Source organism: Microcoleus sp. SVA1B4 (assembly GCF_036700545.1).
Taxonomy (GTDB): domain Bacteria; phylum Cyanobacteriota; class Cyanobacteriia; order Cyanobacteriales; family Microcoleaceae; genus Microcoleus.
Window position 1 is genome coordinate 1 of sequence record NZ_JAUBPB010000026.1, and the last position, 57,671, is coordinate 57,671.

The following is a 57,671-nucleotide window of genomic DNA, read 5'->3' on the forward strand; positions in this document are numbered from 1 at the left end:
CCCAACGGGGTACTTCGCGCAGCGCTCAGATTAATCCCCTTTAAATATACCGAGGGACTTCCCGGCTGGTAGTTAAAAATTCAATACGCGACAGCTTACCCCTGCTTAAACCGGGTTTTTTGTCTGGGTGCGTCCAGGACTGTTCTTTTGTTTTCTTTGCCTGCGGGCTGGTTTCGAGGTACCCGACAGCTTATTGGCCGTCTGTTTCCCCATCTTCTAGGAAAAGTTCGGACTCCGGTATCGCTTTAAACACGGGACAGAAACCGTCGGGGGTTACTTTAAAGCCAAACAAAGCACTGGACTGGTTCCAACAGCGCTGGCTGCGGTAGTGCTGGCAATTGCCGCAGCATTCGAGGTTTGCCTGAACGGCGCTGCCTTGAAAAAGGAGTTCCCGCTGGGAGATGCCCCGCAGTACCAGTTCTTCGCCTTGCCAGCGCGCTTCTACCAAACCGGTATCGGCAAAATTGGCCCACCGAGGATCGGCTGTAATCGGACTCGGCAAGCTAATTGCTACCTCTGTCCCTAATTCGCTGAGTTCTCCCTCATAGTTAGTTTCTGGGATAGCGGGCTGCAAAAACATTTCCCCGATCGGCAATTCGACCAGTGTTCCGGCCGCCGGAGTGTGCAACTGGTAGCGGTTTCGCAGCTCGTCCAAGTTAGCCAAGTCAGCTAAATATGCCGGGGAACCGTGGACTAAAATTACGTGCTGGGGACGCAAATTGTGGATGAGTTGGGTAGTCCCCGGCCCGTCGCAGTGTTCGGCTAGCAGATAAGTTTCGACAGTTGTGACTCCAAATTGGGGCCTGTTGCCCAGCCAGTCGGTGACGGGATATCCTGGTTTTTGAGGGGCGAGCAAAATCCAAGGATTTGTGCCATCGGCAACATACAAAGCCAAATCAGCTAACTTGTCTGTAATCACAATACAGGGCGTGGCTCCCAATCCGGGGCGCTGTTCGGGAGACAGCCGGCGGACGCGGGGCTTCACCCTTTCGTCCCAAAACAAAGGTTGGTGCAGAGCAAAATTTTGGACGGCGGTGGGAAATTGGGGTAACAGTTCTAGATAAGCGTCGCACCCGTCGGCGACAGTGCCGTCTACCCAAATATCCAAGTCGCGGCCAGTAAAGTAGTGGTGACTGCGGAGCAGCATCAGCATTTCTTGGCCCAAACCAAGGGCCGGCGCGGGCAGCAGTACGGAGTACCCGTCGGCGATGGCGCGGTGGATGCGATCGGCTAACTGATTTTCCAGTTGTCGGCGGTGAGGGTGGCGGGCCGTGCCGTAACTGCCTTCCAAAATTAACACATCCGGCTTCATGCCCCTGAGTTCTCCCAGGGGCAAACCTTCCACCAAACGAGAATTGGACAGGAAAAAGTCGCCGGTGTAAACCACTGTGTAGGTGCGGTGCGGGGCTGCATAAGTCAGCAGCACAGTCGCAGCTCCGGGCAAATGACCCGACGGGAACAACTGCACGCTCAGTCCTGGGCGCACTTCGAGCGGCGACTGCCAGGGCAGTCCCTGACAGAACCGGGACTCTGGCTGCTGAGCCAGTTGTGGCCAGTTGAGCGGTAGCAGTCGCGCTGTCACTTCGCTGGCGTAAATTGGCAAGTGGGGGAAAGATTGATGGAGTGCTAGCAAACCTCTGGCATGATCAGAGTGGGCGTGGGTACACACCACAAAATCGGCTGGCAGCGATCGATTTAGTGTCGCTGATAGCGGTGCAATATCCTCTATACCGCAGTCGAGTAAAATGCGGTGCGGCCCCATTCGGACTAGCAGACAGACCCCTTCCTGTGCGTGGCCTGCGCCGTAAGGTAAACAATCGAGATCCATCACTGCGGTTAGCTCCCTGCTTTGCACGCAACTTGCAGTATCGCCACTTTTAAACATTGGTTGCGACTGCATTCATTCGATCGAGTTCAGTCTCGGACGCTGAAACCGGGGAAAGATGAACGAAAACACTTTGTTGCCGCCCTCGCTCCCGGTAAAAAAACCAGGTTTATCAAAGTTCTGGTGCGTAAGCCTTGGAGCTAAATGTTGGCTCGAAGGCTCCGGCTCTCGTGCAAGGAAAGTAATTGCACTTAAGATTTGATGCAGCGCCAAGAAGGCGATTTTCCGAAGGCATTGGCCGGATGGGCCTTGGGCCTTCGACAAAGTTCAGGCTACTGGTTCTTGCATCAAAAGTTACATTTTATTGCACCATGTAAGAGTAGCGAGATCGATCTCATATTCTGAGTTTTAAACCTTTTTCCACAATTTGCGCCTGCTAAAAGCTAGTCTTTTTTATGAGAAGATTTTAATTCAGATGCCCAAACATCTTGATAAAACTTTACAATTCTTCATTTTTAGGGTTTTGAGGGCGGTTTATAGTCCAATCTGAAAAAGGAAGAACCCCCATCGTGCTAACTAAGGATCGCGAATTAAATAACTTACAATTTTAATTGTTATTGTGGGATGGGCGTCCCGCCCGTCCAAAAAGGACGGGCGGGACGCCCATCCCACTTTCAAGAGTGGAAGTTATTTAATTCTCATTCCTAACTGCTTTTGTCAAGGCAGAGAGAGACTTTATGAGTTTGATGGGTTTTTTTGTAAAAGTTTGATACATTCTTCTAAGTAAACCTTGTGGCTATCGAGGAGAGAGTGTAAATGGCTTTTTGACCGAAAGCCTCCAGGATACCCGCCACGTGATTCATCCGTGCAGAAATAAAAAACCTGTATCCGATAAAGTCGCCCCCGAATTTATCTCGCGCAAGTCAATACTTCAATTCTAAAATCTAAAATCTAAAATCTAAAATCGCGCAATCGATTGACTGCCCCATAATACGTTTGTTTACTCCGCTCATTGACAAGGGGGCAAAACGATGCGTTTTTTTGTTGAACCCCAAACATAGCCACATAAATCCCCAGACAATACATGATATTCATTCTGTAAAAATACCACTAACTTGCCAGAAGTAATCTCAGCTCGATGAGTCTCCAACCAGCCTGTAATCTCCTGTTTCTTTTATCGTTTATGGGTCTGATTTAGGGTTGAGTTTGGGAGTATTTTTCACCTAATCCGTGCGCGGTTTAATCGCGAAAGTTTGAAGGGCGAGAGTGTTGAATTATTTGGTAGGCTGTCGTGCATTTAAATTGTATATTCAGGGCGGGCGGGACGCCGAACCCCCTACTTCCCACACGAATTTATTTTTTTTGATATAGAATTTAAATGCCGCCACAGCTTAGGTTTTTGAGAATAGTAAGCTGTGGAGCATTTAAACCACTAACGAGGCCAGTAGGGTGCGTCAGCTCTCGATCGCTTCCACCGGCAAGGGAAACGCGGAGGACGCTCCGCACCCTACAATACTATTTTAAATGCTCCACAGCTTATCAGAGCGCAATTAGAGCTGAAATGAGGAGCGATCGCACCAACCCGGTTTTATCAAAAAATCGGGTTTTTAGATGTGGCATTAATGGCGAGGCTTGGTGGCGATCTGCTGCCAATAATACCTGCAATTGACACAATCCTCGACGCGGGATCGTTGCCGATGGTAAAACTTGTGTTGGGAAAAAACTTGACATCAGCGGGTAATTGAAAGTAAAAATAAATAAAAGCAATAAAAGCAATGAGGCTTTATGTTTGATTCGCAATTTGATTCGCAATTTGATTCGCAATTTGATTCGCAATCGGCGATCGGCAAGTGTGGCATTGAGAAGTTGCTATACCCTAAAACAATTTATGCTAAAATACATCCGGTAATATACGGAGTATCTAGGATTTTTTCGCAATCTAAAATATAAAAGATAAAATCTAAAATGGCAACAGCTATTGTTGAGCTGGAAATCTCCAAACTCCCGCCAGAAATTACGGTTGATGAGCGTTACAGCAAAGCCTTGGTTTTAATTCGACTGCACGGAAAACCGCTCGGTCAAGCTCTTTTGTCCGTAGTCGGAGGTGGCATTGGCGGTGACGAATTACGGGAAACACTGATGAACGCTGCGGGGGACAACTTGTGGAAAAACTTGCTCTACGAGACTCTAGAATGGGATGAGCGGGGGTCGGTGGAGGTATTGCCGATCGCTACAGTAGCGGTTTGCACGCGCGATCGCCCGGAAGATTTGCGGCGCACTCTTGACGCGCTGATGCAGCTCCCAGACGAGGGTCAGGAATACTTAGTAATTGACAATTGCCCCAGCACGGACGCGACGAAGGAACTGGTCAAAAATTACCCACAAGCCCGCTATGTGCGCGAAGACTTACCAGGCTCCAGCGCTGCCCGTAACCGAGCTTTACGCGAAGCTAAACATGAATTCGTAGCGTTTACAGATGACGATGCGGCCCCCGATCCGAACTGGCTGCGATCGCTCTTGCGAAATTTCAGCGATCCGCGAGTGATGTGCGTCACGGGGCTGGTGATGCCCTTGGAACTGGAAACCGAAGCGCAAGAATGGTTCGAGCGCTACAGCCCCCACGGGCGGGGATTTGAGCGCCGAGTTGTTGATGGGGCGCACTGCAATCCTCTGATTGTGCATCTTGTGGGAGTTTCGGCGAGTATGGCTTTGCGGAAAAGTTCGATCGACTACATTGGGCTGTTTGACGAAGCTTTGGGGGCGGGAACGCCCACGGTGGGTGGCGAAGACTGTGAACTTTTTGCCCGCATTTTGCGCGCGGGCTACTGCATTGTCTACGAGCCGAGAGCATTGAGTTGGCACCGCCATCGGCGCACTTGGGAAGAATTGCGAAAAACGCTCCAAGGCTACGGCATCGGAGTCTATGCTTTCTGGACGCGGATGTTTGTAATCAACAGAGAATTCAGTGTGCCTCTATTAGCTTGGGGATGGCTGTGGTATAAGCAAATTCCTGAATTAATTGCTTCTTTGCGAAAGCAGCCGGATGCGGTTCCGAGGGATTTGCTGTGGGCTCAACTGCGGGGCTGCATTAGCGGGCCGATGGCTTATTTTGCTTCTAGGAAGTTGTTACAAAAAATGAAGGGGAGCAATGAATAGGGATTTGTAGATTATTTTTAACGGCCGATGAAGGGAGATGAAATGCAGATGAAGTTAATTGTTGTAATGTAAATATGGAAAATCTAACAGTTAGCATAATTATTCCTAGCCACAACCGAAGTTCTTCGCTGCGGCGGGCTTTGGATGCTTTGCACTTGCAGACTTATCCGATCGACCTGATCGAGGTTATTGTAGTGGCAGATAGCTGCATAGATAATACTTTGGCAATGCTACAAGACTATAAAGCTCGGTTTAAAGTGCAGGGGATCGAGGTAAATTGCCAGAGTGCTGCCATCGCCCGCAATACGGGAGCGGCTTCGGCTACGGGGCAATTGCTGCTGTTTCTCGACGACGATATCGAAGCGCTGCCGCCTTTGGTGGAAAGTCATGCGCGGGTTCACTCTTTGCGTCCGGGCTCGGCTGTCATGGGCCCCTATCCGCCTAAGTTGCATGGAGGAACTACATTGTTCGAGGTGGAAGTGCGATCGTGGTGGGAAGAGAAGTTTTATCAGATGAGTCAGCCTGGTCATCGATTTACTTATCTAGATTTGCTCAGCGGCAACCTTTCTTTGGATGCAGAACTGTTTGCTCGTCTCGATGGGTTTGATTCGGCTTTTGGGAACTGTGGCGGAGAAGATTATGAGTTTGGGATGCGTTTGCTGAAAGCTAATGTACCTTTTGTTGTGGCTGCTGAAGCAGTGGGCTATCATTACGAACACGAAACTAACAATCTCGATCGCTCTTTCGGCAGATTTCGTCAGGAAGGGCGATCGAATGTTTTGATCGGGTACCGACACCCGGAACTTAGACCGATACTGCCGATAGCAGCCTACGAAACTGCTGACTCGCTGGTGGATAAAATTTTGGTGGCGGTCACGTTTTTGTGCCCGGCTGCTGTGGATTGGCTGGCTGTGGGACTGAGGCAATCTCTTGATTTACTCGAAAGCTTGCGGATGCGGGGAACTTGGCGGTGGTTGCGGGCAAAATTGCGCGCTTATTGGTATTTGCGGGGTGCTATTGATGAGTTGAAAAGTCGATCGGCTCTTTCTAGTTTTATGCAAGGTGAGCCTGCTGGTGCTGACTTGGGCAGACATGAAATTGAAATCGATTTGCAGGAAGGTTGGGAAGCAGCAGAACGAATCATTGACGAGAAAAAACCCGATGGCATTTACCTCAGTTACGGTGAACTGTCTGTCGGTCACGTCACTCCCAAATTCGGTGTAGAGCCACTGCGGGGCGCTCACTTGCGATCGATTCTGGCCCTTGACTTTGCCGAACCCCTGGCTCGGGCGATCGCGGTTAAGGGTATGCCCAAAAGTGCTGCTCATTCCGAGCCTAGCTTGGTTGACAACACCCTACTTCAAAATCTACTGTTATTTACAGTAGTAGACCAAGAACAACTGAAAAATTCTTCCTATAACTGACATAATTAGATTAGAGAAAAAACAGAATATAGAGGTGTAATTAAGTAAGCGTTTAATTAATCGTAAGTAAGTAGTAATTGAGAGTTAAAATCAAGAGAAATTAACAAGGGTAATTATGGCAATAAAATTGATTGAAGCTAATTTTTTAGAACCAATTGCTGACAAGCTGACCCTGGTGCAGAATCAGAATTTGGTTAAGATTCAGCCCTGGGAGGCATCCGGGCCAGAACCTCAGATAGCTGCCGGAGGTGTGCGGTGAGAAATGCTGGAACGCTGGTTTATCGGCGCAAAATGGCTCAGTGGTTCGATTTGCTGCGGGTGTTGGTCGATCGCGAGATGAAATTACTTTACAAGCGATCGACCTTGGGGATTGCTTGGACTTTAATCAGTCCGCTGTTACAGTTGGCTGTATTTTCCTTTTTGTTTCGCTCTGTCGTACCCCTTAATATTCCAAAATTTTCTTCCTTTGCTTTCAGCGGCTTGTTAATCTGGAATTGGTCTCAAACGGTATTATTTAAATCAACGGCATTAATTACCAATCATAAGCCACTAATCAGGCAGCCAAATTTCCCGTCGGCAATTTTGCCGGTAGTCACGACGACGACGGGGCTCATTCACTTTTTCTTAGCATTGCCGGTGTTACTTATCTTTCTGGCAATTGATGGCGCTCCTCTGAATGCAGTGCTCTTGTTGTTGCCGCTGCTGATGATTATTCAGTTTGTTTTGACAGTTAGTTTTGCTTATCCCCTTGCCGCTTTGAATGTCACTTTCCGCGACACTCAGCACACTTTGGGAGTAGTTTTGCAGATGCTGTTTTACCTGACTCCGATTTTCTACGACATCAGCAGCGTCCCGGAAAAATTTAAGATTTTTTATTACTTAAATCCAATGGTGCCCCTGATTGAAGCTTACCGCGCCATACTTCTTAAAGGTATGCAGCCGGATTGGTCTGCTCTGTTAATTTTGAGCTTGGCTGTGGCGGCTCTTTTACCCATCGGACTGGGAATTTTTAGACGGCAAAGCGCTCATTTTGTGGAGGAAGTGTAAATGCGTGAAGCAATTATTGTCAAAGGTTTGGGTAAGCGTTTTAACCGCTACTCTACCGCGAAACCTCATACGATTATGGAAGCCGCTTTGTCCGGTTGGTGGAAGCTGAAGCCGGAGGCGAGTTTTTGGGCGCTGCGGAATATAAATTTTACTGTTTCTCCGGGCGAAATGCTGGGAATTCTTGGCAAGAATGGCGCGGGAAAATCAACGCTGCTGCAACTTATCGGCGGTATTTGCCGGGCTGAGGAAGGATCTATTAAAGTTAACGGCAGAATTGGCGGCTTGTTGGATTTGGGTGCGAGTTTTCACTCGGATCTAACGGGCAGAGAAAACGTGTTTGTGGGTGCGGTGGTGGCCGGTTTGACTCGCCGGGAAGTGGCGCGCAGGTTTGACGATATTGTGGAATTTGCAGAGTTAAAACAGTTTATTGACAGCCCGACGCGGACTTACAGTACGGGGATGAAAATGCGGCTGGCTTTTTCGGTGGCGGTGCATACCGATCCAGAAGTGCTTTTAGTTGATGAACATTTGTCGGTTGGTGATGTGGCTTTTCAAACTAAATGTTTGAATAAGATAACTGAGTTTAAGAATCAAGGATGCGCGATTGTTTTGATTTCTCACACTGCGTCGCAAATTCAGAAAATGTGCGATCGGGCTTTGTGGCTGAAATCCGGTGAAATAGTGGCTTATGGGGAACCGGAAGTAGTAGTGGGTCAGTATTTGTCAGAAATGCGATCGTCCACAGAAAATAGCACTCCCCTGCGTGCTGCTGAAGCTACAAGTAGTGGCTCGCCACTGCGAGGTAATCAGAATCGCTTCGGTACTATGGAAGTAGAAATTACCGATGTCAAAGTGTCGCCAAATACGGAAATAGATAGCGGTGATGCTATTAGCATTGAAATTCATTATTCGGTGGCGCAGGAAATTTCTGCTGCTATTTTTGCCGTGACAATCAGCAGGGATGATGGTCAAAGTTGTTTTGAGACTAATACTAATCAAATGGGCAGACTGCTGCCGCTGGTGAAAGGGAAAGGCAAAATCCGGCTGCAAATAGATAGGCTGGATTTAGGAAACGGTCAGTATTACGTGAATGCTGGGGTTTACGAGGAAACTTTGGCTTACGCCTACGATTATCAGTGGCAGGTTTATCCGCTGTACGTGCGATCGACTGTAAACCAAAAAACGATTCTTTGTCCGCCGTACCGCTGGGAATTTGAGGGCAAAATGCCACTTTTGGATGTGGCTGAACCAGGCGCTGCAACTTACGATTTGGATAAGAATAATCCCGGCTACGCCAAGATTTTGACTCAGTTAGAAAATAAGCAAAAACCTGACTTTTTAATAATTGGTGCTCAAAACTGTGGCACAGAATATCTATACAGCCATCTCGAAAATCACTTGCAAATTATCAAAGAAGGTTCTCGAGATATTCACTTTTTTGAATTAAATTTTGAGCGTGGTGTTGATTGGTACAGCAAGCAGTTGACACGGAGTGTAGCGAGTGAGAAGGTGATCCTGTGGGAGATGACTTCTTACTATATTTATCATCCTTTGGTGGCGGAGCGAGTTTACAAGTGTTTCCCGGATGTTAAGCTGATTGTAATGCTGCGAAACCCGGTAAAACGAGCGTGGATGCACTATCATTTAGAAGTGGCGCGAGGCTCCGAAAAGTTGGATTTTGAAAAGGCGATCGCTTCTGAACCCGCTCGACTCAAAGGTGAGATTGAAAAAATCAAAGCAGATGAAAATTATTACAGTTTCAATCACCAGCATTATTCCTATTTGTCGCGGGGAATTTATGTAGAACAAATCAAAAATTGGCTCGACTATTTTCCGAGAGAACAGTTGCTAATTATCAAGAGCGAAGATTTTTACGCACATACAGGCAAAGTATTTTCCGAAGTATTGAAATTTCTGGATATTAGTGAAAATACAAGTAAAAAATATGAAATTAATCATGTCGATGAATACAGCCAAATGCCAGCGACAATAGAACAAGAATTGACTAATTATTTCAAACCTTACAATCAGGAACTTTCGGATTTCTTGCATGAGGATTTTAGTTGGAGTTAGGAAAAAAGTTTTTAAATGCAGAGTGCCCAGAGAGGAACATGAATCATACCTCTTTCTTCTCTTCCTCTGTGCCCTCTGCGCTCTCTGCGGTTCCTAAAAAAAAAATTAATTCACAAACCATCTATCAGCTAGAAAAATGAAACGGATATTTTTAGTAGGCTCTCCGAGAAGCGGCACAACCATGCTTCAAAGTTTATTAGCTGCTCACCCTGAAGTTATTTCTTTTCCTGAATCTAAGTTTTTTCACTATTTACTGTACAAGAAGTTTGCGGGAAAGTTGCCAGGTAGGATGGAAGCTTTTTTTAAGGATGAGATTAATCGGCCTGAACTTTTGCAAGGTTTTGATGATAGTCAAACTGTGGCAACTAAAGTTAGTTGGTTTGTCGGAGTTTTGGATGGTTTGGCGGCGGAACAAAACAAAAGTATTTGGTTGGAAAAAACGCCGGAACACATATATTTTATTGAGGACATACAGCGCTTTTTGCCGGATGCTAAATTTATACATATTTTGCGAAACAGTATGGATACAATAGCTTCTCTGCATGAGGCGACTAGGAATTCTCATGATTTGTGGGGGCCTGGTTGGGATTTAAACCACTGTATCCATCGCTGGAAGGAGGCGATGTTAATTAGTCACAAATATGCTAAAAATTCTAATCATATATTAGTCAAGTATGAGGAAATACTCGACAATAAAGTCAAAAAATTAGAAAAACTTTGTCAGTTTATGGAAATTGAGTATGATGATAAAATGCTGGAGTTTTATCAAGAAAAAGCTGCTCATCTCAGTTTAAATCTGCCTTGGCATCAAGGGATTGATAGAGAGGTTAAAAGTAATAAGGTTCACAAATATCATAAAATTTTTAATGACCAGGAAATTCGATATATTTTAGATAAGATTAAGCGAGTAAAGGGTGAAATTGCCTGGAAGTTGACGGTGGAAGTGAGCGAACCAATTTCCGATATTTGTAATCTTCCGCAAATATACGATCGCCTGTGCTGTACGATTAAACTAGAAGGAATTAAACTCGGTATTGTTGAATTGCCGATTTGCGATGGCATGGTTGCGGCTTCGGTGTTGGCGGATGCGGTTGCAGCCCAGTTTGCTTGGCAAATTCTCGATCGCTTCTTTCAACGCAATCGCTGCGAAAAAGGCAATAAATTGTGGGAAACTGTGCTGAAACCATTGCACCCTAAACATGACTGGACGCTATTTTTGCAAGAATTATGGGGGCGTCCCCATTGGCATTTGGAGGATTTCTACAATCCAGAAAGCGCAGAGGAAGTCCCAACAATTACGCTCGAAAAAGATTTGATTGTCTTAGAAATTAGCGAGGAATTTGCTAATATAAAAGTTGAGATTTCTGAAATAGACGTGCTGGTGAAAGTAGGCGGCGTTGCTGTCGGGATTGTCACTGTTGCGGTGGAAAATAATTTTGTTTCGGCTCAAAAATTGCGATCGACAATTAATCGAAATATTGGTTTTGAGTTGTGCGTCGCCGCCGTGCGAGAAGCTTTGCTGGGAAAACCACTCAACGGCAAGCAAGGGCTAAGATCGCGCTTAGCCTCTTGTGCTCAACAAAGGTCAAATTTGCCAGACAGTTTGAATGCACCGGGTGCTGGGGGCATTTACCCCCAAAATGCGGTGATCTTCGGCAGGCGATCGGGTGCGATCGGGACAAGTGTCAGCCGTCGCGCCTCACTCCCGGTGGCTGCGCTACAGGAAATCGAGTCAGCCGCAGCAATCGCGGGGGAACCGACAATGCAAATTCCCCAAGAAAACGAGTTCCCAAAGCAAGTATTTTACGCACCGGAAATCATTCGCTCAAAATCTTCTTATCAGGAAGTTTCTCACTCCGTGAAACCTCAAGTTTTGGACAACCATAGCGTTACACAAAAACTCCCGATTCTCTCCTACCGCCGCATTTCTCCTGACAGTTTAGACGCAGTTAGCCCCCAGGTTTTGGAACAACAGTTGCAGTATCTCAAAGATCGCGGTTATTATAGTGCGAGTTGGGAAAATTGGCAAAGTGCGAAACGGGATAAAACTCCTTTACCCGGTAAAGCTGTATTGATGACTTTTGACGGTGGCTATCTCGACTTTTTCCAATATGCTTGGCCTCTGCTAAAACGCTTTTATTTTACAGCAACTGTTTTTCTAGTAGCGGAGTCAATAGGAAAGACACATAGTTGGGAAAAATCCGAATTGGAAGAAGTGCAGTTAATGGGATGGCCGGAAATTTTGCAACTGCAGAATGCAGGAATTGAATTCGGTTCTATGTCTGCTACTCATCAACCTTTGACGGCATTGTCGCCGACAGAAATTGTGCGGGAGGGGGCGAAATCCCGTGCTATCTTAGAACGGGGATTAGAGAAATCTGTTAAATGTTTTGCCTATCCTTACGGGGATGTCGATCCAATTGTAGCGCATTTAATTGGAGCGAGTGGATATACTTTTGGTGTATCATATAAATTAAATTATAGCAGTTTTGACGATAATTTAATGTCTCTGCCGCGCATTAAAGTTACAGGAGAAAATTTTTTATGGCAATTAGGTTTGTAGGGTGCGTCAGCAGCGAGATTTTTCCCTCAACTAACAATTTTTCAACAGACGCACCTTACTTTTAAGTCAGTAGGCTGCGTCAGCCAGCGAGATTTTTCCCTCAACTAACAATCTCTCAACAGACGCACCTTACAAGTGAAATCGCTTAATCAATCCCTTGATTTTCCGCTGCAAATAACCGCCGAATCCTCTGGAAATTCTCTCAAATTTATAATGAAATAAAATATCCATCACCTCTTCAGTTTTCATATACTTTAAATAAGAAATCATTTTATCGGTTAGTTCATCATTAACATCATCGATATACTTTCTCACCGCCAACCTTTCTGAAATATTCCATTTCCGATCAAACTTGCGGTGCATTTGGGTCTCATAATCCCGAAAATCTGAGATTTTCCCCTCCAAATAGCTTTGAATATATTTCCCTGCTATTTGGGCACCATCCATCCCGTGTCTAATCCCTTCGCCACCCAAAAAATTTACTGTCGAGACAGTATCGCCGATCGCAATTATATTATCCTTGCAATAAATATCCTTCAAACCAGGACTGTACTTCAGCGTCGAACCATGTTTGTCAATAATTTTATAACTTTTAGACTTCAGATATTCATCAATCAGTAAATCAATATATTTTTTCACCGGTGACAAATGCCTCACCGTTTTCGGATCTAAAAAAATGCGCCCCGCGCCAACTTTCAGCCTGTTTTGTTCCATTGGGAATATCCAGGAATAACCCTTCGGCATCCATTTATCGCCCAAAAAGAAGATTAAATCACCGCTGTATTTATTGTAAACTTCTGGCTCTACTTCAATTAAATATTCAATTCCAGTTCCCGACAAAAAATCTGGCTTATCATTCTCTTTTTCGTACATAATCGCCCTAGCAAAGCCAGTAGCATCAACCAATACTTTCGTGCTAACTTTGATAAGTTGACCGTCGGATAACTGTTTAAATTCGACTATTGTTTCGCCGTTTTCTTGTGAATGTCCGGTGTAGCGATAACCAAGCCAAACTTCACCGCCAAATCGCTCAACTTCGCTAGCCAAAAATGCTCTAAATTTAGCAAAGTTGAGAACAACTCCCAAGCTTTCGGGAGACTCCCAAGTCTGACTGACTTTGCTAGTTTCAATAGTAAGTTTGTGCCAAAAACTGCCGATAACGGATTCAGGTAAATCGAATTTAGAGAGGGTTTCTAGAGGCGTGGCGGCGCTGGAAAAGTCATTTTTATTAAAATTGTCGTTTTGCTCTGCCAGCAAGATTTTGTGGCCGGATTTGGCTAGGATTCTCGCGCAGTGTCCGCCTGCTGGGCCGGCTCCTACTATTACTATGTCAAAACTTTTTAAATTCATTTTGCTTCTAACTCGCTTCCAATGTCAAAATACCTGCAGACATATCAACTACTAACCGCCGAGTTTTTAGCCACTGGCGACCGATTAAAATTTCCGGTACTCCGTCACCCACATGAACGGGAATGTCAAACTCTTGCTCATCTATGCGTACTTTTCCTGCATAAAGATCGAAATCAAATTCTCCCTTTGCTGTCCGCATTTCTTGTCGCCTAATATAAATCCAATCAAGTCCCTCGAAATCTTGCTCGTCCATTGCTAACCAACCCGAAAAACCTGTATCTAGCAGAGCATCAACAGGTAATTCTAAGCCGTTATTAGCAATCAATTCAACTTCAAAAAATAGCTCGTCCTCATCACCAAATCTTCCTTCAATCATATTGAGCCGCACGCCCCTGTATGGTTGATTCGGAAAAGGTAGGGGATAGCATTTGGGTGTTTCTGACGACACATTTTGGTAGCCGCCATATCATCCTTGTCGATAAAATATTCCCCGCTATCAGGTTCAACCGCCATGTACCAGTTGTAGTGAGTGTCAATTAATTCTGGTTTAAGGCGCTCGAAAATTACTTTGCAACGCTTGCGAAATGCCGCTCTTTCAGCACGCAACTGGGCTTTTTTTTCTTCTGACCACTGAATTTCTGGGAACAATCTTCCCCGTCGCACGGTACGATTTGGTTTTACATTAGTCATTGTTTTTTATACCTTATATTCAAATGTTTCGGCAATCGGATTGTACCATAAACTTCTATTTCATTGTTGGTTTTCCTTTGTGTCAGATGATACTATGTTGTCGTCGTCAAAAACTATGAGAAATGACTGAAAGCATTGATTCATAGTTGGCTAAATTTTTCCTTGAAGCTGATTGGCTTCAAACAACAGTCGCTTGACTTCTTCCTCAGTTAAACTATCTCTCTTCAACCGATTCACATAGTCAGCTACATAGGCAGCGGTTACATAACTGCTGAAAAAAGTTACTTTGTTGTTAGCACCCCCCGAAATTGGTTCATCAGAATTTTTACCCACTGTAAAAACACAATTGTCTTCGGGATTACCGTAAGTATTTTTTGGAGCTTGTTCTGATTCGTACCAAAAAACTTTGTACTTTTTGGAAACTGGGGGCTTTACAACCAAAACGTTAATATTGGAAGGCAAATCATCATCCAAGATCGTTTTGCCTTGCGACAGCCAATCCATAAGCGCTTTTTTATCGCCCGACACTTCATAAACAGCATCGTCATCAGAATAATCACCGTAAGTCCCAATCAAACTGCTAATGAAATTGCTAGTAATTTGATCGTTGCTTTGCAGATGAAAATATTTAAGCTGAGATAAAATATTTTGGCAATAAACAAAGATTTTCCATGCGTCAAGGATGCTTGCGTGAGCTGATATAAGTCTCCGTTCTACGCTTCCTTTTCGTCCAATTCCCAGGTAGACAGCATGAGCATCGCTGGAAGTAGAAGCAGCGATAAAACATCCAATATTAAGGCTGTTACCGTAATTTGAATCGAGTCTTTTTCGGCGGTTAGCTTCTCCCACAAAATCCTCCTCTTCGATCTATAACTATCAACTAATGACCTTAACTATATAGTAGGACTAATGAGTTCTTCAGTCCTATGCAAAAGGACTTTAGCTTTGAGGCAGGGGTTTAAACCCCTGCCGGACTGAGGGAAATAGGGTGTTTGTTGACACCAATGGTGGGGCAGTGCCCACCCTACTATTCTAGCTAATTAGACGCTAACAGGAGACTCTTTGCGGCTGAATGTTGCTAAGATACGATCGCACATTTGCGACGGAGTTAATCCCAAACTGGCAAATGATTGTTCAGGCGTTGCATGATCTACCAATGTATCGGGTACACCCAACCGCATCAGGGGCACGAGGACATTATTGTCGAGCAAAGATTCGGCTACTGCTGAACCAAAGCCTCCCATCAAACAGCCTTCTTCCATTGTGACAACTTTGCCGATTCGCTGTGCTAAAGGCAAGATTAATTCGGTGTCCAAAGGCTTGACAAAACGCGCATTGATCACAGTTGCTTCAATACCGTGTTCGCTCAGCATCTCGGCAGTTTGCATTGCCGGATAAACCATTGAACCGTAACCCAGTATCAGCACATCGTCGCCGTTGCGGAGAATTTCGGCTTTGCCGATCGGCAATTCTTCCCAACCTTCCTCCATCAAAGGCACGCCGTAACCGTTGCCGCGCGGGTAACGCATGGCGATCGGGCCGCTGGTGTGGTTGATTCCCGTGACAATCATCCGCTGCAATTCTGCCTCATCTTTTGGTGCCATAACTACCATATTTGGCAGGCACCGCAAGAAGGCAATGTCGTACATTCCTTGGTGAGTTGGGCCGTCAGCACCGACAATGCCAGCGCGATCCAAACAGAAGAAAACTGGCAAATTTTGGATACAAACATCGTGAATTATTTGGTCGTATCCCCGCTGGACAAATGTCGAGTAAATTGCCACAACCGGGCGCATTCCTTCGCAGGCTAAACCAGCGGATAAAGTCACGGCGTGCTGTTCGGCAATCCCGACATCAATGTACTGTTTCGGCAGTTTTTCATGAAGTTTATCCAGACCTGTTCCGGTTGCCATTGCAGCAGTAATGCCGACAATTTTGGGATTATCTTCTGCTAGCTTGACTAGGGCGTGGGCAAATACTTTCGAGTAAGCTGGAGGCTTGGGTTTAGTGGAGGGAATGCCTTTGCCGGTGGCTAAGTTAAAGGGATTTTGGGCGTGATATCCTACTTGGTCTTTTTCGGCGATCGCATATCCTTTGCCTTTTACCGTCACGACATGAACCAACACCGGCCCTTGAATGGTATGAGCTTGTTTGAAAGTGGCAATTAACTCTTCCAAATTGTGTCCATCTACCGGGCCCATGTAAGTAAAGCCCAATTCTTCAATTACTGCTCCAACTTTCGAGACAGCCAAGCGTTTCATCCCTTCTTTGAGGCGTTCCATTTCAGGAGTAAAAGTTTCGCCGACAAAGGGAATGTGTTTGAATTGTTCCTCTAAGTTATCTTTGAGAAACTGCACCGGTGGCGACAATCGCATCTTGTTCAAATAGCGGGTAATTGCGCCGACGTTGGGCGAGATTGACATCTCGTTGTCGTTGAGCACAACTAACAAATTGGTTTTCGGCATATGGCCCGCGTGGTTAATCGCTTCGAGTGCCATGCCGCCAGTCAATGCGCCGTCGCCGATGACTGCTACAGTTTTAAAGTTTTCCCCTTTGAGGTCGCGCGCCATCGCCATCCCTAACGCTGCGGAAATGCTTGTGGAAGCGTGGCCGGCGCCGAAGTGGTCAAATTTGCTCTCGCAGCGCTTGAGATAGCCTGCAACGCCGTCTTTTTGGCGCAGGGTGTGGAATTGGTTGTAGCGCCCGGTGATTAATTTGTGAGGATAAGCTTGGTGGCCGACATCCCAAGTAACTTTGTCGCGATCGAGGTCGAGTGTTTGGTAGAGTGCTAAGGTCAGTTCGACTACACCCAATCCTGGGCCGAGGTGGCCGCCGCTAGCGGCTACAGTTTCTAAATGCTTTTCTCGAATTTGTCGGGCAATTTGTTCGAGTTGATGAATCGAGAGGCCGTGTAATTGGTTTGGGTGAGTCAGTTCGCTGAGATGCATATTTTAAAATCTTGCTCCTGTGAATCAGGACGAATCCTTAACAGATATAGGTTGTGCCTGCAACGTTGGGTACGCGCAAACGTTAGAATAGTTTAACGGTTATTTGAGAAAAACTGTTAGGCGTAAGATTTTTGTTATTTTTAGCCTGGTAATTATAGTTAATAAATTGTGCGCCGTCAATCGATTTTAGATTTTAGATTTTAGATTTTAGATTTTAGATTTTAGATTTTAGAGGCGACCCCACGGATAAATGCGGGGGCTCTTCTGATTTTCGATTTTCGATTTTGGATTGATTCCATGGATAAATCACGTGGCGGATACCACCTTTGAAATTCGTGGTCAATATAAAAAAGCTTATGTTGTTAGTTCCTAATCGCTAATCGATTTTAGATTTTAGATTTTAGATTTTAGATTTTAGAGGCGACCCCACGGATAAATGCGGGAGCTCTTCTGATTTTCGATTTTCGATTGATTCCACGGATAAATCACGTGGCGGGTACCACCTTTGAAATTCGTGGTCAATATAAAAAAGCTTATGTTGTTAGTTCCTAATCGCTAAGCTGTTCGGCATTTAAATGAGGATAGTAGGGTGCCCAGCGCAAATAAGCGTTTCCCATGTATAGTAAGTGTTCGCGAATGGCGCACCTTACCTGGATCGTTAATGGTTTAAATGCTCCACAGCTTAGTTGTTAGCTGCATGGAGATTTTTAAGCATTTTTAACTACTTTTTGTAGTGATGGCTGACTTTTTAGCCATCTTGTTTCTGCAAGCTGACTATGATACAAAATCATTAACTGTGATGGAGCATCTCATATTTGTAAAAACACTTCTTCTGGCTCCTTCCTTCTGCCTATTTCCTTCTGCCTCAAATTAATTCAATAGACCTCTTGCAAAAATAATTAGGACGGGTTTTGGGGCCCATCCCACAAGCAAAAATAACTCTTGTGGGATGGGCCCCAGAGCCAGTCCCATCAATTGAGGAAAAGGATTTTTGCCACAGGTGTAATCTCCCTTACTCCGCTGATGGCAAAGGAGTTTCCGCTTCTTCGGGGGGCGGAATTTCCGCAGGAGTCGATTCCGGCGACGGCGAGAGACTCTCGCTATCGGGGGGCGGAATTTCCGCAGGAGTCGATTCCGGTGTCGGCGAGAGACTCTCGCTATCGGGGGGCGGAATTTCCGCAGGAGTCGATTCGGGCGACGGCGAGGGACTCTCGGCCCCTGGCGAGGGAGTCTCCGAAGGAATCGGGGCAGGAGTTTCCGGCGGTGGCGGAACTTGTGCGGGCTCTGGCTGGGGGCTTTGGCGGCTTTGCACCCACAAACCTAAACCGCCGCCGGCTAATATCAGCCCCAACACCGCCAGTAGGGGCAGCGGCAGCTTGGATCGCTGTTTTTGAACGGGTTCCGGGGCGGGGGAAGTTTCCGGGTACAACAACTGTTTGGACGATTCTGAAAGCTGAGATTCTGGAATTCTCCCAGACTTCTGGAGGGACGCAGCGACGAGGGAAGGCGGCAGCGACACCGAGGCTGACACTGGCGCTGACGCCGGCGCTGAGGCCACTGCCGGATCAAACAGTACCAATCTCTCCGGCGACATCCGACAGTGAGTCGCCACCACGGAGGTGTTGTCATAACCATTTTTCTCGTTGGCGAGACGAATCCAAGACTGAACCGCAGCTTCCAAAGACATTTTGCCCTCAAGCACCTCTGGGCCATAATTCTCCCAAGATTTCTCTACCCAGTCGTTGTCGCTCAAACCGTCGGAACACAGCAGCAGTAAGCCTTCCTCTTCGACAATAAATCGCTGAATTGTCGGGCGCAGGAAATCGGCATCCCGCGTTCCCAAAGCTTGAGTCAGGGCTCCTGCATCGGATCGCAGTTGAGTCTCCCAGTACAAACAATGTCCTAGCTGGACTTCCCTTGAGGCTACGTCGTCGTCCACAGTCAGCCGGTGACAGTAATTTCTGCCAATCCAATAAGCGCGGCTGTCTCCAACATTGACTAAATAAAGTTCGTGGCTGTTATTCGAGGGCAAATCCTCGGAATTTTTCACTTTTTGAGGCAACTGGAGGGCCATCACCAAAGTCGTCCCCATCCGCTGCCGCAACTCTTTTCCCTGCTCGTTATTTTGAGCAGAAATCACATTATTCACAACTCGGACTATTTCTTCGAGTTGCTTGATCACCATTGTTGGGGTCATCAACTCTTCTTGTTGAGCAATTTCTGCGAGCAAATTTTGGATTAAAGCTTTCAGGGACTGGACGGCTAATTGACTGGCAACTTCTCCTCCTTCGTGGCCTCCAACCCCGTCGCAAACCATTGTTAAGTAAGGAATTAATTTCTCGCCCCCTGAAGTTTTGCTAAATTGAAAATCAGCAGCAACCGGATAGCAACTGTCTTCATTTTGGGAGCGCTGGGGCCCGGTATCAGTCATGCCGACTACTTCTAAATGCAGAGGCAATTGAGCGGCTTGTTCTAATAGTAAATCGTTTAGTTCCAGGGCGATCGCGTCGAAATTCATGCTGCTGCGGCGCATAAACTGACAAATCTCTCCGAGTTTCGCCTGCACCTCGGGTTGCGCTGATTCCACCAAACCTGACCACACATCTCCCAAATCCCGCAGCGTCGGTACAAAATTGCCCCGGTGCAGTTCCAGCAGGCGTACCCGCCAACCTTCCACCCGCAAATTTTCCGGTACCAGCAAACTCGAAGCGACTCCCTGTTCCGATAGCGGCGTCCAAAGTTGGAGCATTTGCCACAGCCAGTATACTTGGCGCGCGCCGGTTGTCCCAGACCAAGCTTCTAAAATAGAAGGATACAGGCGACCGAAATTATTGATGGGCACATTTTCCAACAACAGCACCTCTGTCGCTTCGGGTGCTTCCCCCAGGGAACAATAACCGTATACTTCCGGCGTATGCAGCCGTTGGGGATACAAATGCAGGTAAGGCATAATCGTATCCGGCAGGTGTTCCGGGACGCTCGGAGGCAAAGCTGGACGGCTGTCGAGCCAGATTTGCGGTGCAATGACAAAGTATCGATCGGCTATTACCTTACCCGTCGGCACTTCCTCGGCTGCTTGCCCCACCGCCCACAAATAGCGATAAATTAAATCGGTTTCGCACGCTGCACACTGCTGGCGGCCAAAGGTATTGCGGGGATCGGGACAGCTAAGATTCGGGCAATAAATGGGTTCGGAGAAACTGCTGATCATATCGAAATAGTTTGTGTAAAAACATTCTGAAGATATAGGATTCGCAAGCCCAAATTCATGAGCTTGAGAATAAACTGATTTTAGCCCCTATCAATTTCTTAACTGCCTTTGGGCCTCTAGAAATTGTAGTTTCTGCCAGTCTGCATCGGCTAAAATTGTAATTTAAGTTACTAAACTCTGACTTGGAGAACGATGGAAGCCTCAAACTTGTACCGCTGCGCGAAAAATCGCTCTGAGGGGCTGCAAGTCGCAAACCCTTGCATAGTCAGTTGTTGGCAATTCTTAAATCTTAAATTTCCAATCTAATATCTAAATAGTATCACCTATTCTTTTTATGATCTTGACTCCTACGCTCCTTTGGCTGATAGCTGGGTCTTTGCTCTGTTTGGCAGAGCTATTTCTCCCGACTGCTTTTGTCGCTTTTATGATGGGACTGAGCGCCTTCGCCGTAGCTGGATGCTCTCTAGTTCTACCTTACGTTAATTTACAAATATTCCTCTGGATGGTTTTTTCGACAGTTTTTGTGCTGCTGTCTCGGCGGTTGATACCAAAAGGCACCGCAAGGGCGATCGCAGATTCTCAGGAAGCCAAAACTTTAACAGAAATTCCCCCCGGAGAAGCCGGCCGAGTCATTTATGAGGGGAATTCTTGGCAAGCTCGCTGCGAAGACACGAAGGCCACTATCCCCCCCAACCAAAACGTAATTGTCGTCGGACGAAAAGGCACTACTCTGATAGTTTTGCCAGAAAATTTATTGCATTCTTAAAAAATGCGTAATTAATCACAGACAATTAGTAGTTAGTCATCAGTCTTTAGTCAACATTTAACAGTCAACACTCAACATTTATAGGAGGCGACCGTGGAACAATTTTTTTTACTTGTCTTTTTAGCACTCGGCGGCTCAGCCCTCGCAGGTTCCGTCAAGATTATCAATCAGGGAAATGAAGCGCTGGTGGAAACTTTAGGTAAATACAGTGGCAGGAGACTCGAACCCGGTTTGAATTTTGTCAAGCCGTTTCTCGATCGCGTCGTGTACGAGCAAACAATTCGGGAAAAAGTCTTAGATGTTCCCCCGCAAGCTTGTATTACCCGCGATAACGTTTCCATCACCGTTGATGCTGTGGTTTATTGGCGCATTGTAGACTTGGAAAAAGCTTGTTACAAAGTAGAAAATCTCCAGTCAGCAATGGTAAATATGGTGCTGACTCAAATTCGCGCCGAAATGGGTCAACTGGATCTCGAACAAACCTTTACTGCTCGTTCTCAAATTAATGAAATCTTGCTCAGAGATTTAGATCTGGTTACAGATCCTTGGGGAGTGAAAGTGACGCGGGTAGAATTGCGCGATATTGTCCCTTCTAAAACTGTACAGGAATCGATGGAATTGCAGATGGCAGCCGATCGACGGAAGCGGGCGGCAATTCTGACATCCGAGGGCGAACGCGAGTCAGCCGTTAACAGCGCCAAAGGTAAAGCTGAAGCGCAAGTTCTAGATGCAGAAGCGCGCCAAAAAGCAACTATTTTGGAGGCGGAAGCTCAACAAAAGGCGATCGTCCTGAAAGCTCAAGCAGAACGCCAAAGTCAGGTTTTGAAAGCTCAAGCTACTTCGGAGGCCTTGCAAATAATCGCCAAAACTCTGCAAAATGACCCCAATGCTCGCGAAGCTTTACAATTTTTGTTAGCTCAAAACTATCTGGATATGGGTCTAAAAATTGGCACCAGCGACAGCAGCAAGGTGATGTTTATGGACCCGCGCAGCATTCCCGCCACGCTCGAAGGAATGCGATCGATCGTTGGGGAAGGTAATAATAATGACGTGAACAAGTAGGGGAGCATCTCATATTTGTAAACACACTTCTTCTGACTCCTTCCTTCTGACTCGCAGCAAGAGAGCCTCCTGCCTCAAAACTCCAATTTTGGGCTTGGCTGCTTTCATTGAGATGCTCCCAAAAGTAGGGGAGCATCTCATATTTGTAAAAACACTTCTTCTGGCTCCTTCCTTCTGACTCTTTCCTCCTGCGTCAAAACTCCAATTTCTAGCTTGGCTGCTTTCATTGAGAGGCTCCCCTTGGTATCTATTTAAACATCGATATTCAGGCAACTTCTCTTCGCCGTTAACCTAATAACTCGACACAGTTAAAACGATCGCCTCCCTATCTCCCAACACCAAACCATACTCCAAACCCTCAACAACCGCTTGATAAGAAGCATCCAAAATATTACCAGAAACCCCCACAGTCGTCCAACGGTCTTGACCATTGCTAAACTCAGCCAAAACGCGAGTTTTAGCAGAAGTTCCCGCACATCCGTCCAGAATTCGCACCTTATAATCGGTTAAGTTAAAATCAGTAATTGCCGGATAAAAATTCCGCAAAGCCTTCCGCAAAGCCGCATCAAGTGCCGAAACAGGCCCGTTTCCTTCAGCGCATTCCAGAATATCTTGACCGTTAACAGTCACTTTCACAGTTGCTAAAGAATTAACTGTTTCTTCCTTACCTTTATCGCAGTGAACTTGAAAACCTTTGATTTCAAATAAACGCTTGCGCTTTCCCAATGCCTCCCGCATTAACAATTCAAAAGAAGCCTCAGCCCCCTCAAATTGATATCCCTGACTTTCCAAATCTTTCAATTTTTCCAGAATTTGGCGGCAAGCAGGATTTTTGCGATCGAGATCCATGCCAAAAGTGCGCGCCTTCGCCAAAACATTGCTCAAACCCGCTTGATCCGAAATCACAATTCGCCGCCTGTTGCCAATTTTTTCCGGTTCCAAATGTTCGTAAGTTAACGGATTTTTCTCAACAGCCGATACGTGAATTCCGCCTTTGTGAGCAAAAGCCGAAAGGCCTACAAAAGGAGCATGATCGTCGGGAGCAAGATTGACAATTTCACTAATCGATCGACTTACTTGAGTTAATCTAACTAATTGCTCGTCTTCAATGCAATTCTGACCCAACTTTAGCTGAAAATTAGGAATTAAGGAACATAAATCGGCATTGCCGCAGCGTTCACCGTAACCGTTTATAGTTCCCTGTACCATCCTCACTCCTTCCCGCACAGCAGCCAAAGCATTAGCAACCGCAACTCCTGAGTCGTTGTGAGTGTGAATTCCCAGTTGAATTTTAGACTTTCTCCCCCCCTTAATAAGGGGGGGTTGGGGGGGGTGAATTTCCGATTCCGAAATATCCCAACTTTCTATTATTTCTGCAACCTCACGAACAACCTGACTGACTTCGTGAGGTAAAGTACCGCCGTTAGTATCGCAAAGTACAAGCCATTCTGCACCAGCATCGGCCGCTACTTCTAAAGTTTTAATAGCATAATCTCGATTGTGTTTGTAGCCGTCAAACCAGTGTTCGGCATCGTAAATAACGCGCCTTCCCTGACTCCGCAAATATTCAATTGTATCTCGAATCATCGCCAGATTTTCTTCTAGCGTGGTCTTCAAACTTTCAATAACGTGCAAATCCCACGACTTGCCAAACAGCGTCACCCAGCGAGTACCGGCGGACAAAATAGCCTGCAACATTTCATCATTAGCTGCCGTAGTTCCCGGCCGCCTAGTCGAACAAAAAGCTACAACTTCTGCTTGAGTTAGGGGCTGTTCTTTGAGTCGCCAAAAAAATTGTACGTCTTTAGGATTCGCCCCCGGCCAGCCGCCTTCAATAAAGGGAATTCCTAAACTGTCTAACTGTCGAGCAATTCGCAGTTTGTCTTCGAGAGATAAGGAGAGTCCCTCGCACTGAGCACCGTCTCGCAGCGTGGTATCGTAGATCCAGAGCCGATTTGTCATGGGAAATTGCGATCGAGAAATTGGTAATATATCAGTTACCATATTAGATGAATTTATGGGAATTTAATGCGATAATATATAGGAAAATTAACATAAATCTAACTGGGGTAAATTGCTGTGGTCAAGGTACAAGCGCAAGGAAAAACATTTGAGTGCGATCGCGGAGCGAATCTCCGTGAAGTATTGCTCAAAAACGGCATCGATCTCTACAACGGCAACGCCAAAGTCATCAACTGCCACGGCCTCGGCACTTGCGGCACCTGCGCCGTCACCGTCGAGGGCGAAGTTTCCGAGCCCCAGTGGCGCGAAAAAGCCCGACTTTCGGTTCCTCCCCATTCTCCCGCCTCCAACCGCCGTTTGTCCTGCCAAACCAAGGTTTTAGGCGATATTAAGGTGACAAAATATGACGGTTTCTGGGGTCAGGGTTCTGAAACTGTCTGGAACCCCCAAGGATAGATTTTTTGTTAAGGAAGGCAGATAGGCTGTACTTTATTGAGATTGCATATTTGGGGCAGGCTAGAAGCCCACCCCACAAGATAATCTCTAAGACTTGTGCAAGAATTCTCACTGTAAGGTGCACAGGGGGCACCTTACCATAAAGAAATCCGAGAGGTTAAAAAACCCAGAAAGTCCATATAAAAGTTAATGAATTTATCTAAAGATATTCTGATTATTGGCGGCGGAATAATTGGTCTTTCGCTAGCAGTAGAACTGAAATTGCGAGGGGCATCTGTCGCGGTTCTCACCGCCGATTCTAAACAACCGACGGCCCGGGCGGCCGCCGGAATGCTTGCCCCACAAGCCGAACGAATTCCCCCCAGTCCGATGCTGGATTTGTGCTTGCAAAGCCGCGCACTGTATCCCGCCTGGGTGAAACAGCTAGAAGACATTACCGGATTGAAAACGGGATATTGGCGATCGGGAATTCTCGCGCCAGTTTGTCAAAATGAGCCTCAAGAAAAGCCCCTTTTGTCAAACCTTAATTATCAATGGTTGGACAGAGATACTGTTCGCCAGCACCAGTTGGGATTAGGTCAAGAAGTAATTGGCGGTTGGTGGTATCCTGACGACGCTCAAGTAGACAACCGCGCTTTATTTCGGACGCTTCAGGCCGCAGCTAAAGAATTGCAGATTGAGATTATTCAAGGCAGTGCAGAGGAAATCATTCGGCAGAAAAACCGAGTTTTTGGAGTGGAAACAACGGCAGGAAAATTACAAGCTGACCGTTATGTTTTGGCTGCGGGCCCTTGGTCTGAGAAATTATTGGATATTCCTGTTTTTCCAAGAAAGGGACAAATGCTGTCAGTATGTGTACCAGAAGATTGTGGAGTTATCCAGCCCCTGCAAACCGTTCTATTCGGGACTGGCATTTATATTGTGCCACGTAAAGATGGCAGAATTATTATTGGCGCAACTAGCGAAAATGTGGATTTCACGCCGGGAAATACGCCTGCGGGAATCCAAAGTTTGCTAGCAGGAGCGATTAAGTTATATCCCGAATTACAAAATTATCCGATTTTGGAGTTTTGGTGGGGATTTCGGCCGACTACGACCGATGAATTGCCGATTTTGGGTGATAGTGCTTGGGAGAATTTGACATGGGCTACGGGGCATTACCGCAACGGCATTTTATTGGCTCCGGTGACGGCTAAATTGTTGGCTGATTTGATTGGGAATCAGAAATCAGATCCGTTATTGGCTGCTTTTCATTATTCGAGATTTCCTGAATCTTGGAAGGTTGAAAAGGGTAAATAGTGAGATTTTTTGCTTTTTTTAAGACGAGGCAGAGCCGCATAACGAGAAACGAAAGTCAACCAAAAGGATATTTTTTGCTATAATCTAATCAGCACAATAGGGTTTTGTAAGTTATGACTTTCAGTGATGTGGTCGAGACGATCAAAAATCTTTCTACTGACGAAAAGCAAGAGCTTCAACTGTTGTTGAAGCAATATCTCCGGGAAGAACGTCGCGAAGAGATGTATCAAAACTTTAAGTCAGCGCAGATTGAACAACAAAAAGGTGAACTGAAATTTTTCGCTAACATCAATGAACTCCGAGTGACGAAAGGGTACTTTTCTATTTTACAGAAGACGGAAAAGCCGTGTTTGTAGATTTGGGAAGTCATGATGAAGTATATTAATCGACACAACAGTGGCTAAAGTACCGCTGTAAGTAGCGCGCCTAACCATTTTTTTGTAAGTCCTGAATTAGTTCGCATCCTGTTTTTTAGGTTGGTTTAATTCCCTGCATTTAGCGGCAGCCAAATCGTAAGCATTTTGGTAATCGCTACCGCCTAACATCAAATCGCCGTAATATTCATAAGGTTGATTGCCATAAATCGGCAGCGGGTCGTCTTCAGGATAATCTTCTTTTGATTCTTCTAGGATTGCTTTGAGTTTCTTGACGCTGAAGCGCTGGACTGGGAAGTAATGAATGTCTTGAGCGATGAAACCGAGATGGGGAAAGGTTGGGTCAACAATTCGCTCGTCGAGTTCAATCCAGCTATACTCGATGGGTTTATATGGCACTCCCGGCACAGCTAAAAAGCCTTGAACATAAATTGCGCCCTCGGTGGCTAACGCTGCTTTACAGGCGTTGTCAAAGCAGTTTTTACGGTTGCTTTTGATGCGAGTCGCCATTTCAATAGAAAGCGCCTCATCTAATAGTTCGGTCATAACCCATTTCTAGTCGCGTGTGCGATTAGATTGTAGCAAATCCGAGCTATCTCCGAGCACAAAAAACGCAGGCAATTGCGATCGTCCTTCAAATTCTCGTCTCAAGGAGTTGATCCAAAATCCTCTGCGGTTCTGGATGTTGTGTCAGCTTTGGTTTCCGGGGCGGGCTGTTTGTCGATCGCCCCTATCACCCTCCCAACGGATAAAAAGTTTTCGGGAGTAGCCCAAATTTTGAGCGTGCGATCGAGTTGGGCTACAACCCGGTACAATAAAGTGTGCCACAGACGATGCAAGCAAAAATAGCGGCATACATCATCGAAGGTCGATCGTGCAAGCAACCAATCATATTAATGCCTTCCGGTGCAGCAATTTGTTTGGCTGCTAACAGGCTTCACAGTTTTTTTTGTAAACAAAGCAGAGTTGTGATAACCTCATAAATGTGCAAAAATCGGTTCCAACAAAACTTTTGGAAGAAACGGGGAAAGTCCGGGGTAAATCCGCCGCTGTCCCGCAACTGTGATGCTAAGCGAAGCACTTATCCACACACCATAAACATACTGAATGAAAAGCGCGATCAAAAAGTCGGATTTTGTGCTAGCTCCTTATATGAAGAGCAACAACTTGAAAGCTAGTTGCCAAATACTCAATACAGTGATTCCTTATATATTCTTATGGTTTTTAGCATTTAAAGCTGCTGCCATTTCTGTATTCCTGCTGCCGCCGATAATGGTGTTGATGACACTTTTTTCAGGACGTTGTTTCTCTTTGATGCACGATTGCGGACACTATTCTCTTTTTAGTTCTAAAAAAGTCAATCGCATTATGGGTTTTCTGCTAGGTATCATCAATGCGATTCCTCAGTATCCCTGGTCGAGGGGACACGCTTATCACCACAAACATAATGGTAATTGGGATATGTACCGAGGCCCTTCGGCGTTGATATCCACCGAAAAATTTGCGGCGCTAAGTCCATTTAGTAAAAAGATGTATCAGTTACTCAGACACCCATTGATGCTGTTTCCCGGTGGTTTTTTCTATCTAATTATTAAACCAAGACTCGCACTGATATTGGGAACTACGGGTTTTATTCGACATATTTTTGCTTGTCTCAATCAAGATTTTGGCATAGGTTTATCGGGAATCATTGCTTCTTATAAATCCAAACATTGGTATACGACGGCTGAATTTTGGGATTTACTCTTCAACAATATTTGTGTTGTTGGTAGCTGGATTTATCTGAGCAACTTACTGGGGTTTGGCTTTTTCTGGAGTGTTTACTCAATTGTCATGACCTGTTCAGCAGCGATATTTATCTGTATTTTCTTTGTTCAGCATAATTTTGAGGGTTCCTACGCTCATAAAGCCGAAGGTTGGGACTATCTTATGGGCGCAATTGAAGGCAGTAGTTACCTAAAATTACCGACTATTCTCAATTGGTTTTCGGCTGATATTGCTTACCACAATATTCATCATCTCTCTGAGCGAATACCTAACTATAATCTTCGGGATTGTCACAATGCTAATATTCACCTGCTGGCTAATTCAAAATCCCTGACAATTCGCGATATTCCTGACTGCTTCCAATTCATTCTTTGGGATGCTGCTTCAGATAGTCTGCAATCGATTAAATTATTTCAAGAAGCAGAAGAAATTCCATTCAGTAATGTAGCTAATTAAAATCGGTTAGCAATAAATTTGGTCGCTTTTTTAGCACCAAAATCCTATGATTAGGGATGCAGTTAGTGGGATCACTTTTAACAGTAACTTTCCTAGTTAAGTAGGTGGTTACAAATAAACATTAGATGGGTCGGGCGGGTTTAGCCGGGAGCCCATAATACAATTGCCGGGGCCCGTTTGTGAGATTGTCCGTTTTTGGCAAATATTATTGGTGAACCCGCCCCTACAGGAATCAGGGTAATCGACCGGACATGATATCCTTTGTCAATGCAGCAATTCCTCTAATTTTTGCTGGTTCCACAAATACTGATAAAGCCCTGTTTGCCCTACCAATTCAAGGTGAGTGCCACTCTGAACTATTTCTCCTTGCTCCATCACAAAAATGCGATCGGCACTAGCCGCCGCTGACATTTGATGGGAGATAAAAATTACTGTTTTGCGATCGGTTCCCGTTGCCAAGTTTCGCAAAATGTCGGTAGCAGTTTGATTGTCAACGCTGGAAAGAGCGTCATCCAAAATTAACACCGGGGCGTCAACTAACAAAGCGCGAGCAAGTGCTGTCCGCTGCCGCTGTCCGCCGGATAAAGTAATGCCGCGCTCGCCGACAACTGTTTTGTACTGCTGCGGAAAGTTGAGGATTTCGGCGTGAATTTGTGCTTGTTTTGCCGCCGCTTCAATCTCCGGCTGTTCCGCTAAAGGGTTTCCGTAGCGGATGTTATTCTTGATGGTAGTGCCGAACAGAAAACTTTCTTGCGGAACGTAGGCGATCGCCCCGCGCAATTCGGTCAATTTTACCTTGGTAATATCCTGTCCGTCTACAAATAACTCGCCCGGATCGATATCTAGCAAGCGTGGCAGTGCATTAGCTAAAGTTGATTTTCCCGATCCGATCGCCCCAACGATTGCGACAGTTTCTCCCGGTTTTATGGTAAAATCAACATCTTTAAGCGCGGGTGTCTTAGCGCCGGGATACGTATAATTTAGATGGCGAGCCGCAATTTCGCCTTTGACTGGAGTTGCAAGTTCAACTGCATCGGCAGTATCCTTAATTTGCGGTTCCACAGTCAGAATTGATTCGATGCGATCGACACTCACTTCTCCCCGCTGGTAAGCAGTAATTGTGAAACCCAACAGCGCCGTCGGAAACACCAAACGCTCGACATAAATCAGCAACGCCACAAAATCGCCAATGCTAATTTGGCCATTAGCAATTGCCCCGCCACCAGCAGAAAGCAGCACCAACAAACTAATGCTTGCCAAACCGCCCAGCAGTGGAAAAATAAAGTTTCTAGTTTTTGCTAATTCCAAATTTGCTGATAGCAACTTCGCATTAGAATTGCGAAAAGCTCGGCGTTCGTTTTCTTCTTGAGCATAGATTTTAATTACGGACATCCCGCTCATATCTTCCTGAATCAAATCGCTCATCGCCGACAATTCCTCTTGCACCGCTAACTGTTGGATGCGAAGTTTGTCGCTAAATAACTGTACCAAAACCAGCATTAAAGGATAAACTGCGATCGCAAACAGTGTCAGCCTTACATTAATCCCCAGCATCACCGGCAAAGTCAAAGCATAAGCAAAAGCTGTATTCGCCAAACTCAGCACCGCAAACCCCACCAAGCGCCGAATATTGTCCAAATCGGAAGTAGCGCGGTTAATTAAATCTCCTACCGTATTGGCTGCAAAATAAGACGGTTCTAATGTTAATAAATGATTAAATATTTGCTGTTTGAGGTCAAATTCGACTTGACGCCCGACGCCAAACAGCAAAATCCGCGACGCCATCCGAATCACCCACATGATTGAGGCGAGAATCAGAATTAGTGCCACGAAGTTGAAAACTTCGTCAAATTTAGTCGCCACTTGGAGAGTGTCAACTGAATTCCGAATCAGCAGGGGAATGTAAACGCCCACAGCATTGACAACTAATAGCGAAAAAACGCCCCAGAAGGTTGGTTTCCAGTGCGGGCGCATATAAGAGCCGAGTTTTTGCAGTCGAGAATAACGAGCCATAGGAAGAAGGAAGAAGGAAGAAGGAAGAAGGTTCGGCAACGAGCAATGTACGGGATGTAACGGATGGATGCTGAAGGAAGAAGGAGTCTTCCCCAAGGTTTTCAGCAATTAAGAACGTGCTAATAGTCTTGGCGGTTGCTATAGGGATGAGAATTAAATAAAATCCACTTTTCATGACTGTTGTGGGATGGGCGTCCCGCCCGTCTATTGGGGACGGGCGGGACGCCCATCCCACAAGAAAAAAGGGAAATTATTTAATTGACGATCCATAGAAGGTAGAAATCTGAAAAAATAATAGAAGCTCTATCGAAAGGTAGATGACCGAAAACACAAGTTAAGAAATTTTTAATAAAAAATCTGCTTTGGGATAACGCGCCATCAAAATTGGGTTTAGGCCTGAACCAAAACCTGATTATATCGATATGTAACAAACCACATTATTATATCTGTGGCGACACGAGATATGTGGGGACACGGCATTGCCTTGTCCTTAGCCACCCGGAACGATCGCCCAAATCTCCCATCCGCCCCCCCAATCCCCCACACGGTTGAGGCGCGCTACAATCAAAAATCGATCGACTTAGCACTCAGACTCAGAGAGTGCTAAATTTGCTAATGTAAGCGATTGGAGACAAACATGACAAAAATAGTTGCATTTAGCGACAAATCTCGCCGGGCACTAGAACGCGGCGTCAATCAACTCGCCGATGCTGTCCGCATCACCTTGGGCCCGAAAGGCCGGAACGTCCTATTGGAAAAGAAATACGGCAGTCCCCAAATTGTTAACGACGGTATCACCGTTGCTAGGGAGATCGAACTCGAAGACCCCCTGGAAAATGCTGGCGCTCGCTTAATTCAAGAAGTCGCCTCCAAAACTAAAGATATCGCAGGCGACGGCACAACAACCGCAACGGTTATTGCTCAATCCCTCATTCGCGAAGGTTTGAAGAATGTCGCAGCAGGCGCAAACCCAGTCGCGCTGCGCCGGGGTATTGAAAAAACGATCGCCCACTTGGTGCTGGAAATCGAGAAATTGGCGAAACCCGTCGAAGGAAGCGCCATTGCTCAGGTCGCCACTGTCTCCGCCGGTAACGACGAAGAAGTCGGCGCCATGATTGCCCAAGCAATGGAAAAAGTCACCAAAGACGGCGTAATTACTGTTGAAGAGTCGAAATCTCTGACAACGGAATTGGAAGTGGTCGAAGGGATGCAGTACGATCGCGGATATCTTTCTCCGTATTTCGTCACCAACACCGATCGCATGGAAGTGGAGTACGAAAACGCTCGCATCCTGATTACCGACAAAAAAATTAGCTCAATTCAAGAACTAATTCCAGTTCTCGAAAAAATCGCCCGCACCGGTCAACCGCTGCTAATTATCGCCGAAGATATTGAAGGCGAAGCTTTGGCAACTCTGGTAGTCAACAAAGCCCGCGGCGTATTGAACATCGCAGCAACCAAATCTCCTGGTTTTGGCGATCGACGCAAAGCTATGCTTCAAGATATCGCCGTACTCACCGGCGGTCAACTGATTTCTGAAGAAGTCGGACTCAGCATCGATACCGCAACCCTAGAAATGCTCGGTACCGCCCGCAAAATTACGATCGACAAAGAAAACACGATCATTGTTGCTGGCGACGAACACAAAGCTGACGTGCTAAAACGGATCGAGCAAATCCGCAAACAGCTAGAAGCGACGGATTCCGACTACGACAAGGAAAAGCTAACCGAACGCATCGCCAAACTCGCCGGCGGCATCGCTGTAATTAAAGTCGGCGCAGCTACCGAAACCGAGCTCAAAGACCGTAAACTGCGTATTGAAGACGCTCTGAACGCTACTAAAGCTGCTGTGGAAGAAGGTATCGTTGCCGGAGGTGGCACGACGCTAATTCACCTGATTACAAAAATAGATGCGATCAGAAATACTTTAGACACCGAAGAACAAGTAGGCGCTGACTTGGTGAAGAAAGCTTTGGAATCACCTTTGCGTCAAATCGCTGATAATGCCGGCGTTGAAGGTTCCATCGTCATCGAACGAGTGCGGGCGAGCGAGTTCAACGTTGGCTACAACGCTCTCACCGACGTGTACGAAGATATGATTGCCGCCGGGATTATTGACCCGGCTAAGGTAGTGCGATCGGCTTTGCAAAATGCCGGTTCCATCGCTGGTATGGTGCTGACCACTGAAGCTGTGATTGTCGAAAAACCCGAGAAGAAAAAAGCCGGCGGCGACATGGGCGACATGGGCGGCATGGGCGGCATGGGCGGCATGGGCGGCATGGGCGGCATGGGCGGCATGGGCGGCATGGGCGGCATGGGCGGCATGGGCATGATGTAGTCTTCAACCATAAGCACCATGCGTGTAAACAAGCGCGTCTTATGTACTACCCGTCTACTATTTGACGATTAAGGCAGTTTATCCCCCCGGCATCCCCTGATAGTCCGGGGGGATTTTCATTCTCTTGTAGGGGCAATCCCCCCGTGGTTGCCCCAATCCCCCCGTGGTTGCCCCCAATCCCCCCGTGGTTGCCCCGATATTTGAAACACCGATTCCCTCGTCCGTGGAGGGGGTAGGCACGGGCGCACTACCCCTACAAAAGCCTGATTTTCGTGAGAATGAAACCGCCCTGCTTCTTAAGGGAGATGCAATGGGACTCGGCATTAAGGATCGCGAATTAAATAACTTACAATTTTAATTGTTATTGTGGGATGGGCGTCCCGCCCGTCCTTTTTGGACGGGCGGGACGCCCATCCCACTTTCAAGAGTGGAAGTTATTTAATTCTCATTCCTAAGCTATCAGCGATCGTTCTTAGGGATTTTAAGCTGAAGTTGCCACCTATGCAGTGCGGGCCCTCTCGGTCAACTAAAATCCTTCCCAGAAACCGCGTCTCCCCCTCTCCCCTGATCCTTTAAGACGACGGAGTTACATTGTTGCTGTGCAAGTCTTGAGGAGATTGAAACAGAGTTTCGAGATAAACTCTCGCAGCTTGGCGATAACTGCGCGAAGCTTCAGGCGTACCGCTATCGGCATTCTGCAACAAAAACAGCGACAGGGCGGCGCAAAATACTCGGTCTAGATCCCATTCGGGATGGGTTTCCAGGTAAGTTTTGAGAGAATCGTGCAGCGTTTCGGGAATTTCAGCAAAAATACTGACTGTTGGGTTGATCATTTTGTTTAGTCTCGCTAATAAATTGAAAACAGAACCCCCCCTTCGGCCGGATACAGGTGCAGGGACGGCCGAAATCAGAGCGCTTTTTTTAGGTCGGTCGCATCATTGTGCGCTATGAGGGGGTGGGTTTGTCAATGTTGCGAAATATTACAAAGTCCTTTAGATAAAAAAAAGGTTTACCAAATAATCAGCTTTTCAGGGATTTTTTTGTTACATATCTTTATGTGTTGGGGGGTTTATGAGGAATTAGGCAGCAAGTTAAGGAAATCCCCAATTCCGCAGCAAGATGCTACCGTGCCGTTAATTTCTGTGGAAAACTTTGTCGAATCTGTGGAAAACCTCAGACTTGCCTGTGGAAACGCTGTGGAATGTTTAGGGAAAAGTCAGGGAAAAAATAAGAATTGCAAAGGGCATGGGGCATGAGGCATGGGTAGCAAATAACAAATGACTGCTGACTACTGACTACTGACTACTGACTACTGACTGCTGACTAATGACTTCCTAAGTGCCACTCTGCTGCTTTTTGGCGGATGGTTGCCAATTCTGCCGGCTGCATTTTGTCGAGATTGGCTAAGATAAAGCTCATGCGACCGATCGACTGAAGTTTGTCCCGGTGGCGCGCTAGGAAATCCCAGTAGAAGAAGTTGAAGGGACAGGCGTTTTCGCCCGATCGCACTGTGCGATCGAATTTGCACCCCCGACAATAATCGCTCATTTTATTAATGTAATTGGCAGAAGCAGCATAGGGCTTCGAGGCCAACACACCGCCGTCAGCAAACAAACCCATGCCCAGCACATTAGTCTGCATTACCCAGTCATAGGCATCCACAAACGCACTGTGGAACCATTTTTCTAGCTCCTGGGGCGAGATTCCCGCAATTAGACCAAAATTGCTCAAAATCATCAACCGCTGGATATGGTGCGCGTAACCGCTGCCTTCGACTTGAGTTAAAACTTGGCGCAAACAGTTCATATCTGTTTTACTAGCGTCCCAAAAAAACTCCGGCAGCGGTTGAGTGTGGTTGAACCAATTCTTTTCAAAATAATCAGCATCCACGTAAAAATACACACCGCGAATGTATTCTCGCCAGCCCAGAATTTGGCGGATAAAACCTTCGACGCCGTTTAAATTTAAGTTTTGTTCGAGGTAGGCTGTTTCGGCGGCTTGAATAACTTCTAAAGGATGCAGCAAGCCAATATTGAGATACGGAGAAATTAGGGAATGCCACATTGTTTCCTCCCCCGTTACCATCGCGTCTTGATAAGGGCCAAAAGCGGGGAGACACTGTTCGATGAAATTATCTAATACTTGCAGTGCTTGCTCTCGTGTAACCGCCCAGCGAAAAGGTTCAATGTTTCCGTAAGTTGGGAAAGATAGAGACTTAACTTGTGCGATAACTTCTTGAGTTATGGCGTCGGGTTCAAACCAGAGAGGTTTCGGGGTATCCAGTTTTCCTTTGGGTGGCTGACGATTTTCTTTGTCAAAATTCCACTTCCCTCCCACAGGTTTATTGCTGCTATCCATTAAAACTTGAAAACGCTGGCGGCTGGCTCGATAGAAGTCTTCCATTAACAAACGTTTGCGGCTTGAAGCCCAATCTTTGAATTCTGTTTCTGTCCAGAGGAATTGATTGTTGGGAATTAGGGTTATTTTACAGGGGAGTTGCAAGTTTTGAACGAGCTGTAAAAAAGGTCGATCGTTCGGAGCCATCACCCGCACTTCGGTGATGTTTTGAGCTTGTATCCAAGCTTTGAGAGGTGCTTCAAAGTCCTCCGATTTTGTGTAAGTAACTTGCCATCCACTGCCGCGCAATTCTTCAGCGAAGTGTCGCATTGCCGACCAAATTAATACTAATTTTTGTTGGTGGTAGCGGCGCTGTTGAACGTGCTGCCAAGATTCAATTAAAATTATCGGTAGGGAGGGTTTATCATCTGTGCGGTTGAGAGCAGCTTGCTTCTCCCACAGTTGATCGCCTAATATCCAAACGCCAACAGTCATTTTACTTGTTTTTTAGTGAAACTTATTTTTTACTTTTTATGATGCCTGGTGGTCTAGTCAAGAAACTTAATTTATTGACAACTCACAACTCATAAGTTTTCAGGTTATCCTGAAAACTTACTAGAGCATAACATTGATTTCCAAAGATAGGGACACCGACCAGCAAATTTAAATTTTATGTCGGTATATCCTTCAGATGTTAATAACTTGGTCAGCGTATCTACTGAGAAAAATTTAATGTGACCGTTATCCCAAAGCACGGTAAAATGTTTATCTAGTTTGCCCGAAACCGCTAAAGCCAGATTTTTTAAATAGCCGTGATATGGTGTAGAAATAATTAATATTCCTCCTGGATTGAGGCATCTTTTTGCAGCTTTTGCTAGTTCTTTAGGATAAAGCAAGTGTTCGATTACTTCAATAGCTAAGACAACATCAAATGAGTTCAAAATATCGGTATCTGGAAGGTCGTAAATATCTGCTTCGATAAACTGACACTCGGGGAAACTTTGACGGGAGATGGCAATTCCGGCCGCTGAAGTGTCAACGCCGACAACTTCGCAGCCGTGCTCTGCGATAACGTGACTGAGGCTGCCATTGCCACAGCCGAGATCCAAAACTCGGAGTTTTGTCTTGCTGGTATGCTGAAGTGTCGCCAGCATTTCTAAAAGGGGAGATATCAAATATGCGTGATGATATCTCGGACGGTTGTTTGTGTAATAATACGTATAATTGCTAAAGTTTTTTTTCATCGATTAAGCTATGGAGATTATTGCCGAGACCGCGAATTTACCGAGCGTGGGTGCACTGTTTGGGCCAAGGTTCCCCACATTAGGGTTGTCAGAGTCGATCGGCAGCTCGATCGTCTCATTCTTTTTGTTTGACAGGTGAATTATTGTCACTGAATCAATCGGATGGCAAAACAAATCTTTGACAGGGTGCCAAATCTCACATCGCCCATCTCTGGCCAACCTCTCGAAGGCATTGGGAAAGAAAAAGTCCGATCGAGCAAGAATGATCTCTGTACACTAGCCGGAAACCGAACTTTTTGCCTGTTAATTGGGGGCGAGTGCATCTATGCGATTCTAGCTTCAAGCAACGGCGGTATGTCCACCCGACGCTTTTTGCAGCCTGAAAAAATGGCACCTGGGCGATTGGATGCCAGTCGTTCCGAGAATTGAGAAGGGAAGTGTGACCGAAATCACAGGCATTTGCGAAACAAATTGCTGAGCATCTTTGGCCCCACACACTTAGAATCGAGATTATTACAGTGGCTTCTATAATTGTGTTTAAATGTTGTTCGGAAGCTGTGTTGTCCAGTCAGCAGAGCCCCCTAGACAGATTCATGCTTTCGGTCTGGTTTATTTCACTTTAATGGTCGCTGTTGGGTGTTGCACCTTAATTTAGATATTTCCTATGGTTAAGTTAGGTCAATCCTCCTTTCGCCGTATTTTACTGTCGCGGATTTTGTTGCTCAGCGTACCTGTTCTACTGGTGGGGGAGTATGTTACCTATCGCAAGGCACGCTCGACGCTTCTGGAAACTGCTCGTCAAAACTTGACAGAAAGTGCAGTCAGAAAAGCAGACACTATTGAACAGTGGGCGAAATCGCTGAAGTCGAATCTGATCGGCGCTTCGGAAAGCTCGATGTTGCAGTCGGTAGATCCGAAGGATTATCAAAAGTTTATTGCCCAATTAGGGCAGCGGTTGCCAGCGCAGGTTGATTGCTTGCAATTGACTAATTTAAAGACAAATCAAGTGATAGCAAGCACTTGCGGGCAGCAGCCGATTCAGTCGTTGCCGGCAAAATTTTGGCCGCCCGTACAGCAGCAGCAAACGCTGCTGGACGACAAGAGCGTTTACATCAGTCTGTCTTTACCTCCGCAGCGACAGGGGACAGCAAACGATCAGAATGTGACTTTGGGGGCTGAGGATTTTCCCGATGCGGGTAAAGAAGGCCGCGATAGCCAAGCGAGTTTGGTGTTGAGCGCTCCTGTTTACATTCGTCGGGGCAATACCCTGCAGTTGAGTTATGCTTTGAGTTTGCAGTCGGCCTTGCCTGTCCAAACCAGCGCTCCCAAGGGTTCTTTAGCTGGCTATACGGTGGCGATCGACCAAGATGGGACGATTTTGGCGCACCCGAATATCAATCGCGTGGGCCGCAATATTGACCAAGAGGCAGATGCCGCTCGACTAAAAAGTATTGTCAGAAGGGCGATCGCCGGCGGAACAGCTTTTCTCCACCTATTTTCCTTTGAAAGAAATGGTGTAGAGTTGCTAGCAGGATACGCCGCTATTCCGAGTCCTTCAACTACACAGGAGAACAGCAAGTGGATTATTTTAGCTGTCTCTCGTTTAGATTACGCTCTGTCGGGTTTGGAAGAAATTCAGCAAGTTTTATTTAATTTAATTGTAGGTTTGGTTGCTGCTAGTATCATCGCGACTTTATATCTGTCTCGCGACTTGGCGCGTCCTGTGGAAAAACTGAGAGACTACGCGATGAAAGTAGATACAGAAGCGTCGCAGACAGTGCCACAAAATTTCCAAATTAGGGAATTCAATCAACTATCAGAAGCACTAAACAGCATGGTGCAGGGTCTCAGATCCAGGGCAAAAGCATTGGAAGTCGCAACCAAGGAAGCGCAAGTTGCCAATCAATTAAAAAATGAATTTTTGGGGAATATTTCTCACGAATTGAGAACGCCGCTCAACGGAATTATTGGTTTTATTCAAATTGTGCGGGACGGCTACTGCGATGACCGAGATGAAGAAATGGAATTTTTACAGCGGGCCCACGACTCGTCAATGCAATTGCTCAATATTATTAATGATATTTTGGACATTGCTAAAATAGAATCCGGCACGTTCTCGATGATGTTAGAAGTAGTTGACATTACCCAGGTACTTGAAGACGCGATTGATTTACAAGCGACTCAAATTGAGGAAAAAGGCTTGAAGTTAAGTTTGCCAGCTCCTCACGCTCCGATTATTGTTCATGCCGATCCAGAGAAGCTAAAACAGGTGTTTTTAAATATTTTGAGCAATGCCGTTAAGTTTACAGAGTCCGGCAGCATTAGTATATCTGTGCGGCTAGAATCGAGAACTAATTCTGGTAGTTTTAACGGCAGTGGGGAAAGTACGACGGGCCCCAGCGGTCAAAGCGATTGGGTGGTGGTGACAATTAAAGATACGGGAATTGGTATCGATCCCGAGCACCAGCAGAAATTGTTTCAACCTTTTGTGATGGCTGATGGTTCTACAACTCGCAAGTTTGGCGGTAACGGTTTGGGCTTGGCTATCTCGCGAAGGATAATGGAATCTATGATCGGAAGCATTACCCTGCACAGCGCGGGCGTGAATCAAGGTACTACGGTGATGATTTCTTTGCCGGTAAATCAGCAGTCAAGTTTTTATTTTCACAGCCCCGACTTAGTAACGGAAAAGGGAAATTTCAAAAGTTGAGGAGTGATTTTCCCAATCTAAAATCTAAAATCTAAAATCTAAAATGGTATTAGGGGCTGTCCGCCGAGTTCGAGGGATTTGCTCAAAGTGCTGAGAATGCGGATTAATTCGACGGAGGCGGCGCCCGAAGAGGTAAGACAGGGGGTATTTGTTTGCACGCAGTTGAGGAAGCGATCGCACACTCTCCTCAGCGGTTCTACTTGTTCTAAACTCAACACTTCGCGGTGTCTGATGCTTGTTGGCTGCGGCGCGATCCTCTTCGTTGGCGTAGCCCCCGTAGGGGCGGGCTTCGCTAACGCACTTTCAAAAGAGTTATTCTCTTCGCCTCCCCAATCTGGATTCCCGCGCTGCACAATCAGCGGAGTTTCTGGCGACATTTCGTCAAAAATCAAGGTTCCCAAACTGCCAACAACTGTTAAGCGCCGTTGTTTGTCAGGATTTAGCCAGCACAGATGAATAAATGCTTGAAATCCGTCGGGATAGGTGAGCGTTACCCAAACTAAATCTGCTAGTTTTTCAGCAGGATTAGTAGTCAGCAGTGAAGGAGAAAATTGATTTTCAATTTCTGCTGCTTCTTCTTTATTTATTCCTGATTCCTGATTCGTGATTCCTGATTCCTTCGGAAAAACAGTGCCGATCGCCCTTACTTCAATTGGCGTTTGTTCCAACCAAGTATTGAAAATAGCGATATCGTGAATAGCCAAGTCCCAAAGGGCATCAACGTCATGGCGCACCGGTTCAAAATGGGTGCGCTGGGCGTAACCGTAGCGCAATTTTCCAAGTTGATGCTGTTGAATAATTCTTTGGCCTCGATCGACTGCTGGATGAAACAGATAAGTGTGGTCAACGAAGAGTTGCCGCTGCTGTTTTTCGGCTAATTGACAGAGTTCTATTGCTTCAGTCAGGTTGAGGGCGAGGGGTTTTTCTGCTAAGACGTGGTAGCCTTGTTTCAGCGCTGCTGCTGCGAGGGTGTAGTGTGTGGAAGCTGGAGTGGCGATCGCCACAGCTTGCAGTCCCGGCAAGGCTTGCACTTGAGACCAATCGGTAGCTAGAATCACCGAGGCATCAAGATTAAACTGTTTTTGAACGGCCGCCAATGAATCTCGATTCGGGTCTACCACCGCTAAAACTTGGCTGTTGGGATGTTCAAGAAAGTTGCGAATTAGGTTAACTCCCCAGCGGCCTGCACCCAATACAGCTATTCCGATTTTCATTAATTATAAGTTCAAAAATCGCACAGCAATTATAGCATATTTTGTTATTATTATCTATGTTTTAACTCAAAAAAATCACTGTTGACAGTTGACTGTTTGCAGTAGTTATTGGTTATTGGTTATTGGTTATTGGTATCAGCTAAGGAATGAGAATTAAATAACTTCCACTCTTGAAAGTGGGATGGGCGGGACGCCCATCCTTTTTGGACGGGCGGGACGCCCATCCCACAATAACAATTAAAATTGTAAGTTATTTAATTCGCGATCCTAACAAATAACCAATAACTGATAACACCAGTCAACAGTCAACAGTCAACTGACTACTCACTACCAACTAATTTATTGAAAGCTGCCTGAGCCGCTGCTTGTTCGGCCGCTTTGATCGATCGACCTTTTCCCTCTGCTACCAACTTTCCCTGAATGAGAACTTCTGCGGTAAAACGATCCTCCCCGCCCTGCACTGTCCCGGTTTCTTGCACGCTATATTTAGGCAAAGTTTTGTATTTGCCTTGAGTCAACTCTTGGAGAGCAGCTTTGTAGTTTTGGCGGGCCGGATCGCTGCGGATTTCTGTCGCTAAGCGTTGAAAGTGAGAATCTAGCCAAGGGCGGATTAATTCTAAGCTTTGGGTACTCAAATAAAGCGCAGCCAGTACCGCTTCCAAAGCATCGGCCAGCCGGGGCTCAGCGCCTGTTTTGTCTGCAGCGGCGCTGCTGGAAACAATTAAATAGCGATCGAACCCGTAACTTTCAGCGATTTTAGCAAGAATTCGATCGCTCACCAAGATCGATCGAATAGCAGCAAATTCCCCCACTGTACAGTCAGGATAAATCTCAAACAACAATTCCGACGCAGCCAGCCGCACAACTGCATCGCCGACAAACTCTAGTTGCTCATAATTTGCCTTAGCTGACGCGCTCGCATGAGTCAAAGCTAAATCGACGAGATGCCATTTTATCGAAGCATTCTTCGTCAGTCCCAATTTTTCAATTAATGTTTCAAGTTGCTTTTGGCGACCCGGATAAATCATACCATTTTAGATTTTAGATTTTAGATTTTAGATTTTAGAAGTGGGAATCACGGATGACTATCCGGGTTTAGAGCTTTTCAAAAGTTGCATTATTTTTTTTAACAGGTATCAGATTCATATTAATAAAAAAAATTTAGTTGAAAGACTAAATATTCCTCCGGGTGCTTATGGTGCACCTTACCCAAAATCTTCCTCCGGGTGTGCAGTGCACACCTTTCCCAACATAAAACAGGTCGAAAAGATTTGTTGACCTGATTCCCAAGCGGTAGTTTTAATTAAATGGGGGGAGGAAAAAGTCGGACATAAGCCGGGTTCTGTTCTCTCAACTGCAAGCAGTTTTCGAGGGCAGTTATCTATCTGGGACGCCTGTTACCAGACGCCTCAAGCGGTACCAAAAAACGGAACTGGTAAAAAACCAACCATAGTCCCTCCGACCTTGCTCCCAACTGGGGTTTACCGAGCCAGCACCTCTCGATGCTGCTGGTGCGCTCTTACCGCACCTTTGCACCCTTACCAAATTAGTTGTTGCTTCCCAGTCAAAAATCCTCAGTTACTTACTAATGACCCATGACTGCTGACTAATGACTAATTGGCGGTATCTTTCTGTGGCACTATCCTCACGATCGCTCGCACTGGGCGTTACCCAGCAAGTTTGGTTTTTCGGGAGCCCGGACTTTCCTCAGACAAGCTTTCGCTAATCCGCAACCGCCTGCGCCTACTTTTTCCCCAGATTTATTGTACGCGATCGTTCGTCAATCTATTTGGGATTTGAGATTGAATATTTTAACTTGTCGCCCACTTAACTTGGACATTTGTGTTTATTCTCACATCTGGCACTGTTGTCAATAAGCTTTTTATGAACAGGCAAGATGCCTGTTCCACAAGAGATGAATTTTATTGTGGAACAGGCCGGAAAGCCTGTTCTTGACAATGGTGCAACATCTCAGTTTATTCAAACTCTTGTACGGTGGGCCCGAAAGCCCGCCCAACAATTAAATTTCCCTGCAACTCGCTTAAAATCACTCACCGATCAATCAGGGGGCACAAAAGTTGGCAATTATCATCCAAGGATTTATCGCACGGATTCAACTAGGGGCAGGAAACCTTTTCACCTAACAGGATTTTGAATTCTTCAATCTTTAATCCCCAATCTCAAATCTTCAATTCGGTTACTTTAATGAGTCATCTTTGATAGTAGAAAAATTATCAAACCAGCCGCGCCGCCAGAAAAAGTAAACTAAAGCAGAGGCGATTCCTACCATAACAGCCCAACACAGCGGATAGCCAAAATACCAATTCAGCTCCGGCATATTCAAGGGCGATTTCTCTGTATTGAAATTCATCCCGTATACTCCCGCCACAAAAGTTAGAGGAATAAAGATACTAGAAATCACCGTCAGCAATTTCATGATTTCATTCATTTTATTACCAACCGAAGACAAGTAAACATCCATCAAACCAGAAGACAACTCTCGATAGGTTTCCACCATATCCATCACCTGCACCGTGTGATCGTAACAGTCCCGCAGGTAAATTCGCACCTCTGGACTAATCAAATCACTACTATCTCGAATCAAAACATTAATTGCATCCCGCTGCGGCCAAATAGCGCGGCGCAGAGTCAGCAATTCTCGCCGGATTTTATAGATTTTTTCCAGGGTGCTGCGGGTGGGGTTGACCACCACTTCATCCTCTAATTCTTCAATGCGCTCTCCGTAAACTTCTAATACAGGGAAAAATCCATCTATAATCGCATCTAACAGAGTATAAGCTAGATAATCGGCTCCGTGCTTGCGAATAGTTCCTTGTCCTTTACGAATGCGATCGCGCACTGGTTCAAAACAATCATAGTCCGGTTCTTCCTGAACAGTTAACAGGTAATGTTTCCCCAAAATCAAACTAACTTGTTCTTTATGAAAATTCTCTGAATTCGGCTTAAGTATCACCATCCAGGCAATGATTAAAATGTGCTGTTCATAGTCTACAACTTTCGGTCGCTGGGGAACATTAACCACATCTTCCTGAGCCATTACGTGCAAATTAAAGACTTTACCCATGTGGCGCCAAGTTTCTTTGTTTCCTAATCCCAACATATCAACCCAAGAAACAGATGCTGTCTCTAAATAGGCCGAAGCTTCTTGAGGATTTGCCAATTTGCCGCGAGTAGCTGCTGTTTCGCAATAGTCAATTAATACAATCTCCGGAGGCGGCGCATCGGGTTCTAAGTCGAGAGTTCCCGGCGGAGCCCCCTGATCGTCATAAAAATAGTCAACATAGGAATCGTCATCATCTTCTTCTTTAATGTATTTTGCAACGGCATTAGAAGTATGTAGGCTTTTGTATACCATGCTAATATTCCTGACTTTTAGAACCTTTAATTAGATTATCATTTTTCTCGTGCAACTACCAATTACCAATGACTAATTACCTCTGCCGAATTGGAATCTCGATCGCAAATTCAGTTCCCTCTCCAGGCGCGGAAATGCAATGCAGCGTCCCTCCGTGTCTTTCCACCACAATCTGATAGGAGATAGACAGTCCCAAACCTGTACCTTTGCCTACTGGTTTAGTAGTAAAAAACGGGTCAAATACCCGACACTTAACAGGCTCTGCCATGCCATACCCGTTATCTGAAATTACGATCGCCACCCGATTGTTCTCCAGCAACTCCGTGCGAATCCGAATCCACGGCAATGCCGCGCAACTTAAAGGTAAACTAGGAAAATCTTGCCGCTCCTCTTCCGAATAACCAGACAATTCCAACTTCCGCTGCCTGACATCTGCTAAAGCATCAACAGCATTATTTAAAATATTCATAAACACTTGATTTAACTGTCCCACGTAGCACTGTATCTGCGGTAATTTCCCATATTCTTTAACTATTTGAATATGACGATTTCTGCCATTTTCTTTAATCTTGTGTTGCAAAATCAACAGAGCACTGTCTATTCCTTCGTGAATATTAACACGCTTAAGATCGGATTCTTCCAGGCGGGAAAAGTTACGCAAAGACAGAACTATTTGGCGAATGCGATCGGCTCCAGTTTGAATTGAAGTCAGGAGGTGCGGGAAATCCTCTTTCATGAATTCCAGTTCTATTTCTGCTGCCAAATCTTGGATAACCGCAACAGGTTCCGGGTAGTGTGCTTGGTACAAACTGCACAGTTCCAGCAAGTTTTTGGCATACTCACTAGCGTAAGTGATATTACCGTAAATAAAACTGACAGGATTATTGATTTCGTGAGCAATTCCCGCCACTAGCTGTCCCAAACCAGACATTTTTTCCGCTTGAATTAGTTGAGCTTGAGTCCTGCCTAATTGTTTCAATGTTTGCTCTAGCTGGCGATTTTTATGTTTTAATTGAGCTTCGGCTTGTTTGCGCTTGGTAATATTGCGAGCTAGAATAATAATCTGATCGGAATTAAACGGCAACAGTCGGGCTTCATAAGTTGTTTCTCCTTCCGACATGGAAAGCGAATATTCTATATCGATGGAATTTCTTGTTTCGGAAACTTCAAAGATTGCTTGGGCAAATTGGCAGGCGACATTGTGTGGCAATATGTCTGTCATTCGTTGACCAATAAAATGTTCGGGAGGCACGTATAAAACCGAGGAAGTTCCTGACAAATAATCCACGATTATACCGTCAGCATCTAGTCGAAAATACAAATCAGGTAAAGCGCGAAAAACAGCTTCTAACTCTAAAGTTTTTTGGCGCAATGCTTCCTCGGCGTAGTACCGATCGCTAATATCAAAAATCACCCCGTCCAAATAGCAAACGTTTCCCTCTGCGTCAAACACAGGAGAACCCTTATCCCAAACCCATTTAACCGTGCCGTCTGCTGCGAGCAAGCGGTATTCCAAGTTATAAGACTCTTTGTTTTCTATGCCTTGCCGAATAGTTTCTTCTACTTTTGCCAAATCTTCCGGGTAAATAATACTAGCAAAAGTCCGGCTTCTCCTGTCCAAAACCCAAATAAAATCTGCCGCATGGTAGCCAGTTAATAAGTAAACGGCATCGCTAATAAAATTAGTAGAAAAATCGCACTTCCAGCGATAAACCACTCCGGGAATATTAGCTACCAAAGACCTAAATCTTGATTCACTTCTACGCAAAGCTGCTTCCGATTCATGTCGTTCGGTAATATCGTGAGCGAAAGCTAGCACTGCAAATACATTACCCTCAGCGTCGCGCAGGGGAAGTTTTTGGGTATCAAAAATATGTACTGAACCGTCAGCAATAGTTGCCGGATCGCAGGGATTGTGGATGATTTCGCCGGCCAGTACAGCAGAGTCGTCTGTGCGGAATCCTCGAATATTTTGGGCGGAATTCCCAAACACGAGCTCTTCGGAAAATCCTAATTCTAAATCAGATTTGCCAATTATCTCTTCGACTGTTTTGCCGATCGCTTGAGCGAAACTCCTGTTGGCCAAAATACAGCGAAAGTTTTTGTCTTTGGCTAAAATCCAGTCGCTAGTTTTGTCTATTACTGTACGCAGGAGTTGTTCGGAACGTTCGGTTTTTTCCAAAGACGCCTGCAGTTCTATTTCTAGGCGCTTGCGAGCAGTAATGTTTTCAAAAGCAACACCGACGCAGTTGTTGGGTAATGGAAAAGCTTTAATAGAAAAAGCGCGAGTTATGCGGCCCCCTTCATCGCAGTCAATATCTTCAACTTCTACGGCTTTCTGGGTGCGAATTACAGAAGCAAATGCTTGGGGAATGTTTTTCGATCGCAGTTGGGGAAAAATCTCGTCGATTGTCATTCCCAAAACATCAGCCATTTCTAATCCGGTAAATAGGGTAGCTGCAGGATTGGAGGCGATCGCCCTGAGAGTGCTATCATCGTCTATATTTTCTAAATGGTAGACGTACAAACCAATTTGCATATTCTCGACAATTTGGTCGTAGAGGCGCACGCTTTCGTCTACCTGCCTGCGTTCGGTAATATCTTCAGTAATCCCCAAAACGTACTGAGGACGGCCTGCGGCGTCGAGAATTGGCACTTTGCGGGTGTGCAGTATTCTCATACCTTTGTGGCGAGTTTGGATCGGCTCTTCGGCTATGTCTTTAACATTAGATTGGTTGCGATCGCCTGTCAATATTTCCCTGTCTTGAGCAGTAAAAACATCAGCTTGTTCTTTGGGGTAAATATCGTAGTCATTTTTGCCGATCGCCTCTTGAGAAGTAACACCTGCGATCGTTTCTCCCGCTTTATTCCACAGCACAAATTTCAGCGAAGAAGCATCTTTAGCAAAAACTCCCACCGGCAGATTTTCTACTACGGAATTGAGGAACCCTCTCGCTGATTGTAATTCAGCTTCGGCACGCTTGCGTTCGATGCCTAAAGCGATGACATCAGCAACCGATGCTAAAGTTTCCTGAAAAGGTGCACTCAGCGGCTGGCGGCTGATAATTACCATGACTCCCACCAGCCGTTCTTCGACTATCAAAGGGTAGCCGGCGAAGGTTATAATTTGGTTGGGAATTTGGCAATTTGTCGGCTTTTGACTGGTGTTGATAATGGCTACTTCGGACTTTTGCGCCTCTGTTGCTTTCGGGGATGCTTCCTCTGGGAGTCCAAAATTGTTCAGTTCAAATCCGCAGTCAAATTCTGGTTTTTGCTGTTGGGCGATCGAGTTAACCTTACTTTCAATAAAGCTAGCCCGATCGTCTGTGCGGCTGTAGATTCCCGATGCTGCTTGCAATTGGCAAACATTATGTTGAGTGTTGAAAGTCCAAATTTCCGCCGAAGTGACATCGAGATTTTGCACCAGTGCCTCGCAGCAGGGAAGCAGGATATCTTGAGGGTGTCTGGTGAGGGCAATACCCACATCGGCTACCATTGCTGTGAGGCGAGAAGCTTGGGCTTTTTCTGCTTCCAACCGTTTGCGATCGGTGATATCTTCCACCAAAGAAAGCACGGTAAAAGTGTCGCCGCTGCGAATAATTGAGTTGAACCAGCGACACCAAATTACCTGTCCGCTTTTAGTATAGTTGCGGTTAATTGAAGTATTGCCGTTGCCAGTGGCTAGTTCAAGCTCGATCGCGCTTACAGCCTCTCTATCTTCCTCGCAAACCAAAGCCAAATCGCCGAACTGCTTGCCCATCATATCATCGGATGTCCAGCCAAAGATTTCTTCGGCGCGTTTCGACCATTGAACGACCCGAAAATCTTCATCCCAGCCTACCATTGCCAGCGGACTGTTAGCTGCATTCAACCACAGTAAATGGTTCGATCGGCGCAACTGTTGAGTTTTCTGCTGCTGCCAGCGGTAATGCCTGGTGATATCTCTACCGACACCCAAAACCCGCATCTGCTTGCTAGAGGCATCCACCGCTGGCGTGTAAGCAGTTTCGTAAATTTTAATCCCGCCGTCTGCCGTCGTCACCTCATGAATTGCCAGCCGTTTTTCCCCGGTAATAAATACTTGTTGCAGGCAAGAATCAATCTGCGAGATTATATTTTTAACAGCAGTATTATTGGGATATAATTTTAATAATTCCTGATTAGTTTTGTTGACTATTTCAGCCGGCTCCAATCCCATCCAAGCAGCAGCGACTGGATTTATCGATAGGTACTTTTGCTGTCGATCGCACTCTAGGAAAGCATCAACAGAGTTAGAGAAAAAAGACTGAAACGAGTTGATAACTTCCTGCATGGGTATTTTTTCATGAGAAAAGCTTAGTATTGTGGAAACCTCGTGTCTTTAGGCTCATATGTTGCACCATTTTCAATAAGCTTTTATGAGCGGGCAGGATGCCAAACCCACAAGAAATTAAATCTTTGTGGAACAGGCATCTTGCCTGTTAAGCGAGAATGGTGCAAGATGTGAGGAGACCGATCGAGGTAGCACTCATCAGGCAGTTTTAACCGCCTTGAATATTGATTATTGCTACAGGGGGCTACTTGGTCGCTTGGTACTTTTATGATCTACTTTCAACGGAACAATTACCGTTTTAAATATTTCACGCGCGATCGCATAGCAGCTTGGGCTTACACCCATATTTTTGATAACGTAATCAGTTAAAACAATAGCTAGTCAACTCTCTCTTTTGATTAGGGCATAAAGCCCCATCTCTTCAGAGCGGGGTGCTGACTTGCTTAAGCTCTAAAATTTTCCTAAAGTTAGTTTAACTGATATCTTGCACCATTGTCAGCAACAGGCAAGATGCCTGTTCCACAAGAAAATTTATATTTTGTGGAACAGGCATCTTGCCTGTTCATAAAAGGCTAATTGAGAATGGTGCAACATATAAGTTTAACCCACTCAAATCTTTTTGGACACTGTACTGCTGCGTTTCCCGGTGCAATTTTCGGCGCTGTTCCCTATAATACAAAAATTTTAAAGAAATAGTATTTTTCGGAATATAGCTTAATTACAGCAGATGCTCTTTTTTAAAAGCAGACCCAGCGGATACAAAAGCGAGATGGAGAGACGGGGAGACGGGGAGACGGGCAGAGGTTAATCCACAACCTGCGAGAAAAATGCTTAAGAAATGCCCGACAGCTTCCCAATTCCCGATTCCCAATTCCCGATTCCCAATTCCCAATTCGGTAATGTGAAAGCGGTTTGGCAGTAAGCCCAGCAAAGAACGCAAGCCGTGCAAAGCCATGTAACATAAAGATTGCGATATTTTTCTATGTAATATGGAACTATTAGATACCTTGATTGTGGGTGCGGGTATTAGCGGTTTGAGTTTGGCGCACGCACTTCACAAGGAAGCAACGAATCCATCCTCGCTGAAGATTTTAGTCGCTGAGAGTCAGGGACGTGTGGGCGGGAACATCACCACTGTGACAGCCGAAGGGTTTCTCTGGGAGGAGGGCCCGAACAGTTTTTCGCCGACGCCGGAATTGATGAAGTTGGCTGTGGATGTGGGATTGAAGCAAGAGTTGATTTTTGCCGATCGCAAATTGCCTCGTTTTGTGTATTGGCAAAAAAAGCTGCAACCGGTGCCGATGACTCCACCGGCGATGATTCAGTCTCAGTTACTGAGTTTTCCGGGAAAACTGCGGGCGTTGTTCGGGGCTTTGGGATTTGTCGCGCCGGCAATGGGCGCTGGACTTTCGCAGCAGGGTGACGAGGAAACTGTTTCTCAATTTTTCCGCCGTCATCTGGGGCAGGAAGTGATGCAGCGGTTGGTGGAACCTTTTGTTTCTGGGGTTTATGCGGGCGATCCGCAACAACTTAGCGCGGCGGCGGCTTTCGGGCGGGTAACGAAGATGGCTGATGTGGGTGGCGGGCTGATGGCGGGGGCGCTGCTTTCTGCTAGGAAAAGACCCCCCCAACCCCCCCTTACCAAGGGGGGGCTAAAGACTGTTGCAGACCCGAATGTTCCTAAAACTAGGCCGGGGGAGTTGGGTTCGTTCAAACAGGGGTTGAAGGCTCTGCCAGAGGCGATCGCTGCTCAATTGGGCGATCGAGTGAAACTCAACTGGCACTTGACTCGCCTCCAGCGTACACAACGCGAAACTTACATTGCTGTATTCTCCACGCCCGACGGACAGCAGGAAGTTGAGGCGCGTACCGTGGTTTTGACAACGCCGGCTTACGTTACAGCCGATTTGTTGCAGCCTCTGCAACCGGAAGTTAGCAGCGCTTTACAAGCTTTTACTTATCCTACGGTTGCCTGCGTTGTATTAGCATATCCGCATTCGGATGTCAAGGGTAAATTAGTAGGTTTTGGAAATTTAATTCCGAGAGGGCAGGGAATTCGCACTCTGGGGACGATTTGGACATCAAGTTTATTTGCCGATCGCACGCCTGCGGGCTGGCACACTCTCACCAGTTTCATCGGCGGGGCTACAGACTCGGAAATTGGCAATCTCGACTCAGAAGAAATCGTTCGGGAGGTGCACCGAGATTTGTCTCGGATTTTGCTTAAACCAGATGCGCCACAGCCAAAAGTTTTGGCGGTGAATGTGTGGAAGCGGGCGATTCCTCAGTACAATTTGGGGCATTTCGATCGCCTGCAACAAATCGATCAAGGCTTAAAATCTTTGCCGGGGCTGTATTTGTGCAGTAACTACGTTGGCGGCGTGGCTTTGGGAGATTGCGTGCGAAGGGGTTTTGAGGGTGCACGAGAAGTGGGCGAGTATTTGCAGAAAAAACAATCAGATACTCGATCGATCTGAATGATTGTGTGGGGAGGGCAGGTTTACAAATATCGAGGATGTGAATCAGAGATATTGGTGAACCCGCCCCTATACAGCCTTCTGCCTGGTGTGCCGACGGACGTGCCGGCGAATGCTACTAGGTTGTTGGCTCAAACTTGTAACCCACCCCCCTGACGGTTTGAATCATCGGCATTTGATTGGGATCTAGTTCAATTTTGCGGCGAATTTGACCGATATGAACATCCACCACGCGATCGGCTCCTACATACTCGTAGTCCCACACTTCATGCAGCAATTCCGATCGCCTCCACACGCGACCGGGTTTGCTAGCCAAACAGTACAGCAGGTCGAATTCTAAAGCAGTCAAAGCAACTATCTGGCTGCCGAGAATTACCTCGCGGCGAACCGGATCTATTAGTAGCTCTCCAAAAGTAAGACTTTGTTGTTCGGCGGGAGTAACAATGCGTTTGCGTTTCAAAATTGCTGCAACGCGAGCTCCAATCTCTACAAGACTAAAAGGTTTAGTAATGTAGTCGTCAGCACCTTCGGCAAACCCTTTCATTTTGTCAGCTTCATCGGTTCGGGCAGTCAGCATCAACACAAACACGCCTGTGCGTCTTTGCATTTCTTGACACAGTTTGTAACCAGTTGTATCAGGTAAATTTACATCTAGAACTACTAAGTCAGGATTGAGTTGCTCAAATAATTCCAGACCAGTCTGACCGTCCTCGCCAGACTCAACTTGATAACCTTGCTGGCTCAAAAAACGGTGAATTAAATTTCGGATTGCCGGGTCGTCATCAACCACAAGAATTTTTACAGGGGCCATGACCACAAGTTTGCTTGAAGAATTAGGCAAGAATATTCAGCCATAATAATAGAAAACTGGATACAAATCTCGAAAAAATTGAGCTTTTAATAGTTATAGCCATATTTATAACCTACGCAAGATTTCGGGCAATAAATCTCCGGGAACTTTGGATAAGGCTAAATTTTGGCCTGGCAGCCCACATTCACTATAGAAAGCTCTAATCGTTTTGACAATATAGCTCAATGCTGTTTGCCGGGAATCAGCAGCTTGGGAGTTTGCCGTGGCTTGCAGGTTGAGTTTATCCCCATATATTAACCCTTTGTCATTGAGATATTGTCCCCATTCGGCGCACACTTGCAACTGGTGGTGCAGTGCTGCTTCTAGATGGCTTGTCTGTGCGACTTTATTAGTGGCGAAATCTGGGTCGGTGGCTAGTTGATAGTGGGCTAGTCCGAGATTGTTGCGGGCAGCCAAGGCGTCAAAGGTGAGTTGGGTTCGATCGAGCTTTCCGGCGATATCCAAGGCGGCTTCGTAGGCGGTAATCGCCTGCTGCAATGATTCCGTCCGCGCCTGTTTCTGCTGAAACTGGTTCGCCAAATGCCAATAAGCGGTACCGAGATTGTTGTAGGTGGCTGCTGCTGCTGCGGGTACTAATTCGCGGGTGCGGTATTTCAATGCTTCGCGGTAGGCGGAAATCGCCCTGACTAGCAGGGGTTCTGAGGGTTGGTGCTGGGCGAGGTTCCAGCAGGCGGTACCGAGGTTGTTTTGTACTCCGGCATAGTTGAGGGGTTCTCGTTCGGGGCGGTAGCAGGAGAGGGCTTGGGTGTAAGCTGCGATCGCGCTTTTGAGATATACGATCGGCTCACCATCTTGAGCTAAATTCCAGTATGCTGTCGCCAAATTATTCTGAGCAGCAGCGTACTGCTGGGGCTCCACGGCGGGATCGAGATCCAGCAGCGCTTGTTGGTAAGCTGCAACTGCGTGCTGCAAGTTCTCTGTCTTGTCTCGATAGCGGGCTAAATCTGCCGAGGCGATTCCCAAATTTTTGTTTAATCTAACGCGAGTTTGGGGTACGGTTTCGGCATCTGTTCGGTTCAAACCTTCAAGGTAGAGGGCGATACTGCGTTCAAGACAGGATACCGGATCTGAGGCGTTATGCTGCGTGCGATCGCGCGACAGCATCCAGTAGAGAGTGCCGAGATCGTTGAGCAAATCGGAAATTGGCGGTAGGGTGTGGGACTCCTGGGCGTACTGAGTTAAATTTTGTGTCAATTGGGCAATCAGCCGCGCGCATTCCTCAGTTAGTGGTTGATTTTGCTGCGACTTGCTGTCAATTTCGAGATACGCAATCACTTGTTCGATCGCACCAATGGCGATGGTCAGGTTTTGCTCTGAAATGTCTCCGCCCAGAATGCGATCGCGGTAGTAATTTCCCAAACCGTGATAAGCCAAAGCTAATGCTTCACAACAACACTGATGTTCTTGCAGCAGTTCGATGTATTGCAGGGTTTGCAGCGGCAGAAAATTCTCCTCTGATGCGGGATTATTTTCGGCTGCCAAATCCTCAGAAGCTGCTGCTAAAACCAAATCTGCCAGTTGGACGGATTTAGAATCTGGCGCTGGAGACGGGGGATAGGAAATTGGGGATTGTTCCTCATCTGCCAGTTGGACGGATTTAGAATCAGGGGCTGGAGACGGGGGATAGGAAATTGGGAATTGTTCGTCGGGAATTGGGGATTGTCCAGACAAAGAAGATATTAAAAGTTTGTTGCCAAAGTCTCCGCTGTCGCGCAGGTTTCGCAAGTCTCCTGAGTTTCCGAAGTCCTCAAAGTGCCCGAAGTCTTCCTTAGCTGGAGTTGGTTCGCCTTCAAACTCAAATACTCCGGTTCGCCAGTGCCAAAATTCTGGGGCCGATTGCTCGATCGAACTCAGCCAGGGGCGCGACACCCACAGCAACAGAGTAGACTCGCACATTTGCAGGTTTGCTTCGATGTCTCTCAAATAGCTCAGGAACGACCACTGCACGGCTGCTGACTGCCTTGTCAGGTGTTCTGCCCCGATAATTTGAAATCCCGGCAAAGGGCTGTAGCTGCCCCTGTTTTGGGGCGGTGGGTGTTGAGTCAGCCACGCGGCGATCGAACCCCAAGGATTTGGATCGCTCAAGTCGAGTTCCAAACTGACAAATCGGGGGTAGTCGATCGGGGAGCGAGGATCGGAGCCTGCGCTCTCTGCTGCTAATTCTGTCTGCAAGCGGGCTGCCAGACAGTCTCGCAAGCACAAGTCGTCGCAGGCGGCAATAAAAATTTGACGGCGTAAATTGAGGTCGATCGCCTGTTTCAAGCGTTGATAGATCAGCTTGTTCGAGCTAGAAACTTTTTGGGAAGGAATAGACATCAGGATCAGCCGATTTTAGATTTTAGATTTTAGATTTTGGATTGTAGATTTTAGATTGTAGAGTTGAGAGTTGAAATCTCGATCGCTCATAACTCACAACTTGCGCCCCAAAGGCAGTCAATCGATTTTAGATTTTAGATTTTAGATTTTAGATTGAAGCCTTGACTTGCGCGAGATAAATTCGGGGGATCCTTTATCGGATACAGGTTTTTTATTTCTGGACGGATGAATCACGTGGCGGGTATCCTGGATGCTTGATTGTCAATCGCACCGGTGATGACTAAAGGATTGTAGATTTTCAATTGGCAATTTTATGTGGGTGACGAACCCGTGTTAGTATTTGCAACCCAAGTCCCTGAACCCAACAGCCGAGAGGAAAACACCAAATTTATGCTGGTCTTATTTAGCTTTCGGGCTCGCTCGGCACGCTTCAGGATTGTCGCAACTACCTGCTTTGTATTGAAACACAAAAACCATGTTTCCTTGGGAAAGGAAAACATGGTTTCTCGAAGGATTATTTAAAATTGCGATTTGAAGCAGCTTTGAGTCTCAGGCCAGTTTTCAGACGGAGGCAGCCACGTACACCAAACCGGCGACTAACATGGCTGCTGCAATTCCCATGATGATGTAGTTGCGTTGCTGATTTTTGTTGGGAGGTACGGCTTCATACACCTTCGGCTCTTTAGCAAAGTTGTTCAGGCGTCCATCGTCATCTTTGATGTAAGGCATCAGTCACAATCCTTAATATTTTTGATGCTTACAACTCTACCAAAAAAGCGCCCAGGAAAATTCAGGAATTTATTTGGATGTGACGGTGCCTGTTTGGGGGGAAGAGGCGATCGCGTAATCTTTGATCGGCATTCTGCCTGCTAAGTACGCCATCCGCCCCGCTTCTGCAGCCATGGACATTGCTTTTGCCATTGCCGGGGAATTTTGGGCATTGGCGATCGCCGAATTAATCAACAGTGCATCGGCTCCCATTTCCATTGCTCGCGCCGCTTCGCTGGGGGTTCCGATACCCGCATCGACTACCACAGGAACCTTCACCGTGTCAATAATTATTTGAATGTTCGCCGCATTGTTGATCCCTTGCCCGGAACCGATGGGCGAACCTAAAGGCATGACTGTCGCACAACCGACTTCTTCTAGGCGTTTTGCCAGCAGGGGATCGGCATTGATGTAGGGCAAAACGGCAAAACCTTCTTTGACTAATTGTTCTGCAGCTTCCAAAGTGCCGATCGGATCGGGCAGCAAATATTTAGCATCGGGAATCACTTCTAATTTGACAAAATTATTGTCTTCTTGCCCTAAAAGTTTCGCCATTTCCCGCCCTAAACGAGCTACTCTAATCGCCTCATCCGCAGTTTGACAACCGGCAGTATTGGGCAGCATCCAGATTTTAGTCCAATCGAGAGCCTCTGCCAATCCTTCATGACCGGGAGCATTTGTTTGCACTCGCCGCACAGCCACGGTAACAATTTCGCACCTGCTAGCGTTGACACTTTGCTGCATTTCTGCAATGCTGCGATATTTTCCCGTCCCCGTCATCAAGCGAGAATGAAAAGTTTTGCCAGCAATAACCAGAGGTTTGTCTAAAGATGGCGTTGCTGTATCTACTGGATAGCCAAAAATGCTGTACTCAAGTGCCTCTTCCCAGTTTTTTCTGCCTCCCAGCATTGCTTCAAGCTGCCAACCTTCTTTATTTGTCAGCTCATCGCGGGTAACTGCATAAAGAATTTGCCCAACAGTTATCAATTTGGCATCTCGCGGCATATTATTTTTTAATCCTCTTTGTATAATTTCTTCAAACTCATTAAAAACGTCTTCCATTTTCCCATTCCTCCCTAGTAATTTCTTGAGATTCTTCGCTATTGAATACTAATATAATGCTCTGAATCCGTTGTGTGTCGTCCCAATAAAAAGCTTTTCTGATGCCGTCGTTTACCTTCCAAAACTCGTAACTCTTTCGGTTTACGTGAAAAATAACCGTTACTGCACCTTGTTTTTTTGCTCTACTGATGCCTTCTTGCACTCGGTCTCTGATGTTTTGAGTCTGTTCTGTCAACTCCTTAAATTCGCAAATCTCACCGTCAATCTCAGCATCTGGCGTTCTCACACCCTCTGCTGCTTGCTCGCTCAACATTCTAACTCTCTTCCCTATTTTAGCCAAAACTTCAGCAATAAAGATTTCCGAATTATTAAGATTATGTTGTTGGTGAATTAGCACAAATCCGCCAGCTATCTCATCAAAATAATATCGCCGATATTCTGGTTCTGCATTTTCGTAGATGGCTCTGCTTGTTTCGATATATTCTGAATTCACCGTTATTATACTGTCAATAGACTCGGATCGGGTAGAGTTAAAGGTATGAAATCAACTGTTGAGCAACTGGCTAAAATTGGAATATTTGCCAGCTTAAACCAAACTGAATTAGAGCGATTGCAAGAACATACAGCAATTCGGACTTACCGACAGGGAGAAGTTGTGATGTATGAGGGCGATCGCATCCCCGAAAAATTATACACTCTTTTGAGCGGTTCTCTGCGGGTTGCAAAAACAGCGGCGGCGGGCAAAGAAACAATTCTCCGCACTTTATTTCAGGGAGATATTTTTGCTGCACCTGCTTTGCTAGGCAACGGCATTGCCCCCGCAACGGTGACGGCAGAAACTGATGTGGAAGTTATTACCACAGAACGGGAAGTTTTGCTAGCAGCAATTCGGGAAAATCCTGAGATTGCTTTGCGAATATTGGCGGTGTTTAATCAGCGGTTGCAGCAACTGCACGAGACAGTGCACGGTTTGGTGTCGGAAAGGGCGATCGTGCGGCTGGCCCGATTTATTCATTACTTTGGCGTCGAGCAAGGTACGAAGCTTGCTGATAATAGTGTATGTTTAGAAAAACGTTTTCCCTACTATCAAATCGCTCGCAGTATTGGCATCACCTACGAAGAATGCGTGCGGTTGTTTAAGAAACTCAAGCCGTTTGTCTCCTACAGTCGAGGCGGTAAAATTATTATATTAGATTGGGAAAAATTGGAGGATGTCGCCTCTGGAGAAGAAATAGAATAAATGTTAAAATCCCAATGCTCGTAGGGGCGGGTTTTACCAACAATTTACGTCTCAAACTAACAATCTCGTAAACCCGCCCCGCCCCAACTGATGATGCTACGGGACATGATTTCACAAACAATATTTGATTGCAACTCACTATCTATATAAACCCGCCCCGATTCACGGGTTGTGGGGGGCGGGTTTATGAGATGATTGATTTTAGGCAAGTATGGTTGGTAAAACCCGCCCCTACAGCAATATTTATGGGATTAATGAGGCTCGGAAAGTGTCAAAATAAACGCCAAATTTTCTTCGGCTTTCAAAGCGTGAAGAGCGTGACCGGGCATGAAGACAAATACCCCCGGTTCCAAAACAATATCCTTGCCTTCCAAAGTCAAAATCCCATTTCCTTCTATGACATTAACTGTGGCATTCCGTGCCGAAGAGTGTTCCGAAATTTCCGTTCCTGCAGCCAGACAAAATAAACTGTACTGACAATTCTTGTCTTTGACTAAAATTTTGTTCAGCACTCCGGCGGCGGGATATTCAATTGCGTCTCGGAGTTGGATTGCTGAAGATTGTAGCGGTAAAAGAGTAGTAGTCATAGTTTTTGACAATTAATTAATTTGGTCACAAGTCTCGAATTTATCAGTGGCTTCACTTTCTTCCATCGAAAATCGAAAATCGAAAAGCGATTGAGTCGGTTAAGATTGTTTTTTGGCAGAGATAACGATGTAGCCTAAATCCTGTTGATAATGCTGGAAAACTCGACGCATTGCTAAGATACGATCGCGAATTTGCGATCGACTTAATATATTCCACACAATCCGCACAGTACCCACAAACCCTTCATCTTGCAGCATTCGCGACAAATTTAGGAGGCCCATCGCCCCAGTTTGACACTTTTCTACTTGCAAACCCGCGTTTTGGTAAACAGCAATCCAGCCAGACTCAGACAAAGGCGTTGAATTAGCCCGAGTCA

The 57,671-nt window shown here is 46.0% G+C and carries 44 protein-coding genes, 1 other RNA gene and 1 pseudogene (1 of these 46 running past the window's edge); 19 read left to right on the forward strand and 27 right to left on the reverse strand.

Annotated elements, in window-relative coordinates; all coding sequences use genetic code 11:
* Positions 1–190: 190 nt before the first annotated feature.
* Positions 191–1,828 carry an MBL fold metallo-hydrolase gene (locus tag QT987_RS14125; RefSeq protein WP_333241069.1) on the reverse strand — a complete coding sequence of 546 codons (1,638 nt, stop codon included), beginning with the start codon at positions 1,826–1,828 and terminating at the stop codon, positions 191–193.
* A gap of 963 nt (positions 1,829–2,791) precedes the next feature.
* Positions 2,792–2,999, reverse strand: a pseudogene (locus QT987_RS29960) (IS630 family transposase); the annotation flags it as partial.
* 791 nt (positions 3,000–3,790) lie between these two features.
* Between QT987_RS29960 and QT987_RS14130 the strand changes: the two are divergent.
* The 6 genes from QT987_RS14130 (at position 3,791) to QT987_RS14155 (ending at position 12,088) form a co-directional block, all read left to right on the forward strand.
* Positions 3,791–4,981, forward strand: a complete 1,191-nt coding sequence (locus QT987_RS14130) for a glycosyltransferase (protein ID WP_333240954.1) — start codon at positions 3,791–3,793, stop codon at positions 4,979–4,981.
* A 74-nt stretch (positions 4,982–5,055) separates the two neighbouring features.
* Positions 5,056–6,405 carry a glycosyltransferase gene (locus tag QT987_RS14135; protein WP_333240957.1) on the forward strand — a complete coding sequence of 450 codons (1,350 nt, stop codon included), beginning with the start codon at positions 5,056–5,058 and terminating at the stop codon, positions 6,403–6,405.
* Positions 6,406–6,520: 115 nt separating this feature from the next.
* The gene (locus QT987_RS14140) at positions 6,521–6,664 is read left to right on the forward strand and encodes a hypothetical protein (RefSeq protein WP_333240960.1); all 144 of its coding nucleotides are present in this window, start codon (positions 6,521–6,523) and stop codon (positions 6,662–6,664) included.
* Complete coding sequence (locus QT987_RS14145) at positions 6,661–7,452, forward strand: ABC transporter permease (protein ID WP_333240962.1); 792 nt, start codon at positions 6,661–6,663, stop codon at positions 7,450–7,452. Before QT987_RS14140 ends, QT987_RS14145 begins: the two co-directional genes overlap by 4 nt.
* Entirely contained in the window at positions 7,453–9,525 is a 2,073-nt protein-coding gene (locus QT987_RS14150) for an ATP-binding cassette domain-containing protein (RefSeq protein ID WP_333240965.1), read from the forward strand.
* Positions 9,526–9,661: 136 nt separating this feature from the next.
* Positions 9,662–12,088, forward strand: a complete 2,427-nt coding sequence (locus QT987_RS14155) for a sulfotransferase (RefSeq protein WP_333240969.1) — start codon at positions 9,662–9,664, stop codon at positions 12,086–12,088.
* Between the two features lie 129 nt (positions 12,089–12,217).
* On the opposite strand, the gene QT987_RS14160 is transcribed toward QT987_RS14155, so the two are convergent.
* The 6 genes from QT987_RS14160 to QT987_RS14185 all read right to left on the reverse strand — a co-directional run bounded on the left by QT987_RS14160 (position 12,218) and on the right by QT987_RS14185 (position 20,287).
* Complete coding sequence (locus QT987_RS14160) at positions 12,218–13,438, reverse strand: NAD(P)/FAD-dependent oxidoreductase (protein WP_333240971.1); 1,221 nt, start codon at positions 13,436–13,438, stop codon at positions 12,218–12,220.
* A gap of 7 nt (positions 13,439–13,445) precedes the next feature.
* Positions 13,446–13,814, reverse strand: a complete 369-nt coding sequence (locus tag QT987_RS14165; protein ID WP_333240975.1) for an aspartyl protease — start codon at positions 13,812–13,814, stop codon at positions 13,446–13,448.
* Positions 13,811–14,128 carry a hypothetical protein gene (locus QT987_RS14170; protein WP_333240978.1) on the reverse strand — a complete coding sequence of 106 codons (318 nt, stop codon included), beginning with the start codon at positions 14,126–14,128 and terminating at the stop codon, positions 13,811–13,813. Before QT987_RS14170 ends, QT987_RS14165 begins: the two co-directional genes overlap by 4 nt.
* A 150-nt stretch (positions 14,129–14,278) precedes the next feature.
* A complete protein-coding gene (locus QT987_RS14175; RefSeq protein WP_333240980.1) occupies positions 14,279–14,977 on the reverse strand; it encodes a hypothetical protein in 699 nt (232 codons plus the stop codon).
* A 191-nt stretch (positions 14,978–15,168) separates the two neighbouring features.
* Positions 15,169–17,076: a 1-deoxy-D-xylulose-5-phosphate synthase gene (gene dxs, locus QT987_RS14180; RefSeq protein ID WP_333240983.1), complete on the reverse strand. Its 1,908-nt coding sequence runs from the start codon at positions 17,074–17,076 to the stop codon at positions 15,169–15,171.
* Between the two features lie 1,012 nt (positions 17,077–18,088).
* Complete coding sequence (locus QT987_RS14185; protein WP_333240985.1) at positions 18,089–20,287, reverse strand: protein phosphatase 2C domain-containing protein; 2,199 nt, start codon at positions 20,285–20,287, stop codon at positions 18,089–18,091.
* Between the two features lie 334 nt (positions 20,288–20,621).
* Between QT987_RS14185 and QT987_RS14190 the strand changes: the two genes are divergently transcribed.
* Complete coding sequence (locus QT987_RS14190; RefSeq protein WP_333051437.1) at positions 20,622–21,053, forward strand: NfeD family protein; 432 nt, start codon at positions 20,622–20,624, stop codon at positions 21,051–21,053.
* Between the two features lie 93 nt (positions 21,054–21,146).
* Positions 21,147–22,115 carry an SPFH domain-containing protein gene (locus tag QT987_RS14195; protein ID WP_333240987.1) on the forward strand — a complete coding sequence of 323 codons (969 nt, stop codon included), beginning with the start codon at positions 21,147–21,149 and terminating at the stop codon, positions 22,113–22,115.
* Positions 22,116–22,406: 291 nt separating this feature from the next.
* On the opposite strand, the gene cimA is transcribed toward QT987_RS14195, so the two are convergent.
* On the reverse strand, positions 22,407–24,119 hold the full coding sequence (gene cimA, locus QT987_RS14200) for a citramalate synthase (protein WP_445299638.1): 1,713 nt from the start codon (positions 24,117–24,119) through the stop codon (positions 22,407–22,409).
* A gap of 75 nt (positions 24,120–24,194) precedes the next feature.
* On the opposite strand from cimA, the gene QT987_RS14205 reads away from it, so the two are divergent.
* The 3 genes from QT987_RS14205 to QT987_RS14215 all read left to right on the forward strand — a co-directional run bounded on the left by QT987_RS14205 (position 24,195) and on the right by QT987_RS14215 (position 26,188).
* The gene (locus QT987_RS14205; RefSeq protein WP_333240989.1) at positions 24,195–24,533 is read left to right on the forward strand and encodes a 2Fe-2S iron-sulfur cluster-binding protein; all 339 of its coding nucleotides are present in this window, start codon (positions 24,195–24,197) and stop codon (positions 24,531–24,533) included.
* Between the two features lie 189 nt (positions 24,534–24,722).
* Positions 24,723–25,832: a glycine oxidase ThiO gene (thiO, locus tag QT987_RS14210; protein ID WP_333240992.1), complete on the forward strand. Its 1,110-nt coding sequence runs from the start codon at positions 24,723–24,725 to the stop codon at positions 25,830–25,832.
* A 113-nt stretch (positions 25,833–25,945) separates the two neighbouring features.
* Positions 25,946–26,188, forward strand: a complete 243-nt coding sequence (locus QT987_RS14215; RefSeq protein ID WP_333240994.1) for a hypothetical protein — start codon at positions 25,946–25,948, stop codon at positions 26,186–26,188.
* Positions 26,189–26,284: 96 nt separating this feature from the next.
* Here QT987_RS14215 and QT987_RS14220 read toward each other — a convergent pair whose 3' ends face one another.
* The gene (locus QT987_RS14220; RefSeq protein ID WP_333051426.1) at positions 26,285–26,752 is read right to left on the reverse strand and encodes a hypothetical protein; all 468 of its coding nucleotides are present in this window, start codon (positions 26,750–26,752) and stop codon (positions 26,285–26,287) included.
* Between the two features lie 101 nt (positions 26,753–26,853).
* Complete coding sequence (locus QT987_RS14225; protein WP_333240996.1) at positions 26,854–27,090, reverse strand: hypothetical protein; 237 nt, start codon at positions 27,088–27,090, stop codon at positions 26,854–26,856.
* Between the two features lie 223 nt (positions 27,091–27,313).
* On the opposite strand from QT987_RS14225, the gene QT987_RS14230 reads away from it, so the two are divergent.
* Entirely contained in the window at positions 27,314–28,429 is a 1,116-nt protein-coding gene (locus tag QT987_RS14230; RefSeq protein WP_333240998.1) for a fatty acid desaturase, read from the forward strand.
* A 264-nt stretch (positions 28,430–28,693) separates the two neighbouring features.
* Here QT987_RS14230 and QT987_RS14235 read toward each other — a convergent pair whose 3' ends face one another.
* Complete coding sequence (locus tag QT987_RS14235) at positions 28,694–30,442, reverse strand: ABC transporter ATP-binding protein (RefSeq protein ID WP_333241001.1); 1,749 nt, start codon at positions 30,440–30,442, stop codon at positions 28,694–28,696.
* Between the two features lie 448 nt (positions 30,443–30,890).
* On the opposite strand from QT987_RS14235, the gene QT987_RS14240 reads away from it, so the two are divergent.
* Both QT987_RS14240 and groL read left to right on the forward strand, forming a co-directional pair.
* Complete coding sequence (locus QT987_RS14240) at positions 30,891–31,049, forward strand: hypothetical protein (protein ID WP_333241003.1); 159 nt, start codon at positions 30,891–30,893, stop codon at positions 31,047–31,049.
* A gap of 30 nt (positions 31,050–31,079) precedes the next feature.
* Positions 31,080–32,780 (forward strand): chaperonin GroEL, encoded by a 1,701-nt coding sequence (gene groL / locus QT987_RS14245; RefSeq protein WP_333241005.1) that lies wholly within the window; start codon positions 31,080–31,082, stop codon positions 32,778–32,780.
* Positions 32,781–33,352: 572 nt separating this feature from the next.
* On the opposite strand, the gene QT987_RS14250 is transcribed toward groL, so the two are convergent.
* On the reverse strand, positions 33,353–33,610 hold the full coding sequence (locus tag QT987_RS14250) for a DUF2811 domain-containing protein (RefSeq protein WP_050813024.1): 258 nt from the start codon (positions 33,608–33,610) through the stop codon (positions 33,353–33,355).
* 225 nt (positions 33,611–33,835) lie between these two features.
* Between QT987_RS14250 and QT987_RS14255 the strand changes: the two genes are divergently transcribed.
* A complete protein-coding gene (locus QT987_RS14255; RefSeq protein WP_333241007.1) occupies positions 33,836–34,036 on the forward strand; it encodes a hypothetical protein in 201 nt (66 codons plus the stop codon).
* Between the two features lie 67 nt (positions 34,037–34,103).
* Here the strand turns inward: QT987_RS14255 and QT987_RS14260 are convergent, their stop codons facing one another.
* Complete coding sequence (locus tag QT987_RS14260; RefSeq protein ID WP_333241009.1) at positions 34,104–35,612, reverse strand: cryptochrome/photolyase family protein; 1,509 nt, start codon at positions 35,610–35,612, stop codon at positions 34,104–34,106.
* 104 nt (positions 35,613–35,716) lie between these two features.
* Complete coding sequence (locus tag QT987_RS14265; protein ID WP_333241011.1) at positions 35,717–36,361, reverse strand: class I SAM-dependent methyltransferase; 645 nt, start codon at positions 36,359–36,361, stop codon at positions 35,717–35,719.
* A gap of 162 nt (positions 36,362–36,523) precedes the next feature.
* On the opposite strand from QT987_RS14265, the gene QT987_RS14270 reads away from it, so the two are divergent.
* Together QT987_RS14270 and QT987_RS14275 are read left to right on the forward strand one after the other, a co-directional pair.
* The gene (locus QT987_RS14270) at positions 36,524–36,790 is read left to right on the forward strand and encodes a hypothetical protein (RefSeq protein ID WP_333241012.1); all 267 of its coding nucleotides are present in this window, start codon (positions 36,524–36,526) and stop codon (positions 36,788–36,790) included.
* Positions 36,791–37,025: 235 nt separating this feature from the next.
* Complete coding sequence (locus QT987_RS14275) at positions 37,026–39,071, forward strand: ATP-binding protein (RefSeq protein ID WP_333241014.1); 2,046 nt, start codon at positions 37,026–37,028, stop codon at positions 39,069–39,071.
* Between the two features lie 38 nt (positions 39,072–39,109).
* Here QT987_RS14275 and QT987_RS14280 read toward each other — a convergent pair whose 3' ends face one another.
* The 5 genes from QT987_RS14280 to QT987_RS14300 all read right to left on the reverse strand — a co-directional run bounded on the left by QT987_RS14280 (position 39,110) and on the right by QT987_RS14300 (position 47,973).
* Positions 39,110–40,285 (reverse strand): Gfo/Idh/MocA family oxidoreductase, encoded by a 1,176-nt coding sequence (locus QT987_RS14280; protein WP_333241016.1) that lies wholly within the window; start codon positions 40,283–40,285, stop codon positions 39,110–39,112.
* Between the two features lie 320 nt (positions 40,286–40,605).
* Positions 40,606–41,313 carry a ribonuclease III gene (gene rnc, locus QT987_RS14285; RefSeq protein WP_333241017.1) on the reverse strand — a complete coding sequence of 236 codons (708 nt, stop codon included), beginning with the start codon at positions 41,311–41,313 and terminating at the stop codon, positions 40,606–40,608.
* Between the two features lie 288 nt (positions 41,314–41,601).
* An RNA gene (gene rnpB / locus QT987_RS14290) (RNase P RNA component class A) lies at positions 41,602–42,035 on the reverse strand.
* A gap of 447 nt (positions 42,036–42,482) precedes the next feature.
* Positions 42,483–43,661, reverse strand: coding sequence for a magnesium/cobalt transporter CorA (corA, locus tag QT987_RS14295; protein WP_333241019.1), 1,179 nt, complete (start codon positions 43,659–43,661; stop codon positions 42,483–42,485).
* Between the two features lie 76 nt (positions 43,662–43,737).
* On the reverse strand, positions 43,738–47,973 hold the full coding sequence (locus tag QT987_RS14300; protein ID WP_333241021.1) for a PAS domain-containing protein: 4,236 nt from the start codon (positions 47,971–47,973) through the stop codon (positions 43,738–43,740).
* 989 nt (positions 47,974–48,962) lie between these two features.
* Here QT987_RS14300 and hemG point away from each other — a divergent pair.
* Positions 48,963–50,450: a protoporphyrinogen oxidase gene (hemG, locus tag QT987_RS14305; protein ID WP_333241023.1), complete on the forward strand. Its 1,488-nt coding sequence runs from the start codon at positions 48,963–48,965 to the stop codon at positions 50,448–50,450.
* A 118-nt stretch (positions 50,451–50,568) separates the two neighbouring features.
* On the opposite strand, the gene QT987_RS14310 is transcribed toward hemG, so the two are convergent.
* The 5 genes from QT987_RS14310 to QT987_RS14330 all read right to left on the reverse strand — a co-directional run bounded on the left by QT987_RS14310 (position 50,569) and on the right by QT987_RS14330 (position 55,960).
* Positions 50,569–51,261: a response regulator transcription factor gene (locus tag QT987_RS14310; RefSeq protein WP_333051401.1), complete on the reverse strand. Its 693-nt coding sequence runs from the start codon at positions 51,259–51,261 to the stop codon at positions 50,569–50,571.
* A 105-nt stretch (positions 51,262–51,366) separates the two neighbouring features.
* Positions 51,367–53,637, reverse strand: coding sequence for a hypothetical protein (locus tag QT987_RS14315; RefSeq protein WP_333241025.1), 2,271 nt, complete (start codon positions 53,635–53,637; stop codon positions 51,367–51,369).
* Between the two features lie 561 nt (positions 53,638–54,198).
* Positions 54,199–54,366 (reverse strand): photosystem II assembly protein Psb34, encoded by a 168-nt coding sequence (psb34, locus tag QT987_RS14320; protein ID WP_106333461.1) that lies wholly within the window; start codon positions 54,364–54,366, stop codon positions 54,199–54,201.
* A gap of 69 nt (positions 54,367–54,435) precedes the next feature.
* The gene (locus QT987_RS14325; protein ID WP_333241027.1) at positions 54,436–55,467 is read right to left on the reverse strand and encodes a thiazole synthase; all 1,032 of its coding nucleotides are present in this window, start codon (positions 55,465–55,467) and stop codon (positions 54,436–54,438) included.
* Entirely contained in the window at positions 55,451–55,960 is a 510-nt protein-coding gene (locus QT987_RS14330; RefSeq protein ID WP_333051398.1) for a CdiA C-terminal domain-containing protein, read from the reverse strand. The genes QT987_RS14325 and QT987_RS14330 overlap by 17 nt, the downstream gene beginning before the upstream one ends.
* A gap of 45 nt (positions 55,961–56,005) precedes the next feature.
* Here QT987_RS14330 and QT987_RS14335 point away from each other — a divergent pair, with 45 nt between their 5' ends.
* A complete protein-coding gene (locus QT987_RS14335; RefSeq protein WP_333241029.1) occupies positions 56,006–56,707 on the forward strand; it encodes a Crp/Fnr family transcriptional regulator in 702 nt (233 codons plus the stop codon).
* A 251-nt stretch (positions 56,708–56,958) separates the two neighbouring features.
* Here the strand turns inward: QT987_RS14335 and QT987_RS14340 are convergent, their stop codons facing one another.
* Positions 56,959–57,294, reverse strand: coding sequence for a cupin domain-containing protein (locus QT987_RS14340; protein WP_333241032.1), 336 nt, complete (start codon positions 57,292–57,294; stop codon positions 56,959–56,961).
* 99 nt (positions 57,295–57,393) lie between these two features.
* On the reverse strand, positions 57,394–57,671 hold the 3' end of the coding sequence (locus tag QT987_RS14345; RefSeq protein WP_333241034.1) for a class I SAM-dependent methyltransferase. The gene runs 514 nt beyond the window's last position; 278 of the gene's 792 nt are visible here — the last part of the coding sequence; its start codon lies off the right edge, out of view — the gene reads right to left on this strand; its stop codon occupies positions 57,394–57,396.

Coding starts and splice junctions, on each gene's coding strand:
- QT987_RS14125 (WP_333241069.1), bottom strand. CDS start 1,828: ATGGATCTCGATTGTTTACCTTACGGCGCAGGCCACGCACAGGAAGGG.
- QT987_RS14130 (WP_333240954.1), top strand. CDS start 3,791: ATGGCAACAGCTATTGTTGAGCTGGAAATCTCCAAACTCCCGCCAGAA.
- QT987_RS14135 (WP_333240957.1), top strand. CDS start 5,056: ATGGAAAATCTAACAGTTAGCATAATTATTCCTAGCCACAACCGAAGT.
- QT987_RS14140 (WP_333240960.1), top strand. CDS start 6,521: ATGGCAATAAAATTGATTGAAGCTAATTTTTTAGAACCAATTGCTGAC.
- QT987_RS14150 (WP_333240965.1), top strand. CDS start 7,453: ATGCGTGAAGCAATTATTGTCAAAGGTTTGGGTAAGCGTTTTAACCGC.
- QT987_RS14155 (WP_333240969.1), top strand. CDS start 9,662: ATGAAACGGATATTTTTAGTAGGCTCTCCGAGAAGCGGCACAACCATG.
- QT987_RS14160 (WP_333240971.1), bottom strand. CDS start 13,438: ATGAATTTAAAAAGTTTTGACATAGTAATAGTAGGAGCCGGCCCAGCA.
- QT987_RS14165 (WP_333240975.1), bottom strand. CDS start 13,814: ATGATTGAAGGAAGATTTGGTGATGAGGACGAGCTATTTTTTGAAGTT.
- QT987_RS14170 (WP_333240978.1), bottom strand. CDS start 14,128: ATGACTAATGTAAAACCAAATCGTACCGTGCGACGGGGAAGATTGTTC.
- dxs (WP_333240983.1), bottom strand. CDS start 17,076: ATGCATCTCAGCGAACTGACTCACCCAAACCAATTACACGGCCTCTCG.
- QT987_RS14185 (WP_333240985.1), bottom strand. CDS start 20,287: ATGATCAGCAGTTTCTCCGAACCCATTTATTGCCCGAATCTTAGCTGT.
- QT987_RS14190 (WP_333051437.1), top strand. CDS start 20,622: ATGATCTTGACTCCTACGCTCCTTTGGCTGATAGCTGGGTCTTTGCTC.
- cimA (WP_445299638.1), bottom strand. CDS start 24,119: ATGGTAACTGATATATTACCAATTTCTCGATCGCAATTTCCCATGACA.
- thiO (WP_333240992.1), top strand. CDS start 24,723: ATGAATTTATCTAAAGATATTCTGATTATTGGCGGCGGAATAATTGGT.
- QT987_RS14215 (WP_333240994.1), top strand. CDS start 25,946: ATGACTTTCAGTGATGTGGTCGAGACGATCAAAAATCTTTCTACTGAC.
- QT987_RS14220 (WP_333051426.1), bottom strand. CDS start 26,752: ATGACCGAACTATTAGATGAGGCGCTTTCTATTGAAATGGCGACTCGC.
- QT987_RS14230 (WP_333240998.1), top strand. CDS start 27,314: ATGAAAAGCGCGATCAAAAAGTCGGATTTTGTGCTAGCTCCTTATATG.
- QT987_RS14235 (WP_333241001.1), bottom strand. CDS start 30,442: ATGGCTCGTTATTCTCGACTGCAAAAACTCGGCTCTTATATGCGCCCG.
- groL (WP_333241005.1), top strand. CDS start 31,080: ATGACAAAAATAGTTGCATTTAGCGACAAATCTCGCCGGGCACTAGAA.
- QT987_RS14255 (WP_333241007.1), top strand. CDS start 33,836: ATGTGTTGGGGGGTTTATGAGGAATTAGGCAGCAAGTTAAGGAAATCC.
- QT987_RS14260 (WP_333241009.1), bottom strand. CDS start 35,612: ATGACTGTTGGCGTTTGGATATTAGGCGATCAACTGTGGGAGAAGCAA.
- QT987_RS14265 (WP_333241011.1), bottom strand. CDS start 36,361: ATGAAAAAAAACTTTAGCAATTATACGTATTATTACACAAACAACCGT.
- QT987_RS14270 (WP_333241012.1), top strand. CDS start 36,524: ATGGCAAAACAAATCTTTGACAGGGTGCCAAATCTCACATCGCCCATC.
- QT987_RS14275 (WP_333241014.1), top strand. CDS start 37,026: ATGGTTAAGTTAGGTCAATCCTCCTTTCGCCGTATTTTACTGTCGCGG.
- QT987_RS14280 (WP_333241016.1), bottom strand. CDS start 40,285: ATGAAAATCGGAATAGCTGTATTGGGTGCAGGCCGCTGGGGAGTTAAC.
- rnc (WP_333241017.1), bottom strand. CDS start 41,313: ATGATTTATCCGGGTCGCCAAAAGCAACTTGAAACATTAATTGAAAAA.
- corA (WP_333241019.1), bottom strand. CDS start 43,661: ATGGTATACAAAAGCCTACATACTTCTAATGCCGTTGCAAAATACATT.
- QT987_RS14300 (WP_333241021.1), bottom strand. CDS start 47,973: ATGCAGGAAGTTATCAACTCGTTTCAGTCTTTTTTCTCTAACTCTGTT.
- hemG (WP_333241023.1), top strand. CDS start 48,963: ATGGAACTATTAGATACCTTGATTGTGGGTGCGGGTATTAGCGGTTTG.
- QT987_RS14310 (WP_333051401.1), bottom strand. CDS start 51,261: ATGGCCCCTGTAAAAATTCTTGTGGTTGATGACGACCCGGCAATCCGA.
- QT987_RS14315 (WP_333241025.1), bottom strand. CDS start 53,637: ATGTCTATTCCTTCCCAAAAAGTTTCTAGCTCGAACAAGCTGATCTAT.
- psb34 (WP_106333461.1), bottom strand. CDS start 54,366: ATGCCTTACATCAAAGATGACGATGGACGCCTGAACAACTTTGCTAAA.
- QT987_RS14325 (WP_333241027.1), bottom strand. CDS start 55,467: ATGGAAGACGTTTTTAATGAGTTTGAAGAAATTATACAAAGAGGATTA.
- QT987_RS14335 (WP_333241029.1), top strand. CDS start 56,006: ATGAAATCAACTGTTGAGCAACTGGCTAAAATTGGAATATTTGCCAGC.
- QT987_RS14340 (WP_333241032.1), bottom strand. CDS start 57,294: ATGACTACTACTCTTTTACCGCTACAATCTTCAGCAATCCAACTCCGA.